The 57,671-nt window shown below is 68.3% G+C and carries 48 protein-coding genes (2 of these 48 cut by a window edge); 38 read left to right on the top strand and 10 right to left on the bottom strand.

Annotated elements, in window-relative coordinates:
- The 6 genes from IEW34_RS12535 to IEW34_RS12510 all read left to right on the top strand — a co-directional run.
- On the top strand, positions 1-774 hold the 3' portion of the coding sequence (locus tag IEW34_RS12535; protein WP_188609521.1) for an indolepyruvate ferredoxin oxidoreductase family protein. The gene continues 2,715 nt to the left of window position 1, outside the view; only the last 774 of its 3,489 coding nucleotides appear in the window; the start codon falls outside the window, past its left edge; the stop codon is at positions 772-774.
- Between the two features lie 51 nt (positions 775-825).
- Positions 826-2,028: an ABC transporter substrate-binding protein gene (locus IEW34_RS12530; protein WP_188609520.1), complete on the top strand. Its 1,203-nt coding sequence runs from the start codon at positions 826-828 to the stop codon at positions 2,026-2,028.
- A gap of 187 nt (positions 2,029-2,215) precedes the next feature.
- Complete coding sequence (locus tag IEW34_RS12525; protein WP_210324495.1) at positions 2,216-3,448, top strand: L-lactate dehydrogenase; 1,233 nt, start codon at positions 2,216-2,218, stop codon at positions 3,446-3,448.
- A gap of 3 nt (positions 3,449-3,451) precedes the next feature.
- Positions 3,452-4,195 (top strand): SDR family oxidoreductase, encoded by a 744-nt coding sequence (locus IEW34_RS12520; RefSeq protein ID WP_188609519.1) that lies wholly within the window; start codon positions 3,452-3,454, stop codon positions 4,193-4,195.
- A 143-nt stretch (positions 4,196-4,338) separates the two neighbouring features.
- Entirely contained in the window at positions 4,339-5,670 is a 1,332-nt protein-coding gene (locus IEW34_RS12515) for an MFS transporter (RefSeq protein ID WP_188609518.1), read from the top strand.
- A complete protein-coding gene (locus IEW34_RS12510; RefSeq protein WP_188609517.1) occupies positions 5,670-6,140 on the top strand; it encodes an ureidoglycolate lyase in 471 nt (156 codons plus the stop codon). Before IEW34_RS12515 ends, IEW34_RS12510 begins: the two co-directional genes overlap by 1 nt.
- A gap of 18 nt (positions 6,141-6,158) precedes the next feature.
- On the opposite strand, the gene IEW34_RS12505 is transcribed toward IEW34_RS12510, so the two are convergent.
- From IEW34_RS12505 to IEW34_RS12495, 3 genes are all read right to left on the bottom strand, one after another.
- Positions 6,159-7,055 (bottom strand): SDR family NAD(P)-dependent oxidoreductase, encoded by an 897-nt coding sequence (locus tag IEW34_RS12505; protein WP_188609516.1) that lies wholly within the window; start codon positions 7,053-7,055, stop codon positions 6,159-6,161.
- 126 nt (positions 7,056-7,181) lie between these two features.
- Complete coding sequence (locus IEW34_RS12500; protein WP_244641975.1) at positions 7,182-8,030, bottom strand: alpha/beta hydrolase; 849 nt, start codon at positions 8,028-8,030, stop codon at positions 7,182-7,184.
- Positions 8,031-8,132: 102 nt separating this feature from the next.
- Complete coding sequence (locus tag IEW34_RS12495) at positions 8,133-9,341, bottom strand: ABC transporter substrate-binding protein (protein ID WP_244641947.1); 1,209 nt, start codon at positions 9,339-9,341, stop codon at positions 8,133-8,135.
- A gap of 310 nt (positions 9,342-9,651) precedes the next feature.
- Between IEW34_RS12495 and IEW34_RS12490 the strand changes: the two genes are divergently transcribed.
- A complete protein-coding gene (locus tag IEW34_RS12490) occupies positions 9,652-10,455 on the top strand; it encodes an SDR family NAD(P)-dependent oxidoreductase (protein WP_188609513.1) in 804 nt (267 codons plus the stop codon).
- Positions 10,456-10,498: 43 nt separating this feature from the next.
- Here the strand turns inward: IEW34_RS12490 and IEW34_RS12485 are convergent, their stop codons facing one another.
- Entirely contained in the window at positions 10,499-11,377 is an 879-nt protein-coding gene (locus IEW34_RS12485) for an IclR family transcriptional regulator (protein ID WP_188609512.1), read from the bottom strand.
- 532 nt (positions 11,378-11,909) lie between these two features.
- Here IEW34_RS12485 and IEW34_RS12480 point away from each other — a divergent pair.
- The 10 genes from IEW34_RS12480 (at position 11,910) to IEW34_RS12435 (ending at position 24,780) form a co-directional block, all read left to right on the top strand.
- Positions 11,910-12,716, top strand: coding sequence for an SDR family NAD(P)-dependent oxidoreductase (locus IEW34_RS12480; protein WP_210324494.1), 807 nt, complete (start codon positions 11,910-11,912; stop codon positions 12,714-12,716).
- A gap of 350 nt (positions 12,717-13,066) precedes the next feature.
- The gene (locus IEW34_RS12475; RefSeq protein WP_188609511.1) at positions 13,067-14,971 is read left to right on the top strand and encodes a flavin-containing monooxygenase; all 1,905 of its coding nucleotides are present in this window, start codon (positions 13,067-13,069) and stop codon (positions 14,969-14,971) included.
- Between the two features lie 271 nt (positions 14,972-15,242).
- A complete protein-coding gene (locus tag IEW34_RS12470) occupies positions 15,243-15,884 on the top strand; it encodes a histidine phosphatase family protein (RefSeq protein WP_188609510.1) in 642 nt (213 codons plus the stop codon).
- A 33-nt stretch (positions 15,885-15,917) separates the two neighbouring features.
- Positions 15,918-17,006 carry a phosphotransferase gene (locus IEW34_RS12465; protein ID WP_188609509.1) on the top strand — a complete coding sequence of 363 codons (1,089 nt, stop codon included), beginning with the start codon at positions 15,918-15,920 and terminating at the stop codon, positions 17,004-17,006.
- 217 nt (positions 17,007-17,223) lie between these two features.
- On the top strand, positions 17,224-18,543 hold the full coding sequence (locus IEW34_RS12460; protein ID WP_188609508.1) for an MFS transporter: 1,320 nt from the start codon (positions 17,224-17,226) through the stop codon (positions 18,541-18,543).
- Between the two features lie 83 nt (positions 18,544-18,626).
- Positions 18,627-19,631 (top strand): DUF7064 domain-containing protein, encoded by a 1,005-nt coding sequence (locus tag IEW34_RS12455; protein ID WP_188609507.1) that lies wholly within the window; start codon positions 18,627-18,629, stop codon positions 19,629-19,631.
- Between the two features lie 195 nt (positions 19,632-19,826).
- Entirely contained in the window at positions 19,827-20,666 is an 840-nt protein-coding gene (locus tag IEW34_RS12450) for an IclR family transcriptional regulator (protein ID WP_188609506.1), read from the top strand.
- 470 nt (positions 20,667-21,136) lie between these two features.
- A complete protein-coding gene (locus tag IEW34_RS12445) occupies positions 21,137-22,018 on the top strand; it encodes an IclR family transcriptional regulator (RefSeq protein WP_188609505.1) in 882 nt (293 codons plus the stop codon).
- Between the two features lie 193 nt (positions 22,019-22,211).
- The gene (locus IEW34_RS12440) at positions 22,212-23,330 is read left to right on the top strand and encodes an LLM class flavin-dependent oxidoreductase (protein WP_188609504.1); all 1,119 of its coding nucleotides are present in this window, start codon (positions 22,212-22,214) and stop codon (positions 23,328-23,330) included.
- Between the two features lie 193 nt (positions 23,331-23,523).
- The gene (locus tag IEW34_RS12435; RefSeq protein WP_210324493.1) at positions 23,524-24,780 is read left to right on the top strand and encodes a CaiB/BaiF CoA transferase family protein; all 1,257 of its coding nucleotides are present in this window, start codon (positions 23,524-23,526) and stop codon (positions 24,778-24,780) included.
- A gap of 96 nt (positions 24,781-24,876) precedes the next feature.
- Here IEW34_RS12435 and IEW34_RS12430 read toward each other — a convergent pair whose 3' ends face one another.
- Entirely contained in the window at positions 24,877-28,479 is a 3,603-nt protein-coding gene (locus tag IEW34_RS12430) for an indolepyruvate ferredoxin oxidoreductase family protein (RefSeq protein ID WP_188609502.1), read from the bottom strand.
- A gap of 183 nt (positions 28,480-28,662) precedes the next feature.
- Positions 28,663-30,582: a dihydroxy-acid dehydratase gene (gene ilvD / locus IEW34_RS12425; RefSeq protein ID WP_188609501.1), complete on the bottom strand. Its 1,920-nt coding sequence runs from the start codon at positions 30,580-30,582 to the stop codon at positions 28,663-28,665.
- 460 nt (positions 30,583-31,042) lie between these two features.
- On the opposite strand from ilvD, the gene IEW34_RS12420 reads away from it, so the two are divergent.
- Positions 31,043-31,870 (top strand): MetQ/NlpA family ABC transporter substrate-binding protein, encoded by an 828-nt coding sequence (locus IEW34_RS12420; RefSeq protein ID WP_373288250.1) that lies wholly within the window; start codon positions 31,043-31,045, stop codon positions 31,868-31,870.
- Positions 31,871-31,908: 38 nt separating this feature from the next.
- Here the strand turns inward: IEW34_RS12420 and IEW34_RS12415 are convergent, their stop codons facing one another.
- Positions 31,909-34,305: a molybdopterin-containing oxidoreductase family protein gene (locus tag IEW34_RS12415; protein WP_188609500.1), complete on the bottom strand. Its 2,397-nt coding sequence runs from the start codon at positions 34,303-34,305 to the stop codon at positions 31,909-31,911.
- Positions 34,306-34,752: 447 nt separating this feature from the next.
- Between IEW34_RS12415 and IEW34_RS12410 the strand changes: the two genes are divergently transcribed.
- The 10 genes from IEW34_RS12410 to IEW34_RS12365 all read left to right on the top strand — a co-directional run bounded on the left by IEW34_RS12410 (position 34,753) and on the right by IEW34_RS12365 (position 44,831).
- Entirely contained in the window at positions 34,753-35,934 is a 1,182-nt protein-coding gene (locus IEW34_RS12410) for an acyl-CoA dehydrogenase family protein (protein ID WP_188609499.1), read from the top strand.
- 129 nt (positions 35,935-36,063) lie between these two features.
- Positions 36,064-37,458: an LLM class flavin-dependent oxidoreductase gene (locus IEW34_RS12405; protein ID WP_188609498.1), complete on the top strand. Its 1,395-nt coding sequence runs from the start codon at positions 36,064-36,066 to the stop codon at positions 37,456-37,458.
- A gap of 241 nt (positions 37,459-37,699) precedes the next feature.
- Positions 37,700-38,401, top strand: a complete 702-nt coding sequence (locus IEW34_RS12400) for a dienelactone hydrolase family protein (protein WP_188609497.1) — start codon at positions 37,700-37,702, stop codon at positions 38,399-38,401.
- Between the two features lie 50 nt (positions 38,402-38,451).
- Positions 38,452-39,627 (top strand): ABC transporter substrate-binding protein, encoded by a 1,176-nt coding sequence (locus IEW34_RS12395; protein ID WP_188609496.1) that lies wholly within the window; start codon positions 38,452-38,454, stop codon positions 39,625-39,627.
- Between the two features lie 263 nt (positions 39,628-39,890).
- Positions 39,891-40,739, top strand: a complete 849-nt coding sequence (locus IEW34_RS12390) for a branched-chain amino acid ABC transporter permease (protein WP_188609495.1) — start codon at positions 39,891-39,893, stop codon at positions 40,737-40,739.
- Complete coding sequence (locus tag IEW34_RS12385; RefSeq protein ID WP_188609494.1) at positions 40,739-41,665, top strand: branched-chain amino acid ABC transporter permease; 927 nt, start codon at positions 40,739-40,741, stop codon at positions 41,663-41,665. Before IEW34_RS12390 ends, IEW34_RS12385 begins: the two co-directional genes overlap by 1 nt.
- Positions 41,662-42,435, top strand: coding sequence for an ABC transporter ATP-binding protein (locus IEW34_RS12380; protein WP_188609493.1), 774 nt, complete (start codon positions 41,662-41,664; stop codon positions 42,433-42,435). The genes IEW34_RS12385 and IEW34_RS12380 overlap by 4 nt, the downstream gene beginning before the upstream one ends.
- Positions 42,425-43,183 carry an ABC transporter ATP-binding protein gene (locus IEW34_RS12375; RefSeq protein ID WP_188609492.1) on the top strand — a complete coding sequence of 253 codons (759 nt, stop codon included), beginning with the start codon at positions 42,425-42,427 and terminating at the stop codon, positions 43,181-43,183. The genes IEW34_RS12380 and IEW34_RS12375 overlap by 11 nt, the downstream gene beginning before the upstream one ends.
- Before the next feature lie 14 nt (positions 43,184-43,197).
- Positions 43,198-43,500 (top strand): YdhR family protein, encoded by a 303-nt coding sequence (locus IEW34_RS12370; RefSeq protein ID WP_188609491.1) that lies wholly within the window; start codon positions 43,198-43,200, stop codon positions 43,498-43,500.
- 35 nt (positions 43,501-43,535) lie between these two features.
- Complete coding sequence (locus IEW34_RS12365; protein ID WP_188609490.1) at positions 43,536-44,831, top strand: hypothetical protein; 1,296 nt, start codon at positions 43,536-43,538, stop codon at positions 44,829-44,831.
- 99 nt (positions 44,832-44,930) lie between these two features.
- Here IEW34_RS12365 and IEW34_RS12360 read toward each other — a convergent pair whose 3' ends face one another.
- Positions 44,931-45,257, bottom strand: a complete 327-nt coding sequence (locus IEW34_RS12360) for a hypothetical protein (protein ID WP_188609489.1) — start codon at positions 45,255-45,257, stop codon at positions 44,931-44,933.
- A 739-nt stretch (positions 45,258-45,996) separates the two neighbouring features.
- On the opposite strand from IEW34_RS12360, the gene minC reads away from it, so the two are divergent.
- From minC to minE, 3 genes are read left to right on the top strand one after another with little or no spacing between them, the layout of a single operon-like run.
- Positions 45,997-46,695, top strand: a complete 699-nt coding sequence (minC, locus tag IEW34_RS12355; protein WP_188609488.1) for a septum site-determining protein MinC — start codon at positions 45,997-45,999, stop codon at positions 46,693-46,695.
- Between the two features lie 14 nt (positions 46,696-46,709).
- Complete coding sequence (gene minD, locus IEW34_RS12350; RefSeq protein ID WP_188609487.1) at positions 46,710-47,525, top strand: septum site-determining protein MinD; 816 nt, start codon at positions 46,710-46,712, stop codon at positions 47,523-47,525.
- Positions 47,522-47,791 carry a cell division topological specificity factor MinE gene (gene minE, locus IEW34_RS12345; protein WP_188609486.1) on the top strand — a complete coding sequence of 90 codons (270 nt, stop codon included), beginning with the start codon at positions 47,522-47,524 and terminating at the stop codon, positions 47,789-47,791. The genes minD and minE overlap by 4 nt, the downstream gene beginning before the upstream one ends.
- 333 nt (positions 47,792-48,124) lie before the next feature.
- Here the strand turns inward: minE and IEW34_RS12340 are convergent, their stop codons facing one another.
- Positions 48,125-48,862, bottom strand: coding sequence for a Crp/Fnr family transcriptional regulator (locus tag IEW34_RS12340; protein WP_188609485.1), 738 nt, complete (start codon positions 48,860-48,862; stop codon positions 48,125-48,127).
- 75 nt (positions 48,863-48,937) lie between these two features.
- Between IEW34_RS12340 and IEW34_RS12335 the strand changes: the two genes are divergently transcribed.
- The 7 genes from IEW34_RS12335 to IEW34_RS12305 all read left to right on the top strand — a co-directional run bounded on the left by IEW34_RS12335 (position 48,938) and on the right by IEW34_RS12305 (position 57,088).
- Positions 48,938-50,047 carry an enolase C-terminal domain-like protein gene (locus tag IEW34_RS12335; protein ID WP_188609484.1) on the top strand — a complete coding sequence of 370 codons (1,110 nt, stop codon included), beginning with the start codon at positions 48,938-48,940 and terminating at the stop codon, positions 50,045-50,047.
- Positions 50,048-50,281: 234 nt separating this feature from the next.
- Entirely contained in the window at positions 50,282-51,535 is a 1,254-nt protein-coding gene (locus IEW34_RS12330; protein ID WP_188609483.1) for an ABC transporter substrate-binding protein, read from the top strand.
- Positions 51,535-52,428, top strand: a complete 894-nt coding sequence (locus IEW34_RS12325) for a branched-chain amino acid ABC transporter permease (protein WP_188609482.1) — start codon at positions 51,535-51,537, stop codon at positions 52,426-52,428. Before IEW34_RS12330 ends, IEW34_RS12325 begins: the two co-directional genes overlap by 1 nt.
- An 8-nt stretch (positions 52,429-52,436) precedes the next feature.
- Positions 52,437-54,224 carry a branched-chain amino acid ABC transporter ATP-binding protein/permease gene (locus IEW34_RS12320; protein ID WP_188609481.1) on the top strand — a complete coding sequence of 596 codons (1,788 nt, stop codon included), beginning with the start codon at positions 52,437-52,439 and terminating at the stop codon, positions 54,222-54,224.
- Positions 54,221-54,973, top strand: coding sequence for an ABC transporter ATP-binding protein (locus IEW34_RS12315; RefSeq protein WP_244641946.1), 753 nt, complete (start codon positions 54,221-54,223; stop codon positions 54,971-54,973). The genes IEW34_RS12320 and IEW34_RS12315 overlap by 4 nt, the downstream gene beginning before the upstream one ends.
- A complete protein-coding gene (locus IEW34_RS12310) occupies positions 54,970-55,968 on the top strand; it encodes an NAD(P)-dependent oxidoreductase (RefSeq protein ID WP_188609480.1) in 999 nt (332 codons plus the stop codon). Before IEW34_RS12315 ends, IEW34_RS12310 begins: the two co-directional genes overlap by 4 nt.
- 34 nt (positions 55,969-56,002) lie before the next feature.
- On the top strand, positions 56,003-57,088 hold the full coding sequence (locus IEW34_RS12305; protein ID WP_188609479.1) for a mandelate racemase/muconate lactonizing enzyme family protein: 1,086 nt from the start codon (positions 56,003-56,005) through the stop codon (positions 57,086-57,088).
- Positions 57,089-57,221: 133 nt separating this feature from the next.
- Here IEW34_RS12305 and IEW34_RS12300 read toward each other — a convergent pair whose 3' ends face one another.
- Positions 57,222-57,671, bottom strand: partial view of an efflux RND transporter periplasmic adaptor subunit gene (locus IEW34_RS12300; RefSeq protein ID WP_188609478.1) — the 3' end only. 456 nt of this gene lie beyond the right edge of the window; the window shows 450 of its 906 coding nt (coding positions 457-906); the start codon falls outside the window, past its right edge — the gene reads right to left on this strand; it ends in the stop codon at positions 57,222-57,224.

Below are 57,671 nucleotides of genomic sequence, written 5' to 3'. Positions count from 1 at the left end.
CGCCAAACCTTCGCCTGGGGGCGCCTCGCCGCGCACGATGCCGCCGCGGTGAACCGCTTCGTCGACGCCGGCAAGGCCTCCGCCCGGCCACCGCGCGAGGTGCCGCGCGACCTCGCCGCGCTCGTCGCCGATCGCGCCGGCCGCCTGGCGCACTACCAGGACGAGGCGTACGCGCGGCGCTACCAGGCGCTGGTCGAGACGGCACGCGCCGCCGAGGAGCACATCCACGGCGACGGCCGCTTCACCGACGCGGTGGCACGCCACTTCTACAAGCTGATGGCCTACAAGGACGAGTATGAGGTGGCCCGCCTCTATGTCGACCCTGTCTTCCAGGACAAGCTGAGCCAGCAGTTCGACGGCGACTATCGGATCGAGTTCAATCTCGCCCCGCCCCTGCTCGCGCGCCGCGACCCGGAGACCGGGATCCCCAAGAAGCGTGCCTTCGGCCCCTGGATTCTCCCTGCGTTCCGCCTGCTCGCCCGGTTGAGGCGCTTGCGGGGCACCCCGCTCGACATCTTCGGCTACACCGAGGAGCGTCGGACCGAGCGGCGGCTGATCGACGCCTATGAGGCGACGATCAGGGAGGTCTCGGCCGCCTTGCGCACGCACAACCTGCCGCTGGCGGCGCAGATCGCCGCCATCCCCGACGCGATCCGCGGCTTCGGCCACGTCAAGGCGGCTCAGATCGCCATCGCCGGCACCCGCGAGGCGGAGCTGCTCGACGCCTTCCGGGCGGCGAGCGGCCCGGCCGCCGGCGCGGCCGTGGCGGCCTGAAGCGGCCGCACAAGCTCACCCAAGAACAGTCCAATCCAGGGAGGACAGTGAATGAAGTGGACAGCAGTCGTCGTCGCCGCACTCGCGGCGATCGCCAGCACCGGCGCCCAGGCCCAGAAGAAGTACGCGCCCGGCATCACCGACACCGAAATCAAGATCGGCCAAACTTTCGCCTATAGCGGCCCGGCGTCGGCCTACCGGGCCATCCCCATGTCGGAGGCGGCCTATTTCAAGATGATCAACGAGCAGGGCGGCATCAACGGCCGCAAGATCAATCTGATCAGCCTCGACGACGGCTACAGCCCGCCCAAGACCTTCGAGCAGACGCGCAAGCTGGTGGAGCAGGAGGAGGTCGCCCTGATCTTCAATCCGCTCGGCACGCCGACCGGCCTGGTCGTCCGCAAATACCTCAACGACAAGAAGATCCCTCAGCTGTTCGTGGGCGGTGGCGCAACGCTCTGGGGCGACTACAAGCAGTTCCCGTGGAGCATGGGCTTCCAGCCATCGTATCAGGCCGAGACCGCGGTCTATGCCAAGTATGTGCTGAAGAACAATCCCGACGCCAAGATCGCCCTGTTCTATCAATACGACGACGCCGGCAAGGACTACGCCAACGGCTTCAAGATGGGCCTCGGCGCGGACAACGCCAAGCGCATGGTCATCGCCGAGGCGAGCTACGAGCCGGCCGATCCCAGCATCGACAGCCAGATCGTGAAGCTCAAGGCGTCCGGCGCCGACACCCTGTTCATGCACGCCATTCCCAAGCAGGCGGCGCAAGCCATCCGCAAGGTCTACGAGATCGGCTGGAAGCCGAAGATGTTCTTCCTCGCCGCCACCTCGACCTCGGTCTCCAGCGTGCTGCAGCCGGCCGGCTTCGACGCCGCCACCGGCATCATCTCCGCTTACTACCAGAAGGACCCGACCGACCCGCAGTGGACCAGCGACCCGGCGACGGCGGAATGGACTGCCTTCATGAAGAAGTATTACCCCGAAGGAAATCTGCAGGATCAGCTCAACGTCTACGGCTACACGGTGGCACAGGCGCTGGTGCAGGTGCTGAAGAACTGCGGCGATGACCTCACGCGTGAAAACATCATGAAGCAGGCGGCCAGCATGGACTTTCCGTTGCCGATGCTGCTGCCGGGCATCAAAGTGAAGACGACGGCAACCGACTATTTCCCCGTCGAGGGGCAGCAGCTGCAGCGCTTCAACGGCAAGACCTGGGAGTTGTTCGGCGAGATAATCGGCGAGTAGCCCGTCGCGCTCGCACAGCCGCAGACCGCGGATCGGGGACGCCCCCAAGGCGCCCTGGCCCGCGCCCACGCTCCCGCCGGCCCGCCAATTGCGCCCGGCCGGCCCAGTGTGGCGACCGATCAAGGGCGATCGCGGGTGCGCCCGGCAGGCGCGCGCGGCGGCCAACGCGACCAAGGAGGAGACGGCGATGGGGCGATCCATTGTAGCGACGACATTCGAGGACGACCGGCAGCGCGCCCGGCAGCGCCTGCCGCGGCAGCTGTTCGAGTTCATCGACGGCGGCTCTTTCGGAGAAGAGACGCTGGCCGCCAACCGCAACGACTTCGCGCGCGTCCACCTGCGCCAGCGCGTGCTGATGGACGTCGGCAACGCGGTGCTCGACACGGAGATCTTCGGCGAGCGCTTCGCCCTGCCGCTGGGCCTCTCGCCCGTGGGCCTCGCCGGCCTGATGCGACGGCGGGGCGAGGCCCAGGCGGTGCGGGCGGCGACGGCGGCCGGCGTGCCCTTCGTGCTCAGCACCGTCTCGCTGTGCGGCATCGAGGAGGTCGCCGCGGCCGCTGCCCGGCCGTTCTGGTTCCAGCTCTATTTTCTGCGCGACCGCGACTATGTCGCGAAGATGATTGGCCGGGCCCAGCAGGCCGGCTGTACGGCGCTGGTCATGACCGTCGACGTGCCCGTCAATAGTCCGCGCCATCGCGACGCGCAGACCGGCATGGGCGGCGTCCCGTCGGCTCTGGCTCGCGCCAAGGTGGTCGCCGATTTCTCCCGTCGCTGGCCCTGGCTGCGCGACGTGGCCGTCGGCGGGCGGCCGCACATCTTCGGCAACCTGGCCGCTGCCATTCCGGACGCTCGCGGCCTTGCCGATTTCCGCAGCTTCACGCGCGCCAACTGGGACAACGCCATCGGCTGGAAGGACGTCGCCTGGGTGCGCGACCAATGGGACGGCCCCCTGGTCATCAAGGGCATTCTCGACCCGCAGGATGCGGCGGCGGCGGTCGCTGCCGGCGCCAACGGCATCGTCGTCTCCAACCACGGCGGCCGTCAGCTCGATGGTGTCGCCTCCAGCATCTCCATGCTGCCGGCCATCGCCAACGCCGTCGGCGGCCGGGCCGAGATCTTTCTCGACGGCGGCGTGCGCAACGCCATCGATGTGCTTCGTGCCCGGGCGCTGGGCGCCAAGGCCTGCTTCGTCGGCCGCCCCTGGGTGCTTGCGCTCGCGGCCGACGGCGAGGCCGGGGTGGCGCGCATGATCGAGCGCTTCCGGATCGAGATGATCTCCGCCCTGGGGCTGATGGGACTGAACGACGTCGCCGACGTCGGGGCCGAGGCACTGGCGCACGTCCCGCCCGAATGGTCGCGTGGCGAGGCGGCGGCTGCGCCGCCACCGGCGCGCCGCGTGGCAACGATAGCAGGGGAGTAACCGATGGATTTGCGCATAGCCGGCCGCAAGGCGATCGTCTGCGCCAGCAGCGACGGGCTCGGCTTCGCCTGCGCCCGCGCGCTGGCCGAAGCGGGATGCGAACTCGTCATGAACGGGCGGCGGCCCGAGGTGCTCGAAGCGGCGGCGGAGGAGCTGCGCCGCCGCACCGGCGCCAAGGTGACCGCCGTCACCGCCGATGTCGCGACCCCGGCCGGCCGTGCCGCGCTGCTGGCCGCCTGCCCGGAGCCGGACATCCTGGTCAACAATTCCGGCGGCCCGCCAAAGAAGGACTTTCGCGCGCTGACCGAAGAGGATTGGGCGCAGGCCCTCCAGGGCAACATGCTGGCCGCGGTGGCGCTGATCACCGCCAGCGTCGACGGCATGATGGCCCGGGGCTTCGGCCGCATCGTCAACATCACCTCGATGACGAGCGTGCGCCCGGTCACCAACCTCGATCTGTCCAACGCGGCGCGCCTCGGCCTCGCCGGCTTCGTCGCCGGCGTGTCGCGGCAGGTCGCCGGCCGCAACGTGACGATCAACAACCTGCTGCCCGGCTCCTTCGCCACGGCACGGGTGGCGGCATTGGGCGCCGCCGCCGGCGAGGTGGCCGCCGCAGTGCCGGCCGGCCGCCTCGGCGATCCCGACGAGTTCGGCGACGCCTGCGCCTTCCTGTGCGGCGCCCAGGCCGGCTACATCGTCGGCCAGAACCTCCTGATCGACGGCGGCTTCTGCATGAACGCGCTATAACAATTCACGAGTATTTCCCGATCTTGTCCAAGTACCTGACCGGGTAGAAGCTCTCCAACACTTTGAACCGACTTGAGCGATCCGGGGTGGCTCCGTGCGAGCCGCCGCGCACTCGCCATGACCAACGACAAGCGGAGATGACCATGTCACAGGAGGCAGCCGCCGGCGCCTTGCCCCTCGCCGAGCCGATCGAGGCGCGCACCATGGCCAAGGTCACGCGCCGGCTGATCCCGTTCCTGGTGCTGCTCTACTTCGTGGCGTTCCTGGACCGGGTGAATGTTGGATTCGCCGCCCTGACGATGAACAAGGATCTCGGGTTCAGCGCCACCGTGTTCGGCACCGGCGCCGGGATCTTCTTCCTCAGCTACGTCATTTTCGAGATTCCCAGCGCTCTCGTCCAAGGCCGCGTCGGGGCGCGACGCTGGATCGCGCGCATCATGGTGACCTGGGGCCTGGTGGCGGCCGGCATGGCCTTCGTCACCGGCGAGACGAGCTTCTACGTCATGCGCTTCCTGCTCGGCGCCGCCGAAGCGGGCTTTGCGCCGGGTATCCTGTTCTACACCCTGTCCTGGTTTCCCGATCAGCATCGGGCCAAGCTGATCGGTCTCTACCTGATCGCCATTCCGCTCTCGAGCTTCCTGGGCGCGCCCCTCTCGACCCTCATCATCGAGACCATGGGAGGTCTGGCAGGCCTCGCGGGCTGGCAGTGGATGTTCATCATCGAGGGTCTTATGGCCGTGGTGCTCGGCATTGCCTGTCTCTGGTACCTGACCGAGCGACCGGCGGATGCCACGTGGCTCGAGGCCGACGAACGCGCGTGGCTCACGCAGCGGATCGCCGTCGAGGCCAAGGCGCGCGAGGTGGGCGCCCAGCACCGGCTCGCCGACATCTTCGTCAATCCGGGCATCCTGGCGCTGACGATCAGCTATACATTTCTGATCCTGGGCCTCTATGGCCTCGGCTTCTGGCTGCCGCAGATCGTTCGGGGGCTGGGCTTCACGGGCATGCAGACCGGCTATGTGGCCGCCCTGCCCTACCTCTTCGCCACCATCGCGATGGTCGTCTGGGCCAGGCGCTCCGACGCGGCGGCGGAGCGGCTCTGGCACACGGTACTGCCGGCGGCCCTGGCTGGCATCGGCCTCATCCTCGCCGGCCTCTTCCTCGACGCGCCCCTCGGCGCCATCGCCGCCTTCACCATCGCGGCGGTCGGCATCTATGCGGTACTGCCGGTGTTCTGGTCGCTGCCGGCCCTGTTCATGAGCGGCACCGTCGCAGCGGGCGGCATCGCCTTCATCAACTCCGTATCCAATCTGGGCGGCTATTTCGGCCCGACCCTGATGGGCTGGTTCAAGGACGGCACCGGCAGCTTCAGCGGCGCGCTGATCGTGCTCGGCTGCGCCGTGCTGCTGGCGGCGGCGGTGCTGTTCGTCTCGATCCGCCACCTGCTGGCCGGCTCGTCCGGCCGGGCCGCGTGATGGCGCCCGCCGCGATAGCGCTGGGCCGCCTCACGGCTGAAGCATTCGCGCCGTTCGGCGAGGTGATCGCGGCCGATACCACGGGCGCCCCGTCGAGCTTCGACCTGGCCGACCACGACGTGGCGGCGCAGCCATCGCTGTTCCGCATCAGCGTCGTGGCGCAGCCGGGCCCGCTCGTCGTGGACCGGCTGGAGCGTCACCCGGCCACGGTGCAGATGCTGATGCCGCTTCGCTGCGACGGTTGGCTGGTCGCCGCCGCCCCGGACGATGCCGTCGGCAGACCGGACCTCGAGCGGCTCGCCGCCTTCTCCGCCACCGGCGGCGTCGGCATCCTCCTGCGACCGGGCGTATGGCACGCGCCGCTGCGCGTCATCGGCCGCGACGGCTCGTTCCTCGTCTTCATGTGGCGCGACGGCACGTCTCCCGACGTGGAGTACGCCGACATCGCGCAGCCGATCCCACTCGGCTGACGGCGGCCGGCAATCGGATCAGGGCGCGATCTGGATGGGCATGAGCTTGTATTGCTCGAGCGAGCTCTTCAGCGCGAAGAACTCGTCGGCGTCGAGGACCCTGTCGAGGTTGGACGAGACCTCCTCATAGGTCAGGCCGTCGCTGCAATAGCCGCGGACAGTCGCGGTGAAGATGCGGGCGACGCGGCCCGCGCCGGCGCTGATCACCTCGCCGTTCAGCGGACAGTCGCGATGGGCCAGGAGCACCACGGCTGGCGACACGCGGTCCACGTGCAGCTTGTCGAGCGGGATCTGGGGCTGCGTATCGAAATAGCCCTTCGCCAGCCCGGTATAGGCGGTGGGCGAGACGGCGTTGATGCGGATATCGTGATCGGCGTTTTCCAGCGCGGCCCCTTTCGTCAGGCCGATGATCGCCGACTTGGCCGCCACATAGGGCAGTGCGCCAGGGGCGCCGAAAGCACCGAGCGACGAGGCCGTGTTGACGATACGGCCGTAGTTCCGGGCCCGCATGTGGGGGAGCGCGGTCCGCATGGTCCACAGCGTGCCGTGCAGGTGCACGCGCAGGACGGCGTCGAAATCGCTCGTCGTGACGTCGTAGCTGTGCGCCGCAAGGGTGTTGCCGGCGTTGTTGACGAGAATATCGATTCTGCCGAAAGCCTCGATCGTGCGCTGCACCATGGACGCGGCGTCGGCCTCGACACTGACGTCGCCCTGATCGTGGGCGGCCGTCAGACCCTCGTGCCTGAAGTCCTCGGCAATCTGCGCCGCCAGGGGCGTGCCGTCCGCCGTCACGGCGATGTCGTTGATCATGACGCGGGCGCCGCGGCGGGCGAGATCGAGCGCATACTGGCGTCCCAGGCCGGCGCCAGCGCCGGTGACAAGGGCGGCGAGCCCGTCGAAATCCTTGGTCTTCACGGAAGAGCCTCCTGCAATCGTGACGATGCTGTGCGGCCTCGGGCGGCCAGAGCACCGGGGTGGCCCCGCCCGATCGCGAAGCGCTCAAGGTTCAAAAAGTCATGCCCATTCCGCCCTCGACGAGCTTCATCCAATGGCGGAACGACCCAGCCGCGCGCGGATGAAGGGCGCCAGCCGCTCGATGGCGGCGGCACCTTCGGGGATGACCGAGGCGAAGAACGGCCAGATGTGCACCATCTCGTCCCAGACCTCGATGTCCACCTCGACGCCCGCCTGGCGCGCCCGCTCGGCGAGTCGGGTCGAATCGTCGAGGAGCCGTTCGCAGTCGCCCACCAGGATGAGCAGCGGCGGCAGGCCGCGGTGGTCGGCATAGAGGGGCGACGCCAGGGGATGCTTGGGATCCCCGTCCTCGCCCAGGTAGAAGGTCGCAAAGCGGGTGGTCGATTCCCGCGTGATCAGCGGGTCCACCGCGGCCCGGCTGGTCATCGACGCGCCCTCTTTGGCAAGATCCGTGGAGGGCGAGAGGCAGAAGGCGCCATCCGGCAACCGATCTCCGGCGTCCCTGAGGGCGATGAGCAGCGCCAGGCTGAGCCCGCCGCCGGCGGAATCGCCGCCGAGCACGATGCTGCCCTGCGGGCCCAACTGCCGGCGCAGCCACCGGTAGCTCGCCACCGCATCATCGACGGCGGCCGGAAACGGATGCTCTGGCGCCAGCCGATAGCCGACCGACAGCACGCGGCAGCGGCCGGCCTTCGCCAACCGGCCGGTGAACTCGCGGTATGCGGGAATCGAGCCGATGCAATAGCCGCCGCCGTGGAAGTAGAGCAGCACCCCTTCCGTCGCGACGTCGGCCGGCCCGGTCCACTCGGCCGGGACTCCGCCCGCGTCGACGGCCTGGAAGGTCAAGTCGGCCGCCGGCGTGAACTGGGCGGCCAGGGCCTCGAAACGCTCGCGCACGGCCTCGATCGGCAACACTTCGGTCAAATCCCGCGATCGCAATGCCTGCAGAAAGCTCTGGAACTCCGCACTGGCCACAGCGGCCTCCCCGTCGTCTGATGGATCGTTGTGTCGCTTGGCTCAGTTCGCCACGTCCGGCAGCGTCACCCACTTCTCGCCGTCGAACACGATGAAGCGAGTCTCCCTCAGGAGATTGAAGTCCTCGGGCGAATTGCTCAGCTTGACGCCCTGCAGGCCGAGCGGCAGCTCGATGTCCTTCAGATTGGTGGCCTGGCGGATGAAGTTCTCGCGCGTCAGGTCGTCGCCGCACTTGCGGATGACGATCTCGGTGAGTTGGGCCACGTTGTAGCCGAGCGCGAAGGTCGCCTGCTCGGCGGCGACGCCCGGCAGCCAGACCTTCATGAAGGCGAGATACTCGCGCACGCCCGGATCGTCCGCCTGCTCGGGCGCGGACGGGTCCTTCATCCAGCGGCCGCTGATCAGGCCCTTCGCGTTGTCGAGGCCGGCAGGCTTCAGGACGTCGCCGATCGAGGCCGCGATGGAGGGCGAGAGGATCTGCGCCCCCCAGGCCAGCTCCCGCGCCTTACGGATCGACTGCGAGGCGAACTTGGCCATGGACACGTTGAAGAACACGTCGGCGCCGCTCGCCGCGAGTTGCGCCATCTCGGAATCGATGGTCGGCGACGCGTAGTCGTAGGTGACCGACTTGACGATCATCTTGTCCGCCTTGTCGCCGAGCGCCGCGCGGAAGCCGGCCACGTATTCGCGGCCGAGCTCGTCGTTGGGCGACAGGACGGCGATCTTGGCGTCGGGCCGTGTCCGCAGGACGAACCGCCCGAACGCCGCGCCCTCCACCGTGAAGGGGAAATAGAAGGCCGTCGACCACGGAAACTGCTTGGGATCGTTGAAACGCTTGATCCCGGAGGCCTGGAACAGCTGGGGAACCCGCTTCTTGTTCAGATAGGCCTGCACCGCGAGCCCGGTGGGAGACCCGTTGGAGCCGACGATCGCCAGCACTTCTTCCTGCTCGACCAGCTTGCGGGTCTGCTCGACGGTCTTGGGTGGGCTGTAGGCATCGTCGAGCGAGATCAGCGTGATCTTGCGGCCGTTGATGCCGCCCTTGGCGTTGAGCATGGCGAAATAGGCGGCCTGTGCCCGCCCGAGCGCCCCACTTGACGACACCGGACCGCTGTAGGGCACCGTCTGCCCGAGCTTGATCTCGGTGTCGGTGACCCCGGGTCCATGACTCTTGGCACCGGATTGGGCCCAACCCGACGACGACGCGGCCAGCAGGCAAGCGGCGGCGACCCATCCCAAGCAAACGCGCAAGACAGCCTCCCTCATTCTGGAAACGGCGGGCCTCGATCGACAGCTGGCTGTCGGCAGGGTCGCCGGTTGCAGCCGCCATCATTCGCACTTTGGTCCCAGCCACAACGCAACCGGGCTGTGAAAACGAAGTTATTACAAATGCAATGGCTAGATTTCGCGCGACATATCGGACGTCTGCATTGGCCAAGCGCGGTCATATCTCATCTAACCGCCGTCTTGCCGCGTATCTACAAGGAATATAGCCTGTGGCGGCTCTTGTGAAGATCATATAAGGCCGGCAGCCTCCGGCTTCGGCTGGGATGGGAACGCCATGAAGCTCAACGGAAAAGTCGCAATCGTGACCGGCGCGGCGCGGGGCATCGGCCGCGCGATCGCGCTCCATCTGGCTGGGCTCGGTGCCGACGTGCTCGCTGCCGACGCCGACTTTGCAGCCGCCACGCGCTTCGGCGAGGTGCTTGGCGCCGAGTCGGTCGGGCGCGAGATCGTCCAGATGGGCCGTAGGAGCGTCGAGGTCGAAGCCGACCTCGCCGCCCCCGGCGCAGCCGAGGCCATGGTCGCGCGCTGCGGGGCCGAACTCGGGCGCCTCGACATCCTGGTCAACAATGCCGGCGGGTTGATCACGCCGATCGAGCGCAGCCGCCCGTCGCAGATGTCCGACGAGGAGATGCGCACGCTGTTCGACGCCAATGTCCTGACCATGGTGCACTGCTGCCGCGCAGCCGCCCCGGTGATGACGCGGCAGGAGAGCGGCTGCATCGTCAACGTCTCATCGGCCGCGGCGCGGACGACCGCGGCGCGGGGAGCCATGGCCGGCTATGGAGCCGCCAAGGCGGCCGTGACCCATTTCACCCGCAGCCTGGCGGCCGAACTCGGGCCGCACGGCATCCGGGCCAACTGCATCGCGCCCGGCGTGATCTGGTCCTCGCGCGTCAAGGTGCAATCGGAGGCGCGCGGCATCGGCCGCGAGAGCGAGAGCGGCCACATCCCGCTTGGCCGCTACGGCACCCCGGAGGACTGCGCCCTGGTGGTCGAATTCCTCGTCACCGACTTGTCGCGATACGTGACCGGCCAGTGCATCTCCGTCTGCGGCGGCAGCGTGCTGGCCGCCGCCTAGGAGCGTTCTCGAGCGAAGTGCCCCCCTTCGAGGACGGAACGCCTCAAGCATCGCCGCCCGGTGTCCCGTCCTGAACCGCGAAGCGACCCAGATCGAGCGGCGGCGTCCCTCGGAACCCGAGCTCCCGCGAGATCCGCAGGCATCCGAGGTGAAGCGTTCGAAGCAGCGCTCCCATGTTCTCGAGAGGAAGTTCCGGCAAGCGTCCGCCCGCCGAAATCGCAGCGACCACTCGGCCCGCCTCGTCGTAGATCGGGGTGGCGACATGGCGCAGGCCGTAGGCGATCTCTTCGTTGTCGAGCGCGAAGCCACAGCTTCGGAACGCCTCGACCTCCGACAGAAACGCGTCGACGCAGGTCAACGTGTTGGCGGTGAAGGGATCCAGCCCCTGCTCGGCCAGGATGGCACGGATGCTCTCCTCGCCCAGCGCACTCGCCAGCACTTTGCCCGGCGCGCAGGCATGCATCGGAACCACCGAGAAGAGGGAGAGGTCGCGGGGGCTGAAGGACGTGGCGCGCGCCCGCATGATGACCACCCTCCCCCGTTCCAGCCGGCTCAGGCTCACGTAGCAATCGAGCCGGCCCACCAGTTCATCGAGGACCGGAATGGCGAGGTGGTCGAGCTCGCGCCGACCGAGGGCATCCGATCCCAGCACCGTAAGGCCGAGGCCGAGGTAGCAGCGCCCCGTTTCCTCATCCTGATAGGTGAGCCCACCGCTCGACAATGTCGTCATGAGGCGCGAGGTGGCGCTCACCGACATCTGAAGCCGGCCGGCCAGTTCGCTGATGCGCAAAGGACGGCGGGCTTGCGACAGCGCGTTCAGGATGGCGATCGCCTTCCGCACCGACTTGATGGGATAGTCGGCTGCCGCATCGCTCGCGGCCTCGGTAGCGAGCTCGGAGGCGTCCTCCTCCCGTTCGCGCAAGGCTGTTGCCCGGCGGATTGGCTTTGACCTGTGATCGCTGCGGCGGCTCGTGGGGGCCATGGCTTTTTGAATCACCTCGGGCGGTGGCGGGAGCAACACTCTTATTCCCGAGGAGACGGCCCTTGCGCAATCGGTCTCTCGTCCGAGGCGCATCGCTCGGCCTGCGCGTCCCCGCCCGAGGGGGTCCGGCGCCTCGGCGCACGCGGCCCGGCGCGAGCTAACGGTTGGCCTCCTGCTATTAGAGGGAACAACCGCGCCTCCGACAAGCCTCGCACGTTCATAAATCGGATGTACCTTGCATATTATGCACCCAACTATCCTGAATCCGCGTTCGTGCGCACGTCCGGGATCGCGAGCGGCTCTCGGCCTCCGCCTGCGTGCGCTCAAACGGCCCGCCGTGGATAAGTCACTCTCGCCCACGGACGCTGCGATTAACAGCGAGATGGACCGCGGCGGGCGCGCGCGTCGCGATCGCCTTGACAGATCCGTGAGTTGTTGGAATTCTATTGCTTAATACGGATGCCATTTGCGTATGAACCATCCGGTGCCATCAACGACAGGCGGGGAAAGCGCGATGCAGGGTGCAGGCGGGGGCAGTACCCAGGTGGCCGTGGTCACGGGCGGAGCGAGCGGCCTTGGCCTCGCCGCCGTGCGCAAGCTGTTGGAGCGCGGCTTCGCCGTCGCGATCTGGGATCACAGCGCCGCCGCTCTTGAACGAACGACCGCGGCGCTCGCCGCTGCCGGCCCTGTCCTCGCCTGTCGGGTCGATGTCTCCGACGTGAACTCCGTCGAGAGGGCGAGCCAGCGCACGCGAGCCGAACTCGGGGATCCTGCCGCGCTCGTCGCTGCGGCCGCCGTGCCCGGTCCGGTCGTTCCTTTCGCGGACTATGCGCTCGACGACTGGCAGCGTGTCCTCGATATCAATCTGACCGGCGTTCACCTGACCTGCCGTGCCCTGGTTCCCGCGATGGTCCAAGCCGGCTGGGGACGTGTCGTGATCGTCTCCTCCGTCGCCGGCAAAGAGGGAAATGCCCTCCAGAGCGCGTACGTGGCCTCGAAGGCCGGCGTGATCGGCTACGTGAAGTGCCTCGGAAAAGAGCTGGCCACGTCGGGTGTACTCGTCAACAGCATCGCGCCGACGGTCTTCGATACGCCGATGCTGCGCCAAACCAGTGATGCGGATCCGAGCATGATCGCCGCCATGCAGGCAAAGGTCCCGATGGGGCGGCTCGGGCAGCCCGATGAATTCGGCGAGATGGCTGCCTGGCTTTGCTCTGGCGCGTGCTCCTTCACGACAGGGATGACATTCGACCTCTCTGGTGGACGTTCCACCTACTGATCGGGCGCACGACGTCGGCTCGGCTGCGGCGCGGCCCGCCGCAGCGGTCCCGCGAACGCGAACAGCGCGTCACCGCCGCCGGAGGCTTAGGCGGCCATCAGGGCTGAACGGAACGTCTTTACGGAGAAGATGTCCGTCGGCTTCGCGGCCGCGCGTCAATCGTGGCTGAAAATGGAAAGGCGACATCTCAAGCAAGTAAAATTTCATCTGCAATAACTATCATCGATAGTCTACAATTCATTGATTTAAACATGGATATTTTGTTAGCCAGAATGATGGACCTGTAGCGCTGTCGACTTTCGATCGGCGGCACAGGTGACATGCCAGAAACACCAGATCTGTGGTTGAAGATGGACACGTCAGCAAAATCCGAACTATTGAAGATCGCGGGCCCGCGCGATTTCGATCCGGATGCCTTGAAGGCAAAATATGTGAGCGAGCGCGACAAGCGCGTCGTTGCGGGCGGCAACGGCCAATACGTGCCCGTCGAGGGGCGCTTCGCCAACTTCGACAAGGATCCGTGGGTGGACCCCGACTTCGCCCGCGCGCCGATTGCCGAGCACAGCCAGGTCATCGTCGCTGGTGGAGGCTTCGGCGGCCTTCTGGCGGGTGCGCGGTTGCGCGAAGCCGGCTGCACCGACATCCGGATCATCGAGAACGGCGGCGATTTCGGTGGCACCTGGTATTGGAACCGATACCCCGGCGCCATGTGCGATATCGAGGCGCACATCTATCTGCCGCTGATCGAGGAACTCAACTATCCTCCCAAGCATCGCTACTCCTATGCTCCCGAGATGCTGAATGTCAGTCAGCGCATCGGTCGGCATTACGGCTTGTACGACAAGGCGTGCTTTCAAACGACCATCACCGCCGCACGCTGGCTCGATGCCGAGGCGCGCTGGCTCGTCGAGACCGATCGCGGTGATCGCTTGACCGCGGACATCCTCGTCCTGGCCTGCGGACGTCAAAGCCTGCCGAAACTACCCGGCATTCCCGGCATCGAAACGTTCAAGGGCCACGCCTTCCACTCCAGCCGCTGGGACTACGCCTACACCGGGGGCGACTTTCATGGCGGCCTGACGGGCCTGCGCGACAAGCGCGTCGCCGTGATCGGAACCGGCGCATCGGCCGTCCAGCTGGTGCCGGAACTGGCGAAATTCGCGAGGGAGCTGATCGTTCTTCAGCGCACGCCGTCATCGGTCGGCGTGCGGGACAACCGCGAGACGCCGCCGGACTACGTCGACATGTCCGTGCCGGGATGGCAGCGCGCCCGACGGTATAATTTCCAATCGCTCATTTCCGGCATCCGCCAGGATCGTGACGAGGTCAGCGATGGATGGACGGCGCTGACCGAGGCGATCACGCCGCCGAAGGCCGCCGAGGTCGCAAAGCGGCTCGGCCGTGAACCGACGGTGGACGAGCTGAAGTATCTGGCCGAGATCTACGACTACGACGTCATGAACCGCTTGCGGGGGCGGGTGGACGAGGTGGTGGGAGACGCCGCGACAGCGGAAGCCCTCAAGCCCTGGTACCGCTGGTTCTGCAAGCGGCCATGTTTCCACGACGATTATCTCGGGACGTTCAACCTGCCCCATGTGCGCCTGGTCGACACCGGGGGCGGCGGCGTCGAACGGGTCACGGCGGACGGGGTCGTGGCCAACGGCCAGGAGTACGGGGCGGACTGCCTCATCTTCGCCACCGGCTTCGAGGCCGGCATCACCTATACCCGCCTCACGGGGTTCGAAATCCACGGGCGCGAGGGGCTTGCGCTAAGCGAGCACTGGCGCTCCGGCGTCCGCACGCTTCACGGTCTGACGACTGACCGCTTCCCGAACTGCTTCTTCGTGGGAGGAAACCAGCAATCCACCGCAGCAGTCAACGCTGTCCACCTGCTCGACGAGCAGGGCGAACATGTCTCCTATATCGTCAAGGAGATGGGTCGTCGGGGCATTTCGCAGGTCGAACCCTCGCCCGAGGCCGTGGACGCATACGTCGACCTGATCAGAACCTCGCCGACCAACGCTCAGCTCGTCGATTTTTATCAGGACTGCACACCTGGATACTACAACGCCGAAGGCAAGGCGAAGAAGGGAGAAGAGATCTTCTTCGGTGGCCGCTACGGCGACGGCCCCATCCCCTTCTTTCGCATGCTGCAGGCCTGGCGTGAGAAGGGGGCCCTGGAGGGCCTCGTCGGGGCAGACGGCGAAGCCGTCGGGAACGGCCGCATCGGCTTCATCTCGAGCATCATCTCTTGAACGACCGGGCAACGCCGCCTTGGCGAGCTGGGACGGCGGCTCCAGCCGGAGATCATACGCGCGAGACGCGGCGCAGGGACGCGCGAGCGATCCTGTCCGCCTTGGGACGCCTGGGGCTCGGGTGGACCCGTCTCGACCAGGCCGCCGCCGCCACGAGGGCCGGCGAGGCCGCATGTCTCGCGCCCGCTCCGGCGGCCGGGCAGACGGATCGCCGTCTCCTCCGCCGCAATCGTTCAGGTTCAGGCCGGTGAAAGCCGCGACAGTGAGAGCCATGAACGAACCCATTCGCTCGGATAGGCAAAGCGCCGGTAGCGCCGACGAGACGCTGCTGCTCCTGGTCAGACATTGCCGCCCCCACGAGGGCCACCCGCAGGCGCCCGGCGACCCGCCCCTGGCGGACGACGGGCGCAGCCACGCTCGGCAGGTGGCTGCCGCGCTCGCAGCCGCGGGCATCGACCGCATCGTGGCAAGCCCACAGCGGCGCGCGCGCGAAACCGCGCAGCCCCTGTCCGACCTGCTGTCGATCCCGGTCGAGATCGTCGAGGGCCTCGCCGAAGTCGATCTTCACGCCGAACGCTACCGCTCACCCGAGACGATCCGGGCCGAGCTTCCGGATCGGTGGGACGAATTCGTCCGCTCGCCCGCCGCCTTCTTCGGCCTCGACGAGATGGCCTATCGCGCGGCGGTCCTGTCCGGGGTGGCCGCCCTTCTGGGCCGGGGGCATCGCACCGTCGCCGTCTTCAGCCACGGCACGCCGATCAAGATCGTCCTGCGCGAGGCCCTCGGCCTCGACAGCCGCGCGCCGCTCACCCTCGACCACGGCTCCGTCACCCCGATCACCGGGACTACGGGTGATGGTCTGCGCCTCAGATGCCTCGAGCCGGCCACGCCGACAACCCTTCGAACTTGCTGAGAACCCACCTCGGCCCTGGCAAAGGTATTGACCATGGAGAACAGGTCCTTCCCCCTATCGGCTGCCGAGATCACGCCGTCATGGCTGACGGAGATCCTGAGAGCGAACGGTACGCTCGCGCGGTCGGACGCTGTCGAGCGGTTCGAGGTTCGTCCGATCGGCCTCGGCTTCGGGCAGACGGGCGAATCCTCGCGCCTCGCGCTCCACTACGCCGCGCCGCTACGTGCCGCGAACGCCCCGGCAAGCGTCTTCGTCAAGTTCCCGACGAACGACGCCGCGCGGCGCAAGGCAGCGGCATCGATCGGGCTCTACGAGCGCGAAATCAATTGCTACAAGAACCTCCTGAGCCGGATTGCCGTGAAGGCTCCGGCCTGCCACTTCGGCGAAATCGCGCCGGGCGGCGAGCTCTTCGCGCTCGTCCTGGAGGATTTCCCGACCTATCGGGCGGGCGACGAGACGGTCGGTCTCACGGTCGAGGAGGCCTGTCTCGCGATCGACCTCATGACCCAGGTCCACGGTCCCTATTGGGGCAGGATGCAAGAGGTGGACCTTCCTCCCCTCGGGCTGCCGGGTCGGGACCGATACGGCGCCGCCTGGGATCTGATGGACGAGCATTTCGGCGACGTTGTGCCAAAGGAATTCGCCCTGATCCGCGAGGACTATCTCGCCGCGCTCGAAACGCTCAAGCGATGGCTCTATGCCGAGCCCTGTACCCTGGGGCATGGCGATCTGCGTCTCGACAACCTTCTGTTCGACCTCGGCGGGCGCGATCCGATCGTAGCAGTCGACTGGCAGGCGGCGCGTCCGTCGAAGGGCATCCGGGACTTCGAATACCTCGTCAGCCACAGCATGGAGATCGAGGATCGCCGCGCGCATGAGCGCGCGCTGCTCGCGCGCTATGTCGAGAACATCAATGCGTTCGGCCTCGACTATTCGCTGAGGCAAGCCGAAGAGGATTATCGCCGGGCAATGCTCTTCGACTTCTGCACGGTCCTGCACATCGTCGGCATTCATTTCAATACGCACGAGAGGGCGATCCGGCGCAAGCGCGGCCTGTTGCGACGGGCGACGACAGCGATGCTGGACTGGGGCGCGTTGGATCTGCTGCCGGAGTTCAAGTGAAAGGCGCTCCTTAGAGCATTTTTGAGCGAAGTGGACGCCGGTTCGCGTGAAAAAAAGGCGACAAAACAGATAAGTAGAGCATCTCCGCGATTCAGAGAAACACGGAAATGCTCTAGGCGCCGCATCACTTCGGCCTTTTCGATCTCAGGAATTTTCCGCGAAGGCCCGGGCGGGGCTGCCCGCCCGCACAAGAAAAGAACGGCAGGAGGAGAGCACCATGAGGGCGGACAGCGTGACCATGTCGACGGCGCGGAGCGATGCTGGCGTCGACGACGTCGACCATCGGCGCCTCTACGGAAAGATCGCGCTCCGATTGAGCCCGATCCTTTTTCTCATCTTCTTCTTTGCCAACATCGACCGCGCCAATGTCGGATTCGCGGCGGCGGCGCTGCGGCAGGATCTCGGCTTCAGCAATGCGGCCTACGGGCTCGGCGCCGGCATCTTCTTTCTCGGCTATTTCCTGTTCGAGGTGCCCAGCAACATCGCGCTGCAGAAGGTGGGCGCCAAGGTCTGGTTCACCCGGATCGTCCTGACCTGGGGGCTCGCGACCTTCGCCCTGGCCTTTGTCAAAGACACGACCTGGTTCTACATCCTGCGCTTCATTGTCGGTGCAGCGGAGGCGGGCGCCGCGCCGGGGGTCATGCTGTATCTGTCGCAGTGGGTGCCGAACAGTCAGCGCGGTCGCTTCAACGCCCTGTACTGGCTGTCGGCGCCGATGGCATTCGTGGTGTCGGGCCCCCTGTCCGGCCTCATCCTCACCCGGCTCAACGGCACCGCCGGCTACGCCGGCTGGCAGTGGCTGTTCATGATCGAGGGACTGATCACCATGATCATGGCCCCGGTCATCCTGTACGGGCTGGCCAACACCATCCAGGATGCCAAGTGGCTGACGCCGGCGGAGAAGCGCGTCGCGGCGAACAACATTCTCGATCTGAACAAGTCCGCGCACGCGCACTCGTATAGGGATGCCCTCCGCCAGCCCGTGACGCTCGTGTCGTCGCTTGCCTACTTCACGCTCTTGATCGGCTATTACGGCATTGCATTCTGGCTGCCGCAACTCATCAAGCAATCCGGCGTTTCCGACACGATGACCATCGGCTGGCTCTCGGCGTTGCCATGGCTCGCCGCCGCCATCGCGGTCGTGTTCGTCGGCCCGCTGTCGGACAAGGCGGGATGGCGCGGCATCGTGCGCACGCTATCGATCGCCATGACCTCGATCGGGTTCTGGATGAGCGCCTATTTCGCAGACCGGCCTGGCCTGTCCCTGCTCGGGCTGACGGTCGCCGCGATCGGCATACTGGCCGCTTCGACCGTCTTCTGGGCCAACCTGGCCCAGATCTACATCGGCCCGGCCGCAGCGGTCGCCTTCGCGGTGATCAATTCGCTCGGAAACCTCGGCGGGTTCGTGAGCCCCTACATGCTCGGCATCGTGACGGACCTCACCGGCTCGGCCGTGATGGGCATGTACGCCATCACCTGCAGCATGGTGATCTCGGGCATTCTCATGATCATCGCCTTCGGTCGTTCCAGGACGTGAGCAGCAGCGGACACACGGCGCGGCGTGGCCAGGGGGCCACGCCCTTATCCCCAGACCTAAGCATACCCCATCGGAGAAACCGCATGATCACGGCACAGGATCTCGAGTATCACTATACGGCCGACGACGATTACACCTGGGCGGAAACCTACTACATTCCGGTCTCGGTGCCCGAGGCCCGGATATTCGGGCATATTTACGTCTGCGTTCGTCCCAAGCTGGGATGCATGCAGGCCGACATCCGCTTCATCGGGTCCGTCACCGAGACGGAGTTCGAGTCGCTCTTCATCGATACGCGTTTCCATCTGCCGGCGCCGGAGCGGTTCTCGCATATCCACGGGCCGAACGGGCTCAGCATCAAGGCCGTGAAGCCGCCTCGCGACTATCGGATCGACTACGTCGGCCGGGACGGCACCGAGTTGCACATGGACATCGTCGGCCTCATGAACCCCTTCGACATCCACGATCCCAGCGAGAACCCGCTCGCCGGCGGAACCGAGGCCGAGCGCCTCGCTCGCTCGTCCATGGGCAGCGGCTACAAGGGCCATTTCGATATGCATGGCCGCTTCACCGGCACGCTGAAGCTACGAGGCGAGGCGTACGATATCGACACCGTCGACCGGATGAACCACAGCTGGGGCCCTCGCCCCGAAATGGAGATCCCGCCGAACAACTCCCTGTGGGCGCAGTTCGGGGAAGACCTCGGCTTCCGTTTCCATGCCCACCTGGATCCGTCCAAACCGACCGGACAGGACCAGAAGCTTGCGCACGGCTACGTCCTCGACAAGGGCGACGTCATGGCGATCATGGATCTGGACCTGACGATGGTGCGCATGGGGATCACTCCCATCGTCATCGATGCCTTGGTCACCGATCAGCGGGGACGCCGGCATTGCTTGCGCGGTGTGCCGCTCGCCGGAGCGCCATGGCGAGCCTATGGCAATGCGGTGTGCTGGATCGGACTCATCCGATGGGAACTTGACGGCAGAATTGGATATGGCTCTGCCCAGGAGAACCACTCGCTCGCCTTTGAGACGCATGCGCGCGGACGCAGATGGACCGACTCCATTCCAAAGATCACCTGCTAAGCCCTGCGGGTGACATCGGCGGAAGGGCCCTTGGCCGCCGCGGCGGCCTGGCGCTGTGCCGACGGCGCATCCCCTTGGCGCACGGCACGGCTGCATGCTGAACATGCGTCGCAGGAACTGTTGTTTCGCAATCGCATTGCGGATACTGCATGCCTTGCGTCGGCGAATCCCGGCGGGAGCGCAGGAGATGCCGGCATGAAAGCGACGATGTCCCGCAAGAGCCGGCGCCCCGAGCTGGCCGGCACGGCGGCAGGCGATGCGACGGGCCTTGCCGATCCCGGCCTGGTCAAGTCGGTCGGCAAGGCCATGGCCCTCCTCGAGACGCTCTACGAAGCGGGCCGGCCGATGCGGGTCATCGAGATCGCCGGCGCCCTGAACGTGTCGGCGAGCGCCGTGTCGCGGCTGGTCAGCACGCTCGCCACCAGTGGCTTTGTCGACCAGGACGAGGATAGCCGCTGCCACCTGGGCTTCGGCCTGGCCCTTCTGGGCCACGCGACATTGGGCCGCCGCGAGCTGGACCGCATCGCCCTGCCCTACATCGGCGAGGTCTCGTCCCGGTTCAAGGAATATGTCAGCCTCGGCAGGCTCTATCGCTGGAAGGTCATCATCATGCGCCAGCAGAGCCCGCAGCATGCGCTCGACGTCAGCCTGATGAGCACGCTGCCGGTCCACGCCACGGCGCCCGGCAAGCTACTCGCGGCCTGGCAGGATCCCAATTACGTGCGCGAGATGCTGAGGGCCGAAGGGATGCACGCCTTTACCGCGCACACCTTCACGTCGATCGATGCCTTCATGGACGAACTGGCCCGCGTCCGCGAAGTGGGCCATTCGTGGGAGGAGCAGGAGCTGTTCCTGGGTCTGCGCCACGTCGCGGCCCCCGTGCGGGACCACGAGGGCTCGGTCATCGCGACGATCTCGGCCGGCGGCCCGATCGATTTCGTCGACGGCGACGAACTGGAGAAGCTGACCCAGGCGATCCTGCGGTGCGCCTCGGAGATCTCCCGCCAGCTCGGCTACCGGGCCAAGCCCTTCTAGGCTCGCCCGGGCAGCTTCTGAACGTCTGAACGATCGCGGGGCCAAGTCGCGCCAGGCTCCGCCGGGCAAATTCGCACCGCGCAACGGGCTGCGTGGCCGCCGCGATCGCCATCCGGATGGCAACCCATTTTCGCAATCTAATTGCGAAATTATTCGCATATCACGGTTATGATAGCATGCTCGTTGCAAATTCTTGGGCGAGCCATATACTTTCATCCTGAGCAAGACATCCGCGAGGCGGCCGGAACGGCCGACCGCAAGACGGACGCACGGGAGGACGGCGGCATGAACGCTCCGATGAGAACCTTCAGCATCGGTTGGGCATGGGCGCGCGCCGGCGGACGTCCGCAGACGCACGGCCGCAACCGGGCATCGCTCCTCGGCCCGGCGCGGCGGGCTCCGCGTGTAGCTGCCCCCGTCGCCTGATCCCCATCACCGTCCTTATCCACGCCATCGGGATCGTGCGCGCGATGCAAGAACGAACTGTCAAATCAGCGGAACGGACGCTCGGGGTGTTCGAGTTGTTTTCCGAACAACAGAGGCCGCTCTCGGTCGGCGAGATCAGCCGCCACCTCTCCATACCGCAGCCGAGCGCCAGCATGTTGCTGCGCAATTTGCGCGCTCTCGGCTATCTCGACTACGACGAGACGGGCCGGCGCTACAGCCCGACCCTGCGCCTGCCCTTCCTCGTCAGCTGGATCAGCCGCCGCTTCGACCGGGTCGGCCTGATGATGCCCCTGCTAGAGCGGCTGTTTCGGCAGGTGGGCGATACCGTCTTCGTCGGCATGCAGAATCGCGCGTCGGCCCAGTACATTCTGGTGATGAAGCCGGAACAGCCGGCCATGCTGATCACCTCGGGAATGCATCGCTCCCTCACGGTGTCGGCGATGGGGGCGATGTTGCTGAGCCTGAAGCCCGACGAGGAGATCCGGCGGTGGGTCGCCCGCTGCAACGCCGAGGCGGATGACCCACGCGTGCAGGTCCGCACGTCCGAATACCTGGACCGCATCGCCACGATCAGGACCAACCGCTACGCCGAGACGGCAGGCGAGATCACGCCCGGTGTCGGGGCCATCGCCATCGCCATCGCCTGCCCACTGAACGGCACGCCGCTCGCTGTCGGCGTCGGCGGCACGGTCGAGCGCCTCGCCAGGGACCGGCCGGCCATCGTGCGGGCGTTGCGCGCCATCGAGGCGCATTTCGCGGCCGAGCAGGGATTGCCCCATGAGGTGAACGCCGATCACGGCATGGCGGCCGAGCGGAGCGCACGCCGCGCCCTCTTTGGGCACCGGCCCGGCGCGCTTGCCGAGCAGATGCGGCCCCTCGATCGCCCAGGCGTCGCAGCGCGATGAGACGGGGCCCGCGGGCCACGCCATGCGCTGGAACTGGCAGGCCCTCGGCTGCGCGCGGTCTACATATGAAATCAATTGAGCGCTTAAACTTATTAATATTGACGAACGGACGTGATTCGTCGGCAACTGGAGAGATATAACCCTCAGCTTACATAAATGTCACACAGATCAACGTCGATACGGGAGGCCGGGCATGCACGTCGGATACGCCACCACGTTTCAGAATCCTCTGCGGGCGCGCACCGACCAGGAGGTCTGGGATAGCGAGGTCTACTTCTCGGGCCTGGCCGACGATCTTGGCTTCGATTCCATCTGGTCGACGGAGCATCATTTCACCGACTACGAGATGATCCCGAACCCGCTTCAGTTCCTCAGCTTCATGGCCGCACGAACCACGCGTGCGCGGCTCGGCACCATGGTCGTCGTGCTGCCCTGGCACGATCCCGTCCGCGTTGCCGAGGAGATCGCGGTGCTGGAGAACCTGTCGCACGGCCGCACGATCCTCGGCATCGGCCGCGGGCTGGCAACGACGGAGTTCACCGGCTTTCGCATCGACATGAACGAGTCCCGCGACCGCTTCGTGGAATCCGCCGAGACGGTTCTGGCGGCGCTGGAGGACGGCTACATCGAAGCGGGCACCCGGCACTACCAGATCCCGCGCCGCGACCTCCGGCCGGCTCCCATCCGCTCCTTCGTCGGGCGCACCTTCGGCGCCGGCGGCTCGCCCGAGACGATGCCGATCCTGGCCAGGCTCGGGGTCGGGCTGCTGCTCGTGCCGACGAAGAACTGGGACGAGCTTTATGCCAACTTCGACCAGTACAAGCTGGCCTGGCGCCAGCACCACCCGGACCGCATGCTGCCGAAGCCGATCCTGGACCAGTTCGTCTTCGTCGACGAGGACCCGGCGCGGGCCAAAGCCATGGCCGAGAAATACATCAGTGTCTACTTCAACGAGGTGCTGAAGCACTACAACATGGGCGGCGACCATTTCGCCAAGACCAAGGGTTACGAGCGCTACGCCAAATTCTCTGAAGCGGTGCAGAAGAGCGCGTCCGCCGTCGTGCACGGCTTCATGGACATGCAAGCCTGGGGCACGCCCGCGCAAGTCATCGAGAAGCTGACGGCGGCACGCGCGAAGCTCGACTACGACGCGCTCGTGCTGCATTTCGCCTACGGCGGTATGGCCGACGCCGACGCTGAGCGCAGCATGCGCCTGTTCGCCGACGCGGTTCTGCCCACGCTGCGGAGCTGGGGGCCCGATGCCTTTGCCGTCGAAGCGGAGAGCCCGCGGCGGCGGGCGGCAGCGCGGTAGCGGCCGTCCCGCACGGCCAACGTCGGCATCACGAGCGCCTTCGCCGCAGAGCCGGTCATCCGGTCCGAGCGGCGGGCTCCAGTTCGCCCACACCCGGCGGCGCCCTTTGGCGATCGAACGGCGCTCCGGCCACGGCGCGCTTGCCGGTCGGACGATGATGCCATTCCCACCCGCAGCGGCCACGGAGCGTCATGTGAGCACCGATCCATCGCAGCGCTTCGGCGCCCTCGACGACATCACCGTCCTCGATCTCACGCAAATGCTGGCCGGGCCCTACGGCACCATGATGCTGGCCGATCACGGCGCCGACGTCATCAAGATCGAGCCCTTCGGCGGTGACGTCACCCGCGGCGCGGCGGCCTCCCCCTCCCATGGAGGTTCGTCGCTCGGCGCCTATTTCCAGAGCGTCAACCGCAACAAGCGCAGCGTCTGCCTGGATCTCAAGCGGCCCGAGGGCCGCGACGCGTTCAAGCGTCTCGTCGCCGGCGCCGATGCCGTGGTCGAGAACTTCCGCGCCGAGGTGATGGACCGGCTCGGCCTCGGGTACGAGGCGCTGCGCCAGATCAATCCGCGTCTGGTCTACGGCACGTTGCGCGGCTTCGGCGACCCGCGCACCGGCGCGTCCCCTTACGCCAGATGGCCGGCCTTCGACGTCGTCGCCCAGGCCATGGGCGGCGTGATGGCGATCACCGGTCCGGATCCGATGACGCCGACCAAGGTCGGTCCCGGTATCGGCGACATCATCCCCGGAATCATGCTCGCCTTCGGCGTCGTCTCGGCAATCCACCACGCCCGGCGCACCGGCGTCGGCCAATTCGTCGACATTTCCATGGTCGACTCCATCTTCGCGGTCTGCGAGCGAATGGTATGGCAGCACTCCGCCGAAGGAACCGTGCCGGGCCCCGAAGGCAACCATCACCCGTTTCTATGTCCGTTCGGCATGTTTCCCGCCTCCGACGGCCACGTCACCATCGCCGCCCACACGGACGACTTCTTCGCCGTGCTGTGCGCCAAGCTCGACATGGCCGACGTCGCCGGCGATATGCGCTTTACGGATAAGGGCGGGCGCACCCGCGACAGGCGCGAGCTCATCGTCGCGATCAGCCGTCACACCGCCCGCCATTCCAAGGCGGAGCTGACGGCCAGGCTCGGCGGCAGGATCCCCTATGGACCGGTGATGAACATCGCCGATATCGCCGACGACCCGCATTTCGCCGCCCGCGAGATGATCGTCACTCTGGAGCAGCCGAACGGGCGCCCGGTGCAGGTCGCCGGCGTCCCGCTGAAGATGACGGCGACGCCGGGCGGCGTCAGGAGGCGGAGCCCGTTTCTCGGCGAGGATACCGTCCCGGTCCTCCGGGCCGCCGGGTTGACCGACCAGGCCATTGCGGCGCTGGTCAAGAGCGGCGCCGCACTCACCGGCGCCGGCGAGGCCCGCGCAGCCGAGTAGAGCGTTTTCGAGCGAAGTGGACGCCGGTTCGCGTGAAGAAAACGCGATGAATCAAACAGATAGAGCATTTGCCGCCACGGGCCGGGGCGCTGCGACTCACGCCGCCTTGGCCAGCTCCGGCTTCGCCGCCACCTCGTGCGCGATGGCGCCGAGCACCGGACCGAAAGGCACGTTCAAGCCGAGCAGCCCGGCCAGCCGCTCGGCCGCCGCCTTGTAGCGCGCGACGTTGCCGAGCTTCACGTGCTCGTAGCCGCGCACGAGGTCGGGGATCTCGGCCAGCTCCACGGCGAGATCGTAGGTGGCGGAGTCGAGCTTGGCGAACGTCGCCGCGAGCAGCGCCCGGTAGTGGCCGATCAGCGCGCGCTCGACACGCCGCACCTGCGTGCGGCCGAGGAGATCGAGCGGCGTGCCGCGCAGCGACTTCATCGCCTTGAGCAGGCGGAAGGCCGGCTTGAACCAGGGGCCCAGCTTGACCTTCTTCTTGACGCCGAGCGCGCGCAGGAAGGTGGGATGCAGGTGCCAGGAGACGCGGGCCTCGGACCCGAAGGCGTTCGTCAGCCGCGCCTGCGCCTCCTCCGCCAGCATCAGCCGCGCCACCTCGTATTCGTCCTTGTAGGCCATGAGCTTATAGAGATTGCGCGCCACGGACTCCGACAGCCCCCGACGGCCGCCGCCGGCTCGCGCCTCGGCCGCCAGCGCCTCGCGCACGACCGCAGCGTAATCCCTGGCATAGGCCTCGCTCTGGAAGGCGATCAGTTCCGGCACGCGCACACCGAGGAGCCGCTTCAGCTCACCGTCGGCGCCGACACCGTCGACGATGCGTGCCGCCGCCAGGCTGACGACGGCCCGTGCCTTCTCGGCCGGTGCGGCGCCCGCCGACGCCGCCTCGCGCCGGGCGGCGGCGGCCACGCGGGCCGGATCGGCGACGCTGAGGCGGCCCCAGCGGAAGGCGGCGAGGTTCATCGGCACGGCCGTGGCGTTGAGACGGATGGCCTGTTCGATAGCTTCGGCCGGGATCGGCAGCGCCCCCCGCTGATACGCCGCGCCGACCAGCAGCAGGTTGCAGGCCATGTGATCGCCGAGCAGCCGCTCGGCCAGGTCCTGCGCGTCGAAGAAGATGTTGTGGTCGGGCCGGCTGGCCGCATTGATGCGGTCGGTGAGCCGGCTCATCGACGGGTAGGCCTTGCCCGGGTTCGACACCATCTCGCCGGTGGGAACCCGCGTCGTCGACACCACCGCCACCGTCCGCTGCGGCGAGGCCATGACGATGTTGTTTGGATTTACGGCGCCGAGCGGATCGAACACCAGGTAGAGGTCGGCACTGCCGCTCGATACGGTGGGGGCGCCGTCGATTGGCCCGCGGCTCACCTTGAGATGGGAGATCACCGGGCCCGCCTTCTGGCTCGAACCGGTGTGGTCATAGGTCTGGGCATGCAGCCCGGCGATGTTGGCGGCGGTGCCGAGGATCTGGTTCACCGTCACCACGCCGGTACCGCCGATGCCGACGAGGCCGGCGCTGAAGCCGTCCGCCGGCACCAGCGGCCGCGGGTCGGGCAGCACCAGATCCTCCGGCAGCGCCGCCGCCACGATCTTGCGCGGCTCGGCCTTGCTCGCGGTGGTCTCCACCGTCATGAACGACGGACAGTCGCCGAGCAGGCAGGAGAAGTCCTGGTTGCACGAGGACTGGTGGATCTGCGTCTTGCGGCCGAACTCGGTCGCCACCGGCTGCACGCTGAGGCAGTTCGACTTGGCGCCGCAGTCGCCGCAGCCCTCGCACACCCGTTCGTTGATCATCACCGACTGGCGCTTGTAGGCGAGCGCGCCGCGTTTGCGCTTGCGCCGCTTCTCGGCGGCGCACTGCTGGTCGTTGATGAGCACGGTGACGCCCGGCGTCGCGGCGAGCTCGCGCTCGGCCTCGACCAGGTCGTCGCGATGGCGGACGGCGGCGCCCGCCACGTCGACGCCGGCGTATTTCTCCGGCTCGTCGGTGGTGATGACGATGCGCCTGACGCCTTCGGCCGTCAGCATGCGCACCATGTCCGGCACGGTCATGCTGCCGGGCACGTCCTGTCCGCCGGTCATGGCGATGGTGGAGTTGTAGAGCAGTTTGTAGGTAACGTTGATGCCGGCCGACACGGCGAAGCGCACGGCGAGGCTGCCCGAGTGGGCGAAGGTGCCGTCGCCGAGGTTCTGGAAGAAGTGGCCGGTGTCGGAGAAGGGCGCCAGGCCGACCCACTGCGCTCCCTCGCCGCCCATCTGGGTGAAGCCGACGACGTCGCCGAACACCGGGCCCATCCACAAGGTCATGATATGGCAGCCGATGCCCGCGCCGACGACGGAGCCCTCCGGCACGCGCAGGCTGCGGTTGTGCGGACAGCCGGAGCAGAAATAGGGCGTGCGCGCCGCCGCCGGCGGCCCGGCGGTGTTGCGATTGCGGTCGAGCAGGTCGATGCGCTCGTCGAGCCGCGCCGGAGAGGGCACGGCCCCGCGCAGCCGCTTGGCCAGCGCCCGCGCGATCAGGTCGGCCGAGAGCTCGCCATGGGCGGTGAGCAGCGGCGCGCCGGTCTCATCCGCGCGCCCGACCACGCGCGGCCGGTCTGGGCTGTCGTAGAGCAGTTCCTTGACTGCCGTCTCCAGCGTCGGCCGCTTGTCCTCGATGACGACGATCTCCTCGAGCCCGCGCGCGAAGTCGCGGATGATCTGCGGCTCGACCGGATAGATCATGCCCATCTTGAGAATGCGCACGCCGGCCGCCTCGAGCATGGCATCGTCGAAGCCGAGGTCGCGCAGGGCCTGCCGCAGATCGTAGTAGGTCTTGCCCACGGTCATGAGGCCGATGCGCGGCCGCTTGGGCTCGAAGGTGATGCGGTTGAGACCGTTCAGCCGCGCGTATTGGCGGGCAATCTCATGCTGGCCGTAGACGATGCGCCGCTCCGCCTCGATCAACAGACCACCGGCCTCGTTGACGCGCAGGCGCGGCACCAGGGGCTGGCCGTCGAAAAGCACCTCGGGAATGACGGGTGCGATGCGCGCCGGATCGATGAGCGCCGTGCCGGCGCTGTCGGCGACGTCGGTGACCAGCTTGAAGCCGACCCACAGGCCCGCCGCGCGCGACAACGCATAGCCGTGCAGGCCGAAATCAATCACGTCCTGGACGTTGCCGGGACAGAGCGTCGGCATGTACAGGCTGGAAAAGACGCCGTTGGAATCGGATGGAAAGATGGTCGAGCGGGCGTGCGGGTCGTCGCCGGCGACGGCCAGCACGCCGCCGTTCTTGCCGACGCCGCGGAAGTTGGCGTGGCGGAAGGCGTCGATGGAGCGGTCGACGCCCGGCGCCTTGCCGAACCACAGGCCATAGACGCCGTCGTAGCGCGCCTTGGGAACGCCGTGCAGGGCCTGGGTGCCGAACACGGCCGTCGCCGCCAATTCCTCGTTGAGGCCGCGCCGGTGCACGACATGGTGCTCGGTGAGGATGGCGGCGTTCTTCTCCATCTCGTCATCGACGCCGCCGACGGGCGAGCCCGGGTAGCCGCAGACGAAGCCGCCGGTGTTCAGGCCGGCGCGCACGTCCGCCCGCCGCTGGTCGAGCAGGATGCGCACGAGCGCCTGGATGCCGTTCAGGTAGATGGCCCCGCTTTCCCGCGTGTAGCGATCCTGAAGCGAGAAGTCGGCGTTGAAGGTCTTGGTGATCGCATTCATCGGCGTCTCGCTTGGCGTAAGTCGAAAGGTCTCGCGATGCGGACCGGCGTCATGGTCGGGCTTGACCCGACCATCCATCGTCGCATCGATGTCAGCCCGGCAGGGCTGTCGACAGGTCGCGTTCCCCAGTGGATGGATGGCCGGGTCAAGCCCGGCCATGACGGCTGAGGACGATCGGCCCCCCTACTCCCCCGGCTGCGGCGCCGGGGCCCGCGTCTCGCCCTGAAGCAGCCGCCCGGCCAGGCCGGGATCGGCCGGTGCGACCTGGGCGAGGTCGCGAACGGCACCCCTGGCCGCCGAGGTGACGAAGGCGGCATAGACCCGCAGCGCCGTCGACACGGCGCGCTCGCGCGGCTTGGGCGTCCACGCCGCCGCGCCCCGCGCCTCCATGCGGCGGCGCCGGTCGGCCAGTTCGTCGCCGGTGAGTTTGAGATGCACCGTCCGGGCCGGGACATCGAACTCGATCTCGTCGCCGTCCTCCACCAAGCCGATGGTGCCGCCGCCGGCGGCCTCCGGCGAGACGTGGCCGATCGACAGGCCGGAGGTCGCCCCGGAGAAGCGCCCGTCGGTCATCAGCGCGCAGGATTTGTCGAGTTTGAAGGCCTTCAGCATCGAGGTGAGCTTCAGCATCTCCTGCATGCCGGGGCCGCCCTTCGGCCCTTCGTAGCGCACCACCACGACGGTGCCGGGCGTCACGACGCGCGAGCCGATGGCGGAGGCCGCCTCGTTCTCGCTGTCGAACACCATGGCGCGCCCGGTGAACCGAAGCATGCTGGGATCGACGCCGGCGGTTTTCAGGATGCAGCCGTCGACGGCGAGATTGCCGTAGAGCACACCGAGCCCTCCATCGGTGGAATAGGCGTGCGCCATGTCGCGGATGCAGCCGCCCTCGCGGTCGAGGTCGAGGCTCGGATAGCGGCGCTCCTGCGAAAAGGCCTCGGTGGTGATCACCCCGCCCGGCGCCGCCGCATAGAGCTTTCGGATCTCGCGGTCCTCGGTGCGGCGGATGTCGTAGGTGTCGATGGCCTCGCCCATGGTCGGCGTGTGCACGGTTCCGACCTCCCGGTGCACGAGGCCTGCCCGGTCGAGCTCGCCCAGGAGCGCGAAGACGCCGCCGGCGCGGTGCACGTCCTCCATGAAATAGTCGGGGCTCGAGGGCGAGACCTTGCACAGGTGCGGGGTCACGCGGGAGATGCGGTCAATGTCGCTCATGGTGAAGTCGACCTTGCCCTCGTGGGCGGCCGCAAGCAGGTGCAGCACCGTGTTGGTGGAGCCGCCCATGGCCACGTCGAGCCGCATGGCGTTCTCGAAGGCCTTGAACGTGGCGATCGAGCGCGGCAGTACGCTGGCGTCTTCCTCCTGGTAGTAGCGCCGGCAGAGCTCGACGATCTGCCGGGCCGCCCGGAGGAACAGCCCCTTGCGGTCGGCGTGGGTGGCGAGCACGGAGCCGTTGCCGGGCAGCGACAGCCCGAGAGCCTCGGTCAGGCAGTTCATGGAATTGGCGGTGAACATGCCGGCGCAGGAGCCGCAGGTCGGGCAGGCATGCTCCTCGATGGCCGCCACCTTGTCGTCCGGTGCCGCCGGGTCGTGCTGGAGGATGAAGGCCTCGACGCCGGAGAAGCGCATCTCCTCGCCTTCCCACGTCATCTTGCCCGCCTCCATCGGGCCGCCCGAGACGAACACCGTCGGGATGTTGAGGCGCAGCGCTGCGAGCAGCATGCCGGGGGTGATCTTGTCGCAATTGGAGATGCACACCAGGGCGTCGGCGCGGTGGGCGTTGACCATGTACTCGACGCTGTCGGCGATGAGATCCCGCGAGGGCAGCGAATACAGCATGCCGTCGTGGCCCATGGCGATGCCGTCGTCGACCGCGATGGTGTTGAACTCCTTGGCGACGCCACCCGCCGCCTCGATCTCGCGCGCCACCAGCTGGCCGAGGTCCTTGAGATGCACGTGGCCCGGCACGAACTGCGTGAAGGAATTGGCGATGGCGACGATGGGCTTGCCGAAATCGCCGGTCTTCATGCCGGTGGCCCGCCACAGCGAGCGGGTGATGGTCACGTTGCGTCCGAACGTCACTTTGCGCGAGCGCAGCTCAGGCATGCGATCCTCCCACGAGATCGTTGATCGTTCCGGGATGTCGCGGCGGATCGCATGGATCGCGCCTCGCCCCCGTGTTGCGGCATCGCCCGACGCGAGCCGACCGGCCGCCTGCGAGCTTAGAGCGGAGGATAGGCCAGGACTGTCAAAAAGCGGACAGTTTGTTGGAGCGGTTTTAAAGTGGGCGGGACCTGCCCCGGCGGCCCTGCCGCGGCCCCGCTTCGATGGAAGCGAGGCGGCGGCGGGCGGGCTGTGGTGGGCGCCGCTCATGCGGCGACCCCATCGTGCGCCACGCCGATCAGATCGGCCGGCGCCGGCCCGGATGCTCCATGCTCCGCCGCAGTCGCTACGGGAATAAGAATTCGACCATATGACAATAAAACGAAATATAATATCCTTTACTACCAAACTTGATCTCATAATTTTGCCGTCGCAGGTCAAACGCCGGGGACGTCATCGCGTGATCACGTATTCAATGAAGCTCTTCGCCGCCGCGCTCGCGGCTGTCGGGACCCTGGCGGCCGCGCCGGTGGCGCGCGCCGAGGCGCCCGTCGCCAAGAAGGAGCTCAAGGTGGGCTTCGTGCCGGGCCCCTACATCGACGAGTTTCGCGTCGGCGTCGAGCCGTGGCTGACGAAGCGGGGCTATACGGTCAAGTATTACAACTTCAGCGCCGGCCTTGAGGCCAACAACGCGGTGTTCAAGGACGAGATAGACGCCAACGTGATGCAGCACACGGTCTATCTGAACGCCTACAACGACCGCAACAAGACCGACCTCGCCGGCATCGTTCACGTCCCGACGCCGCCCATGGGCCTCTATTCCAGGGCCTACAAGGCCGCCGCCGACGTGAAGGCGGGCGCCACGGTCGCGGTGCCGAGCGATCCGGTCAACCTGGAACGGGCGCTGAAGATCCTGCGCGACCTCGGCTGGATCGAACTGAAGAGCAACGGCAATCCGGTCGACGTGACCGAGCTCGACGTCATCAAGAACCCCAGGGGCGTGAAGATCGTGCCGCTCGAGGCAGCGCAGGCGCCGCGCGCACTGGACGACGTCGAGCTCGCCGCGGTCCAGGGCAACTTTGCCATCTTCAGCGGTTTGAAGCTGTCCGAGGCGCTGGCGCTGGAGAAGATGACGACGCCCTACATCAACGTGGTGGCGATCCGCAAAGGCAACGTCGACACGGCCTGGGCCAGGGACATCGCAGCCGCCTACAAGTCGGACGACTTCAAGGCGGCCATCCGCGCCGACCGCTTCTACGATGGCTTCCGGCTGCCGGACTACTTCGATTAAACGACCCGATCGCGGAGGCCCGGGGAGGAGGCTTGCGCTCAGGGTCCCCAGTCCTGGCCTCCCTCCCCGCGCGGGCGCGCCGCCACCGCCACGATCTCGCAGAGAGAGGAGCGCAGACCCGTAGAGCCGCTGACCGGGTCCGCTGCCCGGTCCGAGATCAGGCTGTTGTAGTTCGCGCCCCCCTCGGCGAGCGGATCGTAGGCCGGCAGGCCGAGCTCGGCACTGCCCTGCCACCAGCCGTACTGGGCCGAGACCACCCGCGGGTCGAGCCCGGCATCGAGCCTGGCGCGCATGCGCACGCGGCCATTGGCAGTGCGGATCTCCACCCAGTCGCCGGCGCCGATGCCTCGTGCAGCCGCGGTGTCCGGGTTGAGGCTCACCTCCGGGTCCGGCATCCGGCGGCGAAGCGACGGGATGTGCCGATACTGGCCGTGGCAGTAATGCACGACCTTGGCCGACGTCAGCACCAGCGGGAAGGCGCTGGCCAGCGGCGAGGCCGGCGACAGGGCCGGCTCGACGAAGCGCGGCAGCGGATCCTGCCCGATGTCGCGCAGGGCGGACGAGAACACCTCGATGCGCCCCGTCGGCGTGCGGAAACCCTCGTCGCGATAGCGGAAATAGCGCGGCGCGCCGTCGAAACTCACGCCCTCCGGCCGACTGCGCAACGTCTCCAGCGACACGCCCGACGGCTCCAGCACCGCCGCCAGGCCGGCGTCCATGTCGCCGTTCCAGAAGCGGTCGCCCAAGCCGAGGCGCTGGGCGAGGTCGAAGACGATGCGTCCGTCGGAGCGCGCCTCGCCGCGGCTGTCGATGACGGCCGGACGCAGCTGGATCAGGTTCTCCGCGCGCTGGCTGCCCTCGAAGCCGACGCGCAGGCCCTCGCGCTCCCAAGGGGTGTTCACGGGCAGGAAGATGTCGGCGAAGGTTGCCGTGGGCGACATCACGACGTCGGTCTGGACGTGGAAGTCGAGCCCGGCCAGTGCCTTGGCCCCACGCGCGCCATCCGCGTGGGTGACGATGAAATTGCGGCCGAAGCCGACCATGGCGCGGATGGGATAGGGCCTGCCGTCGATGATGGCGTCGTAGAGCGCGTCCGACCCCACCCAGCCGTTGCGGCCGGGTCCGAGGGGCGAACGGGCCAGCTCGATGCACTTGCCCCGCTGCGCCTCGCTCATGAACGCGGCGCCGGAGACGTCGGCCCCCTTCGCGCGGGTGAACTCGACGTTGCCGCCGGGCGCGTCGAAGCTCCCGGTCAGCGCCATCAGCAGGGCGAGGGCCCGGTCGGTCTGGGTGGCGTTGGTGTGCTGGCCAAGCCCCGACCAGGCGTAGTAGCTCACCGGGCGCGCCTCGAAAATGAGGCGCGCCGTCCGCCGCACCTGCTCGGCCGGCACCCATGCCTCGCGCTCCACCCGCTCGGGCGGATAGTCCGCGCAGAGATCGCGGTAGAGCGCGAAGGCCGAGCGGCAAGCCAAGGGCGCGCCGTCGGTGCCCATGAGCGTCGCGGCAGCGTCGAGTAGCGGCACCGCGCCGCCGGCGTAGGTGCCCCTGGCCGGCGCATAGCCAATCGCCGCGCCATCCGCGGCGCCGATGGCCACGAGGTCGCCCCACCCGGCACCGGGCGGCGGCACGGCGAGATCGCCGGCGCGCAGGAGTTGGTTGGTATCGGCCCGCACCAGCAGGGGACCGTTGCTCCAGTCGCGCATGAAATCGGCGTCGTACCGGCCGTTGGCGATCATCTCGCCCGCGATGGCGAGCGCCAGCATCCCGTCCGCGCCCGGGCGCACCCGCAGCCATTCGTCGGCGCGGGCGGCAAAGCCGGCGCGGCGCGGATCGACCACCACCAGCCGCGCGCCGCGGGCGCGGGCGGCGCTGACGGCGGTGGCATGGTCGAGCCAGGCCGCGCTCGGGTTGTGGCCCCACAGCACCACGCAGTCCGTCTTCTCGAAATCCGGCGAGGCGATGCCGCGGCCGAAGGTGAAGGCGTGGGCGTGGTCCTTGTGCCAGTTGCAGATCTCGGTGCCGTAGGCGGTGTTGGGGCTGCCGAAAGCGTTGATGAAGCGCTCGATCCACCGCAGGTCGTCGGCGATCGGCGTGCCGCTGGGCGTCGTCAGGCCGAACACCACCGCCTCGGGCCCGTGCGCCTCGCGGATGCGCGCCAGCGCCGCGGCGGTCTCGTCGAGTGCCTCATCCCAGGAGATGCGCTGCCAGCCGGGGTCGGGATCGCCCTTGGGGCGCGTGCGCCGCAGCGGGTAGAGCTGGCGCTCGGGGCTGTAGACGATCTCCGGCGCCGCCTTGCCCTTCACGCACAGCGCCTTGCCGGTGGGATGGGCGGGGTTGGGCTCCTGGCCGACGAGGCGACCGTCGCGGGTGACGAGGATGGCGCCGCAGCGCGACTTGCACAGGGCGCAAAAGCCGGGGGTTCGGGTCTCGGTCATTCCGGTGCCGCATGCTCCGTCGTCAACGCCTCCCGGCCGACCGGGCCGGTCCAGCGGCGATGCGGACGGCAGTATGCCCCATGGCGCCCGGCTGCTCCACCCTCCCACCTGGACGCCCGATCGCGCCGCGGGATGCCGCGGGCGCCGGGCCGCGGCTGTCGATCGGCAGGCCCGGATCGGCGGCCGCGCGACTGCCGGCTTCCCGGTCCATGCTCAGTCGACGCGGGCTGCGCGCCCCCGCGACGGACCACGCGCCTCCACCTTCGCCCTTCCAAAAAAATGACCTGAATTCATGGCCTGATCGAACATTTTGTTCCCGCCGCGCCCGACACAACGGAATTGAATTCTACTGATCGAAGCTCATCCATCTGTTAGCGTCAGCAATACTTCACTAGCGTGGAGAGCGTCGCGGCGGCAGCGGGCGTCGGCCGCGAACGGACCACGGGCATGAGCTTCGACCTCGACACGTCTGATCCCTATCTCGCCGCGGCGGCTGTGCTGCGCGAACGTTTTGCCGTGGATGCGGTGGCGCGCGACAAGCAGGGCGGCCGGCCCGCGGAGCAGCTCGAGCTGCTGCGGGCGAGCGGGCTGCTGAGCCTCACCATTCCCACCGCTTATGGCGGCCAGGGGCAGCCCTGGTCGACAGCGTTCCGCATCACCCGCGAATTCGCCAAGGTCGACGGCTCGTTCGGACACCTCTTCGGCTACCACTTCGGCTCGGTCCACGGCGCCTATCTCGGCGGCAGCCCCGAGCAGGCCGCCGATCTCTACCGGCGCGCGGCGGCCGGGAACTGGTTCTGGGGCAACGCCCGCAACAGCTTCTCCCGGACGCTGTTCGGCCGCCGTGACGGCGCCCACTACGTGCTCGACGGCTACAAGCCGTTCACCTCCGGCTCCCACATCGCCGACTATTTGCAGATTTCCTGGCTCGACCCGAGCGGACAGGAGTTCACCCTGGCGGCGATTCCGACCGATCGCGCCGGCCTCACCATCCACCACGACTGGGACGGTATTGGGCAGCGCCAGACCGGCAGCGGACGCGTCAGCTTCGACGGCGTTCGCGTCCACGAGAGCGAAGTCCTCGACGGCCGCCGCCACGCGGGCAGGCCGTTTCAGTCGGTCGGCGTGCTGTTGCAGCAGAGCACGCTGCTCAACGTCTTCATCGGCAGCGCCCAGGGGGCCTTGATCGCGGCTCGCGACTACACGCGCGAGCACTCACGCCCGTGGATCTACTCGGGCGTCGCCAAGCACACCGAGGATCCGTGGGTGAAACGCACCTACGACGACCTCTACATCAGGACCCAGGCCGCGACCCTGCTGGCCGACCGCGCCTTGAACGCTCTCGACCAGGCCTGGGGGCGCGGCTTCGACCTGACGGAGAGCGAGCGCGGCGAGGCCGCGATCGCCGTGGCCGCCGCCAATGCGCTGGCCGGCGAGACCGCGCTCGAGGTGACGAGCAAGATCTTCGAGGTCATGGGCGCCCGCTCGGCCACGACCAGCAACGGTTTCGACCGCTTCTGGCGCAACGTGCGCATCCATGCGCTGCGCAACCCGGCCGAATACAAGATCCGCAACGTCGGGACGTGGTTCCTCGACGGGACCTATCCCGAGCCCGGAATCTTCCAATAGCGCCGCGCGCTCGCTCATCCACGGGCGCGCGGCGCTCATGCTCTGGCAACCTCATCCGACCGGGCTGAAGCCAGCCTGCGCCAAGCGGCGTCGTCTGAGCCGCGCGGCCACACACCAAAGGATCCGTCCGTGCCCAAGCAGATTCGCGTCAACGGTTTCGCCATCCACGCCCCGGTGCATCTGTCGCCAGGCCTGTGGACGCACCCGCGCGACCGCTCGCTGGAGTTCAACACGCTCGATTACTGGATCGATGTCGCCCGCATCATGGAGCGCGGCAAGTTCGATGCCCTGTTCATCGCCGACGGCATCGGCATCCACGACATCTACGGCGGCAACGCGGATGTCGCCCTGCGCAGCGGCGTGCAGGTGCCCAAATACGATCCCATGCTGCTCGTCTCGGCGCTCGCCAACGCCACCGAGCACCTCGGCTTCGGCATCACCGCGTCGGTATCCTACGAGCCGCCCTTCACGCTGGCGCGCCGCTTCTCGACGCTCGACCACCTCACCGGGGGTCGCATCGCCTGGAACGTGGTGACCGGCTATTCGGCTGCCGCCTCGCGCGCCGTCGGCCGGCCCGGGATCAACGCCCACGACCTGCGCTACGACATCGCAGACGAGTTCCTGGAGGCGGTCTACAAGCTCTGGGAAGGCAGCTGGGAGGATGGCGCGGTGCTGCGCGACAAGGTCGGCCGCGCCTTCGCCGATCCCAGCAAGATCCACCGGATCGAGCATCGCGGCGAGCACTTCCAGTTCGAGGCGATCCATCTCGTCGACCCCTCGCCGCAGCGCACGCCCTTCCTGTTCCAGGCCGGCGCCTCCAATCGGGGCCGCGAGTTCGCGGCCAGCCACGCCGAAGCGGTGTTTCTCGGCGATTCCTCGAAGGCGGCCGCGGCGGCGACCGTCGCCGACATCCGGCGCCGGGCCACAGCACGCGGCCGCGACCCCTACGACATCCGCTTCTACGGGCTGATCACCGTCATCGTCGGGGCGACCGAAGCGGAGGCCCAGGCCAAGCTCGCCGACTACCTGGGCTACGTCGATCACGAAGGGGCGCTCGCCCTGTTCTCCGGCTGGACCGGCATCGACCTGTCGGCCTACGCCCTCGACGATCCCTTCCCGATCATCCGCAAGGACAACGCCGTCACTTCGATGATTGACGCCTTTGCCCATTCCGAGAAGGCGTGGACCATACGCGAAGTCATCGAGCACACCACCATCGGCGGGCGCGGGCCGTTGGCCATCGGCTCGCCCGAGCAGGTCGCCGACGAGCTGCAGGCCTGGGTCGCCGAGACCGACATCGACGGCTTCAACCTGAGCTACGCCATCACACCGGACGGCTATGCCGATTTCGTCGACCTCGTCGTGCCCGAGTTGCAGCGCCGCGGCGTCTACCCGACGGACTATGCACCGGGCACCCTGCGCGAAAAGGTGTTCGGCAAGGCCGCCCGACTGCCCGAGGCCCATCCCGCTGCCCGGCAGCGCGTCCAGCCCGCAGCCGCCGCGCGGGTGACGGCGCCGGCGTGAGCCCTTCGAACAATCTCCGGTCAACTAGAAATTATTCTATTCAGATCTACAAATAGAAGTATGATATTCTACATATAACTATAAATTTGGATCGGAAAATCATTGACCTCGCAGGTCATACAGATGAACTTTCCCACCCATCCGGGCCGTCCCGCCCGACCAAACTGAACATCCGCTCGTCCATCATGCGCACGCCGATTGCGGCCGGGCGATGAGGGCCTGTGCTGACCGACGGATTGCCATGACCGGTTTCATCACGCTGACCAGCAAGGGCGGCCGCCCCTTCGAGGCCTTTCTGGCGACGCCGGAGACGCCGAATGGCGGCGGCCTCGTCATCCTGCCGGAGGTTTACAACGTCAACGCCTGGGCCAGGGGCGTTGCGGCGCGCTACGCCGCGCAGGGCTACACGGTGCTCGTGCCTGATCTGTTCTGGCGCCAGGAACCCGGCGTCCATCTGGACTACGATCAGCCGGAGCGGGCCCGCGCGCAGGGCGAGGAGGTCGACGTCGACGGCGTCGTCAGCGATCTCGGGCCCCTGGCGGCCTGGCTGCGCGCGCGCTTGGGCGAGGGCGCGAGGGTCGGCGTCGTCGGCTTCTGCCTCGGCGGCCGCATCGCCCTACTCGGCGGCGTACGCGAGCCCGTCGACGCCGTGGTCTCCTACTACGGCGTCAAGCTCGACCAGCACCTCGACGAGCTCGGCCGCCTCACGGTGCCGGCGCTGGTCTACTTCGGCGCCGACGATCCCTGGATTCCGGCCGAGACCGTGAACGCGGTGAAGGCGCTCTTCCGGCAAAGCCCCAACGTGAGCTTCTTCCGCTATGCGGGCACCGGCCACGGCTTTGCCCGCGAGGGCTATGCGCCCTACCGGCCCGCCGCAGCGGCGCTGGCAGAGCAGCGTGCGCTCGAGCTCTTCGCGGACAAGATCGCGGCCACGCCCACCTGAGCGAAGGCTCCCTAACGACCAGTCCCGACCTTCCCCGAGATGGAGCCCCCATGTTGCGCCTGATCAGGCATGCGGCGCTTGCCGCGACCATCCTCTCCGCCATCGCCGGCGCTGCCGGCGCGCGGGCCCAAGCGCAGGAGACGCTCAAGATCGGCGTCCTGGGCACGCTCACCGGCCCCGGCGCCACCTGGGGCCTCGCCATCGACGGCGGCGCCCGCATCGCCGCCGACGAGGTCAACGCCAAAGGCGGGCTGAAGGTCGGCGACAAGGCCTACAAAGTCGAGATCGTCGCCTACGACGACCAGTACAAGGCGGCCTCGGCCGTCACCGCACTCAACCGGCTCGCCGGCCCTGACGGCGTGCGCTTCGTCCTCGGCCCGATCGGCTCGGCCTCCCTGCTCGCGATCAAGCCTATCACCGAGCGCGACAAGATCGTGCTGTTTACGGCGAGTTGGTCGGCCGCCGTGCTCAAGGACAGCAACTACATCTTCCGCGTCGGCCCGACGACGCAGGAGTTCGCGCCGGCGACCATCGCCTGGCTGAAGCGCACTCATCCCGCCGTCAAGCGCATCGCCACCGTGTCGGCCAACGACGAGACCGGCTGGAACAGCCAGCGCATCCAGAAGGAGGCCTATGGCAAAGCCGGTCTCGAGGTGGTGGCGGCCGAGCACTTCGAGCGCCAGCAGACCGACTTCCGCGCGCTGCTGACCAAGCTGCTGGCTGCCAAGCCGGACAGCATCGAGCTCGACACCACACCGCCGCCGACCGCCGGCCTGATCATCCGCCAGGCACGCGAACAGGGTTACAAGGGCTTGTTCACCAAGTTCGGCGGCTTCGATGTGGCCGAGATCGTGCGCACCGCCGGGGCCGACTATGCGGAGGGCGTCGTCGGCATCTCCCAGGGCGATCCAGCCAGCCCCGAATGGGCGCGGCTGCGCGAGGCGTACGCCAAGCACCACAAGAACGAGATGGGCGATTTCGTCTTCCTGTTCTATGACGCCGCCCGCCTCCTGTTCGCCGGCATCGAGAGGGCCGGCACCGCAACCGACGTGGACAAGGTGGTGAAGGCGATCGAGCAGTCCGCCCCCTTCCCCGGCACGGTGGGCCCGCTCACCTGGGGCGGCAAGGAGGCCTACGGGGTCGACCACCAGATCTACACGCCGCTCTACCTGGTCGCCATCCAGGAGGGGGCCGGCCGGGTGATCGGCAAGGTCGACCTTCAGTAGAAGCAAGCTTTTCCGCGCGCGGTGTGGACCGTGAGAGGACAAGCGCTACGATTTCCGTCTTATGTGCGCGTCATGGCCGGGCTTGACCCGGCCATCCATCCACTCAGCAACACTGCCATAGAGCCCGCACTGCGCGTCACAAATTTTCCCGGCAGATGGATGGCCGGGTCAAGCCCGGCCATGACGTAGCTTAAGGCTTCCCGCCTACTTGTTCAGACACCAGCGTTTGGCCAGAGGCCGATTCACGCAGAATTATTGGCGCCATGTTTCAGCAATTCCTCGTCATTATGGCGCTTTCGGCGGCCATCTACATGCTGCTGGCGCTCGGCTTCACGTTGATCTTCGGTGTCATGCGCGTGGTCAACTTCGCCCATGGCGAGTTCGTCATGCTGGGTGCCTATGCGCTCTACGTGGTGCAGGACGTGCTGGGTGTCGGCTACGCCGCGGCGCTGCCGCTGGCGGCGCTCGTCGCGGGCCTCGTCGGCGTCGTCTGCGAGCGGCTGGTGTTCCGGCGCTTCGTCGGCGACGAGATCGGCAGCATGATCGTGGCGCTGGCGCTCGCGGTCACACTCAAGGGGGCCGTGACCGCCGTGTTCGGCACCGACGGGCCAAGCATCGCCCGGCCGATCAGCGGCGTCGTCACGCTGGGCGGGGCCGTCATCCCCAAGGACCAGCTGTTCGCCGCGGCGGTGGCCCTGGTCCTCGTCGCGCTCACCCACCGCCTGCTGGTCGCCACCCGGCTCGGGCTCGCCATGCGCGCCGTGGCGCAGGATGCGGAGGCCGCGCGCCTGCAGGGCATGCGGCCATGGACCACCTACCCCGCGGCCTTCGCCGTGGGCTGCGCGCTCGCCGGCTTCGCTGGCGCGCTGACGGCGCCAATCTACGGCGCCGCGCCCGACATGGGCGACGCCGCCCTGATGAAGGCATTCGTCGTCGTCGTCCTCGGCGGCCTCGGCAGCATCCCCGGCGCGCTGATCGCCGCCCTGCTGCTGGGCGCGCTCGATGCCGGCATCTCGATCCTCTTCGATCCGACGCTCGCCGCCCTCGCCTCCTTCGGCGCCGTGATCGCCGTGCTGCTGTTCAGGCCATCCGGCATCCTGGGGAGAGCGTGATGGGGCGCGCCGCAACCGCCGTTGCCGCGCTCGCCGCGGCAGCGATCGCCCTGGCGCCGTTCCTCGCCGGCGACGGTTTTGTCTACCACGTGGCCATCCTGGTCGCGATCGAGGGGCTGCTGGCGGTGAGCCTCCACCTCACCTTGCGCATCGGCCAGCTCTCTCTGGCCCAGGGCGGCTTCATGGGCATCGGCGCCTATGCCTCGGCGCTGCTGGCGCGGGACGCAGGCCTCCCCTTCCCCCTGGCGCTCGTCGGCGCAGTCGTTATCGCGGCGGCGATCGCGGCAGCGCTCGGCACGGTGATCCTGCGCGTGCGAGGAGTGCAGTTCGCGCTGCTGACCTTCGGCCTGGGGGAGGCAATCGTGCTCATCTTCGTCGAGTTCGTGGTGCCCTTCGGCGGCAACAACGGGCTCATGGGCATCCCGCCCGCGTCGCTCGGCCCGTTGTCTCTGCAAGCGCGCCCCGCCTTCTACGGCTTCGCGCTCGCCGTCGTGTTCCTCGTCCTCCTTGCGGTGCGGGGATTGCTCGCCGGCACGCCGGGGATGGTGCTGCGGAGCCTGGCGGACAACGAGCCTCTGAGCCGGTCGCTCGGCACCGACGAGCTCGCCTGGCGCCGGCTGGTGTTCGCAGCGAGCGCGGCGGTGGCCGCCATCTCCGGCAGCCTCTACGCCCACTACCTCGGCTATATCTCGCCCGAGGCCTTCAACGTCGGCGCGACGGTGAAGGCGCTGATCATGAACGTCGTCGGCGGCGTCGGTCTGCTCGCCGGCCCCCTCATCGGCGCGCTGATCCTGGTGCCGCTGCCTGAGCTGTTCCGCGCCAGCGTGCGCTATCAGCAACTGCTCTACGGCCTGTCGCTGCTGGCGCTGATGCTGTTTTTGCCGCGCGGGCTCGGCGGCCTCCTCGCCGGGCGGAGCCGCCCATGACGGCACAGCTCGAGCTCCGCAATCTCAGCCGTCACTTCGGCGGCATACGGGCCGTCGACGGCGTGTCCTTCGCCATCGCGCCCGGCCGCATCACCGGGCTGGTCGGGCCCAACGGCGCCGGCAAGTCGACCCTGTTCAACGTCGTCACCGGCACGATCCGCCCCAGCGGTGGAACGGTGCTGTTCGAGGGACGGCCGCTCGCGGCCGGCCAGCCCGGCGCCATGGCGCGCCGCGGCCTGATCCGCAGCTTCCAATCGACCATGAGCTGGCCGGAGCTCGGCGTGCGCCGGCACCTGGAGCAGGCGGCGCTGTTGCGCGCGCTCGCCGCACCCCGCCTCCTGCTGCGCCGCGGACGCATCGCCGAGGCGCGGCGGCGGGCAGCGCGGCTGGCCGACGACATCCTGGAGTTCACCGGCCTCGCCGCCGTGGCCGAGGCCCCCGTCGCCACCCTGCCCTACGGCTCGCAGAAGATCGTCGGCGTGGCCATGGCCCTCGCCGCCGAGCCCACCCTGCTGCTCGCCGACGAACCCGCCGCCGGCCTCAACGGCGCCGAGACGCTGGCCATGGAGGCGCTGCTGCGCCGCATCCACCGAGAACGCGGCGTCTCGCTGGTCGTCGTCGAGCACGACCTGCCGATGATCATGCGCCTCTGCGACCGCCTCATCGCGCTCGCCGACGGCCGCGTCATCGCCGACGGGACGCCCGCCGAGGTCCGTCGCTCGCGCCACTTCATCGAGGCCTATCTGGGGAGCGACGCCGATGCGGCTTGAGCTCGACAGCGTCGGCCTGCGCTATGGCCCCGTCACCGCTCTCAGCGACGTGACGTTGACGGTCGCCACCGGCACCACCGCCGCCGTGATCGGCGCCAACGGCGCGGGCAAGTCGTCGCTGCTGCGGGCCATCGCCGGCCTCGAGCCGCTGGCCGCGGGGCGGATCGTGGCGGACGGCGCCGATCTCGCCCGGCTCGATACGGAGGCCCGCATCCGCCTCGGCATCGCGCTGTCGCCGGAGGGCCGCCGACTGTTCCCGGAGATGAGCGCCGCCGACAACCTGCGGGCCGGCGCCTTCACGCGCCGCGCCGGGCCAGCGGTGCGGCGCGATCTCGACCGGGTCTACACGCTGTTTCCGCGACTGGCCGAGCGGCGCGCCAGCCTCGCCCGCAACCTCTCCGGCGGCGAGCAGCAGATGTGCGCCATCGGCCGGGCGGTGATGTCCGAGCCGCAGTTGCTGCTGCTCGACGAGCCGTCACTGGGCCTGGCGCCCAAGGTGGTCGGCGATATGGCGCGCGCCATCGCCACCATCGCCGCGTCCGGCGTCACGGTGCTGCTGGCCGAGCAGAACTCCCGGCTGGCGTTGTCGCTCGCCCAGACCGGCCATGTCTTCGAAGCGGGGCGCCTGGCGCGCTCCGGCCCTGCGGCCGCGCTGTTGAACGACGGCGACGTGCTGCGCGCCTATCTCGGCGAGGAGGTCGCCTCCCCACCGGCCGGGCCGATCCCGGCCGTTCCCCTGCCCCTTTGAGGAAAGGACAACCCATGCCCGTGCTCCTGATCGTCAGCTATGTGCCGAGCGAAGCGCAGGAGGCCATTGCGGCCGCCGACCGCCGCGCCTCGGCCGAGCGCATCAACGCCCTCGACGGCTTCCGCTGGAAGTTCTGGGTGCGCGAGGCGGCCGCCGGCACCCGCGGCGGCGTCTATCTCTTCGACAGCCTGGAGGCCGCCCGCGCCTGGGGCGAGCCGACCCGGGAGCGCCTGAGCGCCGCCGGCGGGCGCGAGGTCACCATTCGCTACCTCGACTTCGACGAGGCTCTCAGCGCCGTCAACCACGCCCCGTTCTGACGGCGCTGCGCTCCCCGGGACAGGAAGGATCGGCCATGGCCACGACGCCCAAGGACTATGCGCGCGCCCTGCAGTCGCTCGCCCGCTTTCCGTTGCTCGACGCCCTCTACGGCCGCCGCTCGCGGCGCTTCGGCCGCGGCATGGAGATCCCCGACGGCCCCCTGGCCTATCGCTCCAAAGAGGAGCCCAAGGCGCTGAGCGAGATCGAGCGCGCGCTCCTGATCGCGGCCGGCGCCGGCTTGAGCGGCTGGAACCTCGGCATTCCCCATACGCCGTCGGGGACCGCCGACACCGGCTGCAACTACACCGTCCGGCCGATCGGGCGAACCTTCCCGAGCGGCGCCGCCGCGCAGGGCTCGGAGCTGCTGATCACCGACGACAGCGGCAGCTACATCACGCGCTTCCGCGACCTCGATCCGGACGCCATCCGCGAATACCAGGGGGCCGACGATCTGGAGCGCCTGCTCGCCATCGTCCGCGACAACACGGTGAAGCTGAGCGAGGCCCGGGTCGAGCTGCCGCGCGAGTTCCCCCACGTCTCCGCCCATAACCGATGGGTCGCCAACCGCCCGGGGACGTCGCTGTTCATCCCGGTCGGCGACCAGGTGGAGTCGCTCTTCAACCAGCTCTGGATCCGCAGCGGCGAGGGTGTCCTGGTCGTCGACCCGCGCGACAAGCGGGTGCTCGGCAAGCCGGACAGGCTGATCCGGGCGGGCGTGCTGTACGAGGACCGCAAGGTGCCGCTGCCGGTCATCGAGGGCGCCTCGCGCACCAGCGTCGCGGCCGAGCTCTCCATCGCCGCCTACAACATCCACCTCCTGGAGCAGGCGATCGGGCTCGGCGGCTGGCTGTTCTCCGGGCTGAACGTCAATGCCCTGCTCGGCGCCAGCGCCGAGCAGGGCATTCCCGGCTTCGGCTTCCGCTTCGCCCGCAATCCCGCCTGGCTCCAGCCCAACCCGGTTGGCCTCGACGGCCTGTTCGAGCCGCTGGTGCCCCCTTACGTGCGCGACATGCAGGAAGCGGCGGAGCGCTTCGCGACGCGCAAATTCGGGCCCAACGGCAACCACGAGCCCTGGCGGCCCGGCCCCTTCCGCGACAACGCCGGGGTCAAGGCGCGCATCGAGCGCTACGACACCGCCTTCGTGGACTATCTCGGCAGCCTGGCGCAGGACATCTGGGACACGTATGGCAAATTCCCGGCGACGCAGCCCTCGGTCGGCATCGCCGTCTACACCCAGGCCCAGCATATCGACCTGGAGTTCTATGACACGTTCTACGCCGAGGGGGCCTATCTGCCGACGCACGCCGAGCATTCCGAGGTCTGGGATTGAGCCAATGTGACCGGCCGTCGGCACCGGCGACCTCAAATAAAGTAAAGTATAGTGCTCGACCCAATCAGAGCACCCGCGCATGCGACCGACGGCGCCAACCTAACAGGCTGTCGACGACGTGGACCAAGGGCGGGCGACGAAGGGGATGTCATCGCCGGCGTGGAAGCTGATTTCGCCCCGAAGCGAGCTGTCTGGCTGGAGTTCGGCCAATCCCTCCTCGGATGCCTCGTCCATCTCGTCGTTGCCGTTCCAAGCAAACTCGACCGCGTCGCCTTTGGCTCCGTGTGCGAATGATCCGGTGACGCAGCCGAAGACGAAAGCACCGCCACGGGCTTCGATGAGGATGTAGGCCGGCTCTACCATGTCGGCGCAATCGTCCTCGTAGCCCGGCAGCTCGACGATCCGCCACTTGCCCAGGATGCTCATGCGCTGACCGCGCCGGCAGCTGACAAGATCACCCCCGACTCATGCAGGCGTCGTAGATCTGCTTTCCGTAGCTGCGGCAGGAATTCATGTCTCGGTCGCAATTGAGCGCCTTATTGCCCTTCACGGCTTTCGTGGCCTCCGCGCGGCAGGCCTGAGGCTTCGAGACGGTGTTTGGCGCTTGGGCGAGGGCGTTCGAGACCAGGAGAATGAGAAGTGCCGAAACTGCAAGCTGTCGCATGATGCCTCCGACGAACGGTTCGGCGGGATCGTCCCACCGGCGACGCAAGGGGTCAACGAGAGCAGGGGCTCAGCGACGACGCCGGCCCCTCGACCGATGATGAGCTGTTGAATCATGTATAAACTTCGTAAATCGTAGAAAATCGACGTATTGCTAGCTTTGCCGGCGACCCGCCCGGGAGCATTTGATCCGGAGCGCTTTTGGCGAATCAGCTGGGTCCGCCTGAACAGGAAGCGTTCTAAGAGGCCGCGCGACCGGGTCGAATCATCCGATCGCAAGCGAGGCGCTGCGGATCCAGGAGCGGGAGCATTGCTCCTCTGTGGATGATGCCCATCCGACGGCGGAATGCGCTGGCGGGTACCCGCCGCTCCGAGGCATTGACGCAGCGGCGCAGGCGCCGCGCCGTGCCGATTGTGGACAGTTTCGCGCAGATTTATCGCCTCCCCTTAACCCGGCATTAACCTTCGTAAACTGAATCTTCCCTAAAGGGAGATTCGAGCAGTGAGCGCAGTCAGTCGACCAGGCCCATCCATTCGCTTCCGGGGCCGCTCGTTCATCGCCATGACGCTGGTGGCCGACGCGCCGCTCGAGCAGTGGCTGGCGGATTTCGACGTCTGGCTCTCGCGCTCGCCGGGCTTCTTCATCGGGCGCGCCGTGGTGCTCGACCTCGCCGGCGGCGCCGACAGCAAGGCGGAGGTGGAGCACTGGATCGCCGCACTCGCCGCGCGGGGCGTGCGCCTTGTCGGCCTGGAGGGCGTGCGGGCGAGCATGGCCGACCTCACCATGCCGCCGCTGATGCGCGGCGGCCGCGACATCGACATGGCGCTGCCGGACACCACGGCCGCGGCGGAGCCGGCCCGCGCGCCGATCGAGCCGGTCAACCTCATCGTCGAGCAGAAGGTGCGCTCCGGCCAGTCGATCGTGTGCCTGGAGGGCGACGTCACCGTTGTCGGCTCGGTCGCATCGGGGGCCGAGATCATCGCCGGAGGCTCGATCCACGTCTACGGCGCGCTCTGCGGCCGGGTCATCGCCGGCGCGACGATCGGCGCCAAGGCGCGGATCTTCTGCCAGCGCATGGAGGCCGAGCTGCTGGCCATCGACGGCGCCTACAAGACGGCCGAGCACCTGGATCAGGCCCTGTGGGGCAAGCCGGTGCGGGCCTGGATCGACGACGACGCATTGCGGCTTGCCGCACTTTGAGAGGAGAGCGGAGCATGGCCAAGATCATCACGGTGACATCGGGCAAGGGCGGGGTCGGCAAGACCACGACGACGGCGGCGATCGGCGCGGCGCTTGCCAAGACGGGCGACCGCGTCGCGGTGGTCGACTTCGACGTCGGCCTGCGCAACCTCGATCTCGTCATGGGCGCCGAGCGGCGCGTCGTCTACGACCTCGTCAATGTCGTGCAGGGCGACGCCAAGCTGCAGCAGGCGCTGATCAAGGACAAGCGCGTCGACACCCTCTTCCTGCTGCCGGCGTCGCAGACCCGGGACAAGGATGCGCTGACCGAGGAGGGCGTCGACACGGTCATCGCCCAGTTGCGCGATCAGTTCGACTGGGTGATCTGCGACAGCCCGGCCGGGATCGAGCGCGGCGCCACCCTCGCCATGCGCCACGCCGACATCGCCATCGTCGTCACCAACCCGGAAGTGTCCTCGGTGCGCGACAGCGACCGCATCGTCGGCATCCTCGACGCCAAGACCCTGAAGGCCATACGCGGCGAGACCGTCGACAAGCGCCTGCTGCTCACCCGCTACGATCCTGCCCGCGCCGCCCGCGGCGACATGCTGAAGACCGAGGACGTGCTGGAGATCCTGTCGATCCCGCTGCTCGGCATCATTCCCGAGAGCGGCGATGTGCTCAAGGCCTCCAACCTCGGGGTGCCGGTGTCGATCAACGATCCGGCGAGCCCGCCCGCCCGCGCCTACATGGACGCGGCGCGGCGGCTCAAGGGCGAGGACGTGGCTGTGCAAGTGCCGACGGAGCGCCGCGGCGGGCTGCTCGGCAAGTTCCTGCGGAGGGCGGCATGAAGCTGTGGGGTAGACTGTTCTCGCCCGCCAGCGCGCCGGAGGCGCGCGAGCGGCTGCAAATCCTGCTGTCGCACGAACGCCAGATCCTCGGCAGCGGCGACGACCTGCTCTCGGTGCTGCGCGAGGACATCCTGGCGGCGGTCGCCAAACGCGTGACCTGCGAACGCGAGGCGGTGAAGGTGCGCCTGGAGCGCGGCTCCCCCCTGTCGATCCTGGAAATCGAGGTCGAGATCCGGGGCAACGATCTCACCGCCAAAGCGGCTTGATCCGGTTGGCGGTTCGGCCGCAGCCACAAAAACGTCATGGCCGGGCTTGGCCCGGCCATCCATCGCTGAAGGAGACACCTCGCGTAGACGCGGGAGCCAGCCTATTCGTTCGGCCGGTTCAGACCTCGGGCTACGGGCTGTCTTCGCGAATCTTCTTCTATGAATTTCAATTTACGCATTGCGTGTCGCCCATATACTGATCTGGATTGGACCGTGTGGCGATTCGACGGCAAAAGCTCAAGCATTGGATGGATGGCCATGACGGTTGAGGCGGCCTAAGCCGGCCTGCTCCCGTCGAGTTCCCGCGCAGCCGCGCGCGCCTGCCTCCGGCCCTCACCGCATCCGCGCCAGCCGCCCGTCCTCCCGCGCGGCGGCCCGCAGCGCGGCGATGCTGGTCGGTCGCACGCTGCCGTAGCCGAGGTCGACCAGGCCTTCGGCACGCAGCCGGTGCAGCACTTTGGCCACGGTCTGGCGCGACAGCCCCGCCATGGCCGCCAGCGCCTCCTGGGTCAGCCGCGCCGGCCGCTCCTTGGGCGCGCCGGCGAACTCGCGCTCGTAGAGGGACAGCAGGATCTGCACGACCTGCTGGCGCGGCGGCAGCGCATGCGCCTCGGCCACCATGTCGAGCGTGGTGCGCAGGTTGCGGCATTGCAGCGCCAGGAACGCGGCCGGACTGTCCTCATGCTCGCGCAGGATGCGCTGGAACGCGCCATGGCCCAGCATGAAGACGACGCTGTCGGCCGACGCCACCGCATCGCTGAAGCGGGGCAGGCCATCGATCTCCGATAGCGCCCCGAACCAGCCGCCGGGACCGAAGATGGCGTAGAAGGCGTGCTTGCCGCTCGATGCGTAGTGCACGAGCCGCACCTCCCCCGAGATGACGCAGAAGAAGCCCTCCGGCGGGTCCCCGGCGGCATAGACCAGCGCGCCGGTCGGATAGGAGCGGACCACGCCGTCGCTCAGGATGCGGGCGCGCAGGCCGGCCCCGAGCCGGCGGAACCAGCCGTCGGTGTCGAGCACGCCGAGATCGTAGTGCCGGCCGAACATCGGTGAAATGTTAACCTTTGTCATTCTGTGCCGGCAAGGCCGCCTAGGGTGCACGGCAAGACGCCCGTGAGCGTCACGCGTCGCGCCAAGGGAGGCCCCATGAAGATCACCGACGTCAAGCTCGTGCCGTTCAGGCGTCCGCTCGGCGGCAAGGCCGCCGACGTGATGATCAAGGGCCAGTCGCTCCTGCCCCACATCACCGAGTTCGTCGCCATCCGCATCGAGACCGACGAGGGCATCACCGGCGAGAGCCTGAGCCTCGGCGGCGGGCTCGGCATGGCCCACTACCTGGCAAATTCGATCAAGCCGCTCCTGATCGGCCGCGACCCGGCCCAGCGGGAAGCGATCTGGCAGGATATGTGGGAGCTGAACCGGCTGTGGTTCACGCCGCTGTTCGCCATCGGCATCATGGATGTCGCCATCTGGGACCTCTACGGCAAGTCCGTCGGCCGCCCCGTGCACGAGATCCTGGGCACCTACCAGACCAAGCTGCCCACCTACGCCAGCTCGATGACCAAGCCAAGGGTCGAGGACTTCGTCGAGGAGGCGCTACGCTACAAGGAGCGCGGCTACCATGGCTACAAGCTGCACGTGGTGGGCCGCCCCAACGAGGACATCAAGGCCTGCCAGGCGGTGCGCAAGGCCGTCGGCGACGACTGGGCGCTGATGATCGACGTGGTCTCCGCCTACAATCAGACCGACGCGCTACGCGTCGGCCGGGCGCTCGAGGAGCTCGGCTTCGTCTGGTACGAGGAGCCGCTGCGCGACTACGACATCCACGGCTACAAGATGCTGGCCCAGGCCCTCGACATCCCGATCCTGGCGGTGGAGGTGAACGAGGGCTCGATCTTCACCATGCCCGAATACATCACCGACCGCGCCATCGACATCCTGCGCGCGGACGTCGCCTTCAAGGGCGGCATCGGCGCGGTCAAGAAAGCGGCCGGCCTCGCCGAAGCATTCGGCATGAACCTCGAAGTCCACAACAACGCCAACCCGGTTCTCGAAGCGGCGAACCTTGCGGTGGCCTGCTCGATCAAGAACACCACCTACTACGAGCAGCTGGTGCCGGAGCCGCTGTTCCAGTTCGGCGTCGAAGAGCTGATCCGCGTCGACGGCGAGGGCTTCGCCCACGTGCCCCAGGGCCCCGGCCTCGGCATGAAGATCGATTGGGATTTCGTCGACAAGCACAAGCTTGGCGAGCTGTGAGGGCGGGCGGACAGCCTTAGCCTTGAAAGCTTAGCGAGGCTGGGCCGCCCCCCTGCCCCTCCCCGCAAGGGGGAAAGAGAGCTTCGTCTTGCGAACGTGAAGCGTAGGCGAGTCGGCGCGCACGCCGGCCTCCCCTCGTGGGAGGCCGGGACGGGCGAAGCCAGGGGATCGGCGGGGCAGCTCCCGCCGCCGCCGTGCCGGCATCGAACGACAAAAGCAGCAAGGGAGGAAGACATGGACCGACAGGATCAGGGTGGGCGCCCCCCGCGGCGCCGCTTGCTGCACCGCCGCGCCGTGCTGAAGCTCGGCGCGGGCGCCGCCGCCCTCGCAGCCGGCGGGGTCCGGGGCGCAGTCGCGCAGGCAGCCGACGAGATCAGGATCGGCTGGCTCAAGCCGCTGACCGGGCCGCTCGCATCGAGCTTCAACCCGCTCTACATCTCGCCGCAGCTGGCGCTTGACGAGATCAACGCGGCGGGCGGCATCCTCGGCAAAAGGCTGGTCAAGGTGGAGGTCGACGACCAGGCCTCCCCGGCGCAGCAGCCGATCGCCATGCGCCGGCTGATCGAGACGGGCGTTCGCTACGTCGTCGGGCCGGTGGGGAGCTCCCAGGCGCTGGCGTCGCTGGAGGTGTCGACGCCGCAGAAGATCCTGCAGGCGACCTACGCCACCGCCAGCGAGGTGGGCGACGGCAAGCGCTATCCTTTCCATTACCAGTTCAACTTCACCTCCGATGCCCAGGTCACCCGCCACGTGGAGTATCTGGCCAAGGTCGGCGCCAAGAAGATCGGCATCCTCGTGGAGGATTCGGCGGCCGGCGCCTCGACCCGCGACGCCATCCTGAAGCAGGCGCCGGCCAAGGGCCTCCAGATCGTCAGTGACCAGACCTTCCCGATCAAGTCGACGGACATGACGCCCTTCCTGCGCAAGCTGCGCAGCGACGGCGCCGAGGCGCTCGACACCCACATCTCCAACAACGTCGACGTCACCCAATTCCTCGTCGGCCTGTCGCGCATCGGCTGGAAGCCGGTGGTGGTCGGCCACACCGGCCTCCTGTTCGCCGGCACCCCCGGCGCCGTGCCGGAGAGCGCCCGCTATCCCGACATCTATGCCGCCACCTTCAGCGCCCTCACCTACACCGATGCCGAGCCGCCGTCGGAGCGGATCCGCGCCTACGCCAAGAAGATCCTGGCCAGCGACGTGCCCGACAGCCTGATCGGCCCGGCCGCAACGACGCCGTTCTACGATTTCCTCTTCGCGCTGAAGTACGCGGCGGAGAAGGCCCGGTCAGCGGATCCGGAGGCGATCAAGACCGTGCTCGACGGCTCCACGTCGGTCGCGGGCCTGTTCGGCAACATGAGCTTCACCGCCGACAAGCACACCGCCTACGGGCCGGATGTCGTGGCCATGGCTATCGCCAACTCGACCGACGATCCGCTCGCCAAGGAATACCGCGGCCTGCTGCGGCGGCGGGCGCCGGGGGTTGCCTGATGTCGCTCGAAGACATCCTCGCGTTGCTCGTCTCGGGCGTCACCATGGGCGCCGTCTACGCCATGGTGGCCGTGAGCCTGAACATCGCCTTCAAGCCCACCAACGTCTTCAATCTCGCCCAGGGCGAGTTCGTGATGCTGGGGGCGATGTTCGCCTGGGGGCTGATGACCGGCTGGTCCCTGCCCTGGCTCGCCGGCACCGCGCTGGTGCTGGTCGCCGCCGGCGCGCTCGGGCTCCTGGAGGAGCGGCTGGCGGTGGCGCCGCTGCTCGCCAATGCGCGGCACCACCACGGCTGGATCATCAGCACGCTCGCCTTCTCCATCGTCGTGCTGCACACGAGCGACCGTGTCTACGGCACCGACCCGCAGGCGGTGCCGCCGGTGCCCGGCGCCTCCCTCGACATGGTGCAGATCGGGGCGCTCACCTTCTCCACCCAGCAGGTCGCGGTGATCGTCCTCGCTGCGCTCTCCATCGCGGCGGTCGAGTGGTTCTACCGCTCGACGCTGGTCGGCAAGGCGGTGCTGGCCGTCGCCGAGGACCGCGACGGCGCGCGCCTCAACGGCATCAGCCCGCTCACCCTCACCATGGGCTCCTTCGCCGTAGCGGCCGCCTACTCCGCCTTCACGGGCGTCATCGCCGCGCCTCTCGTCCTCGCCAGCACGTCGATCGGCATGATGCTGCTGGTCAAGGGCTTCATGGCGCTCGCCATCGGCGGCGTCGGCAACAACTGGGGGGCGCTCGCCGGCGGCATGCTGGTGGGCTGCGTGGAGAGCCTGAGCTCGGTCTCCGCCACGCCGGGCTACCGGCAGGTGCTGCTGCTCGCCGTCGTGCTCGCGCTGCTGCTCGTGCGCCCGCACGGCCTCGCCGGTGCGCGGCTGACGCGAGAGGTGTGAGGATGGGCATGATCGACACCATCCCGGCGGCGCCGGCCGCGCGCCTGCGCTTACCCACGCTCACGGCGACGATCTGCGTGGTCGCCACGCTCATCGCGGCCGCCTTCGCCATGAGCAACTCCTATTACCTGCTGCTGCTCACCTTCGCGGCCATCTACGTGATGGCCGCCATGGGGCTCAACGTGCTGAGCGGCTACGCCGGCATCATCTCCATCGCCCACGGCGCCCTCATCTGCGTCGGTGCCTACGCCACGGCCATCGCCACGGTCCAGTACGGCTGGAGCTTCTGGCCGGCCGCCGGGCTCGCCGCAGCGGTCGGCATGGGCTTCAGCGGCCTCCTCGGCCTTCCGGCGCTACGCCTGTCGTCGTGGTACTTCGTCCTCATCACCATCGCCTTCACCCTGGCGGTGACGGCGATGCTGGCGGACCTGCGCTGGCTGACGGGCGGCTACGGCGGCATCGTCGGCGTGCCCGCGCCAAGCCTCTTCGGCTACCGCTTCTCCGGCGTCGCCGTGTTCTGGCTCGTCGTGGCCGTCAGCGCCCTGCTGTGGTGGGTCATCGCCAACCTGATGAACTCGCGGGTCGGCTGGGCGCTGCATGCGATCCGCGAAGGCGCGGTCACGGCCCAGGCGAGCGGCGTGTCCCCGGCGCGCCTGCGCCTCTTCGCCTTCCTCTTCTCCGGCGCCGTCGCCGGGCTCGCCGGCGCCTTCTATGCCGTCGCCAAGGTGGTGGTAACGCCGGAAGACTTCACCTTCGACTTCTCGATCTTCTTCCTGTTCGTCGTGGTGCTGGGCGGGCCGGCGCGGCTCTCCGGCCCGCTGCTCGGCGTGCTGGCGTTCTTCGTGCTGCCGGAACTGCTGGGCAGCCTGAAGGAATACCGGATGATCGCCTACGGGGTGGGCCTGCTCGCCTTCTCGATCTTCCTGCCCGAGGGACTGGCGGGGGCGATCGCCTCGCTGCAGCGGCGGCTGATGCCGGAGCGCAAGGCGGCGGCTGCCGTGCCGACCCGCGCCAAGCCGATCGAGCCGATCGCCGGCACGCCCGTCACCATCGACGACGTCAGCAAGCGCTTCGGCGGCGTCAAGGCGCTCGACGGCGTCGCCATGGCGCTCCCGGCCGGCCGCATCCACGCTGTCGTCGGTCCGAACGGCTCCGGCAAGACGACGCTGCTCAACCTGATCTCCGGCTTCTATCCGGCAAGCAGCGGCTCGATCCGCCTCGGCACGACGGAGATCGTCGGTGCCGCGCCCAGCCGCATCGCCCGGCTCAGCGTGCAGCGCACCTTCCAGACCCCAAAACTGCTCGGCGACCTCTCGGTCATCGAGAACACCCGGTTCGGCGGCTATGCCCGAGAGGCGGCGAATGGGTTCGAACTGGCGCTGCGGCTGCCGCGGGCCCGGCGCGAGGCCGCCGATCTCGACGGCGAGGCCATGCAATGGCTGGCGCTCGTGGGGCTCGCCGACCGGGCTCACGATCAGGCGGCGCTGCTGCCGCACGGCCAGCAGCGGCTGGTGGAGATCGCCCGTGCCCTGATCGGGCGGCCCCAGCTCCTGCTGCTCGACGAGCCGGCGGCGGGACTCTCCATGGGGGAGCTGGAGCGCCTCGCCACCCTGATCGCCGAGATGCGCAAGCTCGGCATCACCATCGTCATGGTGGAGCACCACATCGAGCTCGTCGCCGACATCGCCGACACGGTCACCGTGCTCGACCAGGGCCGCATCCTCGCGCAGGGCAGCGCCGAGGAGGTGTTCCGCAGCGCCGAGGTGGTCAAGGCCTACACCGGAGGACGGTCATGAGCCGGCCCGAGCCGATCCTTGCGGTCGACGGGCTCGCCGTCGGCTACGGCGTGGTGCCGATCGTCCGCGACGTGGCGCTTGCCGTGGGCCGCGGCGAAGCCGTGGCGCTGCTGGGTGCCAACGGGGCCGGCAAATCGACGCTGCTCAAGGCGATCTCCGGCCTGCTGAAACCCTCGGCCGGGCGAATCCGCCTCGCCGGCAAGGACATCCAGGGGCTGGCCGCCGAGACGCTGGTAGGCCGCGGGCTGTCGCACGTGGCGGAGGGCCGCCGCATCTTCCGCAAGGAGAGTGTCGCCGACAACATCCAGCTCGGCATGTATCGCCTGGGCCTCGGGCGCGCCGAGATGGCCCGCCGCCGCGACGAGGCGTTCACGCTCTTCCCGGCGCTTCGGGAGAAAGCCCCCGCCGCCGCGGGCACGCTCAGCGGCGGCCAGCAGCAGATGCTGGCCATCGCCCAGGCGCTGGTGCGCCGCCCGAGCGTACTGATGCTCGACGAGCCGTCCCTCGGTCTCGCCCCGATCCTGGTCGACGAGGTGTTCCGCGTCCTCGGCGACATCCGCGCCCAGGGCGTCTCGGTGCTGCTGGTCGAGCAGGTGGTCGAGCAGACGCTCGGCTTCGTCGACTTCGCCTACGTGCTGGCCAACGGCCGCATCGCCGCGGCCGGCACGCCAGCGGAACTGGGCAGGACCGATGTCGTGCGCCAAGCCTATCTCGGGCGCGCGCCGGCCGACCTGGAGGGCGCGGCGTGAGACCGGCGACCATCGTCCTCGGCCTGCCCATGCTGCACCCGACCGGGCGCGACTGGCTGGCCGCGCGCCACCGCGTGGTGGATGTGGCGGCGGGCCAGGACATCCGCGGGTTCCTGGGGGGCGCCGATGCACTCTACGCCTATCCGCCGCTCACCGTCTCGGCGGACCTGCTCGCGGCGGCGCCCCGGCTCAAGGTGATCGCGGCGGCCGGTTCGGGGGTCGACCACATCGCCGTCGAGGCGGCTTCCGTCCGCGGCATCCTGGTGACGCACGCGGTCGGCGCCGGCGCGCTGTCCGTCGCCGAGCACGTCATCGGCCTCATCCTGTGCCTCGCCAAGCGGCTCGTGCATACGGACGGCGCCGTCCGCGCGGGATGCTTCGAGGCGCGTTGGCACGGCGGCCTTGCCGAGATCTCCGGCCGCACGCTGGCGATCGTCGGCTTCGGCGCCATCGGCCGGGAGCTCGCCCGCATCGCCAAGCAGGGCTTTGGCATGCGCGTGCTGGCGGTGACGCCCGACGGGCGTGATCCGGCCGACCGGCATGTGGACGCAGTCGCGCCGTTGTCCGACGCCCTGCGGGCGGCCGATATCGTCTCTGTGCACGTGCCGCTGCGCCCGTCCACGCGCGCCCTCATCGGCTCAGCCGAGCTCGCGGTGATGAAGCCGGGCGCCTGGCTGATCGACACCTCGCGCGGGGGCGTGGTCGATCCGCTGGCGCTGCGCCGGGCGCTCGCCGGCGGCCTGATCGCCGGAGCCGGCCTCGACGTGTTCGAGCCCGAGCCGCCGGCCGCGGACGACCCGCTGCTGGCGATGCCCAACGTGGTGCTGTCACCGCACGACGCCGGCATCACCGCTCAGGCGTTCGAACGGCTGGCCATGGCAGCCGCCCGCGCCATGGACGCCGCGCTGCGGGGCGTCGCGCCCGACGGCCTCGTCAACCCCCAGATCTGGCCGCGCTCGCGCGCAGCGCCCGCCGCCGCAGCGACGGCGTCCTGACCGTCACCGATAACTCAAGCGAGGGAGAAGCCCCATGAAGATCACCGACGTGAAGGCACACGTGCTGAAGCCGCTCGACTACCAGTTCCGCTGGAAGGAGGAGTGGCCACCGCGCACCATCGAGCACATCCTGCTGCGCATCGCGACCGACGACGGCCACGAGGGCCAGTGCATCACCTGGCTGATGTCCGCGGGCGAGATCGAATCCGCGCTGCCGGGCCTTCGGACCCTGCTGATCGGGCAGGATCCGCACGACGTGGAGGCGATCTCCTACAAGCTGACCGACGGCCTGAAGTCGCCGAATGCCGTATCGAGCACCGTCGACATCTGCCTGTGGGATATCCTGGGCAAGCACCACGGCGTGCCGATCTACAAGCTGCTGGGCGCCGCCCGTCACCGCATCAAAGCTTACGCCAGCACGGTGATGTACGAGACCGTGCCCGAATACGTGGACATCGCCCGCGAATGCTACGAGCAGGGCTTCCGCGCCTTCAAGCTGCATGCCTTCGGCGTGCCGCACAAGGACATCGAGGTCTGCCGGGCGGTGCACAAGGCCTTCGGCGACAAGATGGACCTGATGCTCGACCCGGTGAACGCCTACGACCGGCTTGGGGCCTTCAAGGTCGGCAAGGTGCTCGAAGAGCTCGACTTCTACTGGTACGAGGCGCCCATCGCCGATTCCGACCTTCTGGGCCTCGCCGACCTGACGCGCAGCTTCAAGATCCCGATCACCGCCACCGAGAGCGTCACCGAGGGCCTGCGCGGCTATCCCAAATACCTGATGAGCCACGCGGTCGACAGCATCCGCTCGGTCGGCGACTGGATCGGCGGCATCTCGGCCATGCGCAAGTCGGCGGCGCTGTGCGAAGCCTTCAACGCCAAATACGAGCCGCACAGCTACGGCACCACGCTGGTCCAGGCGGCGCACCTGCACGTCATGCTGGCCATCCACAATTGCGACCTGTTCGAGATCCCGGTGCCCCAGGGCATCCTCGACATCGGCATGGCCGACGTGATCCGCGTGGAGCGCGACGGCTATGTCAATGCGCCGACCAAGCCCGGCCTCGGCTACGATTTGGACTGGCGCGAGATCGAGAAGCTGACGCTGAAGCAGCTCTGATGCCCGCGGCTCCGGCCCCTCGGCCAGAGCCGAGCGGGCCGGTGGCCGAGCGGATCCGTCCTTGGACTGACAGGCCGCGGCCCTGGCCGTAGGATCGCCGGCGCGGCCCCGCGCGCCCCCTCGTCGGCTGCGCTCAAGAGCCGGTGCTGCGGCGGAAGACCGTCGCGGCGTGCCCGTCCGGCGTCTCGACCTGCACCGTGGCGGTGAGGCCTGCGACCAGCCGCATGTCCGCCGGCGGCTTGTCCAGCCTGATCCGCACCGGGACGCGCTGGGCGAGACGCACCCAGGTGAAGGTGGGATTGATGTTGGCAAGCAGGCCGGCGCCGTCGGCGCGCTCGCGATCCTCGATGCCGCCGGCGATGCTCTCGACCGTGCCCTGAAGCGTGCCGGGCTGCCCCATGAGCCGAATGGCGACTTTGTCTCCCGCATGAATGCGGGGCAGCTTGGTCTCCTCGAAATAGCCCTCGACACGCAGCGAGTCGGTATCGATGAGGGCAACGACGGATTTGCCGGTGGCAACGTATTCGCCGACATGCAGCGCCAGGTTCGAGACGATGCCGTTCACTGATGCCGTGACGTTCGA

Source organism: Chelatococcus reniformis (genome assembly GCF_014640075.1).
Taxonomy (GTDB): domain Bacteria; phylum Pseudomonadota; class Alphaproteobacteria; order Rhizobiales; family Beijerinckiaceae; genus Camelimonas; species Camelimonas reniformis.
The sequence above is the reverse complement of the archived record's forward strand: the minus strand, read 5'-3'. Positions and strand labels throughout refer to the sequence as shown.

Bases quoted from the DNA above. Each gene is read 5' to 3' on its own strand.
- IEW34_RS12530 (WP_188609520.1), top strand. From the start codon at position 826: ATGAAGTGGACAGCAGTCGTCGTCGCCGCACTCGCGGCGATCGCCAGC.
- IEW34_RS12525 (WP_210324495.1), top strand. From the start codon at position 2,216: ATGGGGCGATCCATTGTAGCGACGACATTCGAGGACGACCGGCAGCGC.
- IEW34_RS12520 (WP_188609519.1), top strand. From the start codon at position 3,452: ATGGATTTGCGCATAGCCGGCCGCAAGGCGATCGTCTGCGCCAGCAGC.
- IEW34_RS12515 (WP_188609518.1), top strand. From the start codon at position 4,339: ATGTCACAGGAGGCAGCCGCCGGCGCCTTGCCCCTCGCCGAGCCGATC.
- IEW34_RS12510 (WP_188609517.1), top strand. From the start codon at position 5,670: ATGGCGCCCGCCGCGATAGCGCTGGGCCGCCTCACGGCTGAAGCATTC.
- IEW34_RS12490 (WP_188609513.1), top strand. From the start codon at position 9,652: ATGAAGCTCAACGGAAAAGTCGCAATCGTGACCGGCGCGGCGCGGGGC.
- IEW34_RS12480 (WP_210324494.1), top strand. From the start codon at position 11,910: ATGAACCATCCGGTGCCATCAACGACAGGCGGGGAAAGCGCGATGCAG.
- IEW34_RS12475 (WP_188609511.1), top strand. From the start codon at position 13,067: ATGGACACGTCAGCAAAATCCGAACTATTGAAGATCGCGGGCCCGCGC.
- IEW34_RS12470 (WP_188609510.1), top strand. From the start codon at position 15,243: ATGAACGAACCCATTCGCTCGGATAGGCAAAGCGCCGGTAGCGCCGAC.
- IEW34_RS12465 (WP_188609509.1), top strand. From the start codon at position 15,918: ATGGAGAACAGGTCCTTCCCCCTATCGGCTGCCGAGATCACGCCGTCA.
- IEW34_RS12460 (WP_188609508.1), top strand. From the start codon at position 17,224: ATGAGGGCGGACAGCGTGACCATGTCGACGGCGCGGAGCGATGCTGGC.
- IEW34_RS12455 (WP_188609507.1), top strand. From the start codon at position 18,627: ATGATCACGGCACAGGATCTCGAGTATCACTATACGGCCGACGACGAT.
- IEW34_RS12450 (WP_188609506.1), top strand. From the start codon at position 19,827: ATGAAAGCGACGATGTCCCGCAAGAGCCGGCGCCCCGAGCTGGCCGGC.
- IEW34_RS12445 (WP_188609505.1), top strand. From the start codon at position 21,137: ATGCAAGAACGAACTGTCAAATCAGCGGAACGGACGCTCGGGGTGTTC.
- IEW34_RS12440 (WP_188609504.1), top strand. From the start codon at position 22,212: ATGCACGTCGGATACGCCACCACGTTTCAGAATCCTCTGCGGGCGCGC.
- IEW34_RS12430 (WP_188609502.1), bottom strand. From the start codon at position 28,479: ATGAATGCGATCACCAAGACCTTCAACGCCGACTTCTCGCTTCAGGAT.
- ilvD (WP_188609501.1), bottom strand. From the start codon at position 30,582: ATGCCTGAGCTGCGCTCGCGCAAAGTGACGTTCGGACGCAACGTGACC.
- IEW34_RS12415 (WP_188609500.1), bottom strand. From the start codon at position 34,305: ATGACCGAGACCCGAACCCCCGGCTTTTGCGCCCTGTGCAAGTCGCGC.
- IEW34_RS12410 (WP_188609499.1), top strand. From the start codon at position 34,753: ATGAGCTTCGACCTCGACACGTCTGATCCCTATCTCGCCGCGGCGGCT.
- IEW34_RS12400 (WP_188609497.1), top strand. From the start codon at position 37,700: ATGACCGGTTTCATCACGCTGACCAGCAAGGGCGGCCGCCCCTTCGAG.
- IEW34_RS12395 (WP_188609496.1), top strand. From the start codon at position 38,452: ATGTTGCGCCTGATCAGGCATGCGGCGCTTGCCGCGACCATCCTCTCC.
- IEW34_RS12390 (WP_188609495.1), top strand. From the start codon at position 39,891: ATGTTTCAGCAATTCCTCGTCATTATGGCGCTTTCGGCGGCCATCTAC.
- IEW34_RS12385 (WP_188609494.1), top strand. From the start codon at position 40,739: ATGGGGCGCGCCGCAACCGCCGTTGCCGCGCTCGCCGCGGCAGCGATC.
- IEW34_RS12380 (WP_188609493.1), top strand. From the start codon at position 41,662: ATGACGGCACAGCTCGAGCTCCGCAATCTCAGCCGTCACTTCGGCGGC.
- IEW34_RS12375 (WP_188609492.1), top strand. From the start codon at position 42,425: ATGCGGCTTGAGCTCGACAGCGTCGGCCTGCGCTATGGCCCCGTCACC.
- IEW34_RS12370 (WP_188609491.1), top strand. From the start codon at position 43,198: ATGCCCGTGCTCCTGATCGTCAGCTATGTGCCGAGCGAAGCGCAGGAG.
- IEW34_RS12365 (WP_188609490.1), top strand. From the start codon at position 43,536: ATGGCCACGACGCCCAAGGACTATGCGCGCGCCCTGCAGTCGCTCGCC.
- IEW34_RS12360 (WP_188609489.1), bottom strand. From the start codon at position 45,257: ATGAGCATCCTGGGCAAGTGGCGGATCGTCGAGCTGCCGGGCTACGAG.
- minD (WP_188609487.1), top strand. From the start codon at position 46,710: ATGGCCAAGATCATCACGGTGACATCGGGCAAGGGCGGGGTCGGCAAG.
- minE (WP_188609486.1), top strand. From the start codon at position 47,522: ATGAAGCTGTGGGGTAGACTGTTCTCGCCCGCCAGCGCGCCGGAGGCG.
- IEW34_RS12340 (WP_188609485.1), bottom strand. From the start codon at position 48,862: ATGACAAAGGTTAACATTTCACCGATGTTCGGCCGGCACTACGATCTC.
- IEW34_RS12335 (WP_188609484.1), top strand. From the start codon at position 48,938: ATGAAGATCACCGACGTCAAGCTCGTGCCGTTCAGGCGTCCGCTCGGC.
- IEW34_RS12330 (WP_188609483.1), top strand. From the start codon at position 50,282: ATGGACCGACAGGATCAGGGTGGGCGCCCCCCGCGGCGCCGCTTGCTG.
- IEW34_RS12325 (WP_188609482.1), top strand. From the start codon at position 51,535: ATGTCGCTCGAAGACATCCTCGCGTTGCTCGTCTCGGGCGTCACCATG.
- IEW34_RS12320 (WP_188609481.1), top strand. From the start codon at position 52,437: ATGATCGACACCATCCCGGCGGCGCCGGCCGCGCGCCTGCGCTTACCC.
- IEW34_RS12315 (WP_244641946.1), top strand. From the start codon at position 54,221: ATGAGCCGGCCCGAGCCGATCCTTGCGGTCGACGGGCTCGCCGTCGGC.
- IEW34_RS12305 (WP_188609479.1), top strand. From the start codon at position 56,003: ATGAAGATCACCGACGTGAAGGCACACGTGCTGAAGCCGCTCGACTAC.